Source organism: Peribacillus simplex (assembly GCF_001578185.1).
Lineage (GTDB): Bacteria > Bacillota > Bacilli > Bacillales > DSM-1321 > Peribacillus > Peribacillus simplex_A.
In genome coordinates, this window is the sequence record NZ_CP011008.1 from 2,970,972 (window position 1) to 3,028,642 (window position 57,671).

General features: G+C 39.3%; 49 protein-coding genes and 9 pseudogenes (2 of these 58 cut by a window edge). 16 read left to right on the forward strand and 42 right to left on the reverse strand.

The window, feature by feature from the left end; all coding sequences use genetic code 11:
• Both UP17_RS13730 and UP17_RS13735 read right to left on the reverse strand, forming a co-directional pair.
• A protein-coding gene (locus UP17_RS13730) for a cache domain-containing sensor histidine kinase (RefSeq protein WP_061463511.1) crosses the window boundary here: on the reverse strand, window positions 1-1,711 show its 5' portion. Its footprint begins 92 nt before the window's first position; only the first 1,711 of its 1,803 coding nucleotides appear in the window; its start codon is at window positions 1,709-1,711; its stop codon lies beyond the left edge, outside the window.
• A gap of 254 nt (window positions 1,712-1,965) precedes the next feature.
• Window positions 1,966-2,376: pseudogene (locus tag UP17_RS13735) on the reverse strand (iron chelate uptake ABC transporter family permease subunit); the annotation flags it as partial.
• A gap of 159 nt (window positions 2,377-2,535) precedes the next feature.
• On the opposite strand from UP17_RS13735, the gene UP17_RS26605 reads away from it, so the two are divergent.
• Window positions 2,536-3,869, forward strand: a protein-coding gene (locus UP17_RS26605) for an IS3 family transposase (RefSeq protein WP_155727271.1) whose coding sequence is annotated in 2 segments (ribosomal slippage) — window positions 2,536-2,908 and window positions 2,908-3,869 — 1,335 coding nt in all. Because the reading frame shifts where the segments join, the coding sequence is not laid out codon by codon here.
• A gap of 80 nt (window positions 3,870-3,949) precedes the next feature.
• Here UP17_RS26605 and UP17_RS26610 read toward each other — a convergent pair.
• The 8 genes and pseudogenes from UP17_RS26610 to UP17_RS13780 form a co-directional block, all read right to left on the reverse strand.
• Window positions 3,950-4,193 (reverse strand): annotated as a pseudogene (locus tag UP17_RS26610) (alpha/beta fold hydrolase); the annotation flags it as partial.
• 426 nt (window positions 4,194-4,619) lie between these two features.
• Window positions 4,620-5,143: pseudogene (locus UP17_RS29560) on the reverse strand (EamA family transporter); the annotation flags it as partial.
• A 41-nt stretch (window positions 5,144-5,184) separates the two neighbouring features.
• Complete coding sequence (locus tag UP17_RS13755) at window positions 5,185-6,801, reverse strand: FMN-binding glutamate synthase family protein (RefSeq protein ID WP_061463513.1); 1,617 nt, start codon at window positions 6,799-6,801, stop codon at window positions 5,185-5,187.
• Window positions 6,802-6,848: 47 nt separating this feature from the next.
• Window positions 6,849-7,478 carry an NAD(P)H-binding protein gene (locus UP17_RS13760; protein ID WP_061463514.1) on the reverse strand — a complete coding sequence of 210 codons (630 nt, stop codon included), beginning with the start codon at window positions 7,476-7,478 and terminating at the stop codon, window positions 6,849-6,851.
• Window positions 7,479-8,125: 647 nt separating this feature from the next.
• The gene (locus UP17_RS13765; protein ID WP_034307388.1) at window positions 8,126-8,308 is read right to left on the reverse strand and encodes a YolD-like family protein; all 183 of its coding nucleotides are present in this window, start codon (window positions 8,306-8,308) and stop codon (window positions 8,126-8,128) included.
• A gap of 503 nt (window positions 8,309-8,811) precedes the next feature.
• A pseudogene (locus tag UP17_RS13770) lies at window positions 8,812-9,279 on the reverse strand (flotillin domain-containing protein); the annotation flags it as partial.
• Between the two features lie 280 nt (window positions 9,280-9,559).
• On the reverse strand, window positions 9,560-10,657 hold the full coding sequence (locus UP17_RS13775) for an L-dopachrome tautomerase-related protein (RefSeq protein ID WP_061463516.1): 1,098 nt from the start codon (window positions 10,655-10,657) through the stop codon (window positions 9,560-9,562).
• 410 nt (window positions 10,658-11,067) lie between these two features.
• Window positions 11,068-11,451, reverse strand: a complete 384-nt coding sequence (locus UP17_RS13780) for a VOC family protein (RefSeq protein ID WP_061463517.1) — start codon at window positions 11,449-11,451, stop codon at window positions 11,068-11,070.
• A gap of 174 nt (window positions 11,452-11,625) precedes the next feature.
• Here UP17_RS13780 and UP17_RS13785 point away from each other — a divergent pair.
• A pseudogene (locus tag UP17_RS13785) lies at window positions 11,626-13,024 on the forward strand (IS110 family transposase).
• A gap of 221 nt (window positions 13,025-13,245) precedes the next feature.
• On the opposite strand, the gene ltrA reads toward UP17_RS13785, so the two are convergent.
• The 5 genes and pseudogenes from ltrA to UP17_RS29565 form a co-directional block, all read right to left on the reverse strand.
• The gene (ltrA, locus tag UP17_RS13790; RefSeq protein WP_250211670.1) at window positions 13,246-14,463 is read right to left on the reverse strand and encodes a group II intron reverse transcriptase/maturase; all 1,218 of its coding nucleotides are present in this window, start codon (window positions 14,461-14,463) and stop codon (window positions 13,246-13,248) included.
• Window positions 14,464-15,108: 645 nt separating this feature from the next.
• Window positions 15,109-15,615: a hypothetical protein gene (locus UP17_RS13795; protein WP_061463518.1), complete on the reverse strand. Its 507-nt coding sequence runs from the start codon at window positions 15,613-15,615 to the stop codon at window positions 15,109-15,111.
• A 110-nt stretch (window positions 15,616-15,725) separates the two neighbouring features.
• A pseudogene (locus UP17_RS13800) lies at window positions 15,726-16,238 on the reverse strand (IS4 family transposase); the annotation flags it as partial.
• 793 nt (window positions 16,239-17,031) lie between these two features.
• On the reverse strand, window positions 17,032-17,214 hold the full coding sequence (locus tag UP17_RS13805) for a hypothetical protein (RefSeq protein ID WP_061463519.1): 183 nt from the start codon (window positions 17,212-17,214) through the stop codon (window positions 17,032-17,034).
• 140 nt (window positions 17,215-17,354) lie between these two features.
• Complete coding sequence (locus tag UP17_RS29565; protein ID WP_155727527.1) at window positions 17,355-17,453, reverse strand: hypothetical protein; 99 nt, start codon at window positions 17,451-17,453, stop codon at window positions 17,355-17,357.
• Between the two features lie 281 nt (window positions 17,454-17,734).
• On the opposite strand from UP17_RS29565, the gene UP17_RS13810 reads away from it, so the two are divergent.
• Window positions 17,735-18,187 carry a hypothetical protein gene (locus UP17_RS13810; RefSeq protein WP_061463520.1) on the forward strand — a complete coding sequence of 151 codons (453 nt, stop codon included), beginning with the start codon at window positions 17,735-17,737 and terminating at the stop codon, window positions 18,185-18,187.
• A gap of 13 nt (window positions 18,188-18,200) precedes the next feature.
• Entirely contained in the window at window positions 18,201-18,500 is a 300-nt protein-coding gene (locus tag UP17_RS13815) for a DUF2653 family protein (protein ID WP_061463521.1), read from the forward strand.
• A 168-nt stretch (window positions 18,501-18,668) separates the two neighbouring features.
• Here the strand turns inward: UP17_RS13815 and UP17_RS26625 are convergent.
• Window positions 18,669-20,002 (reverse strand): IS3 family transposase gene (locus UP17_RS26625; RefSeq protein ID WP_155727271.1). Its coding sequence is split into 2 segments (ribosomal slippage): window positions 18,669-19,630 and window positions 19,630-20,002, totalling 1,335 coding nucleotides; the frame shifts between segments, so codons are not numbered across the junction.
• Window positions 20,003-20,289: 287 nt separating this feature from the next.
• Here UP17_RS26625 and UP17_RS13830 point away from each other — a divergent pair.
• A pseudogene (locus tag UP17_RS13830) lies at window positions 20,290-21,572 on the forward strand (IS4 family transposase).
• Between the two features lie 302 nt (window positions 21,573-21,874).
• Here the strand turns inward: UP17_RS13830 and UP17_RS29735 are convergent.
• The 4 genes from UP17_RS29735 to UP17_RS13845 all read right to left on the reverse strand — a co-directional run bounded on the left by UP17_RS29735 (window position 21,875) and on the right by UP17_RS13845 (window position 26,004).
• A complete protein-coding gene (locus tag UP17_RS29735; RefSeq protein WP_434218699.1) occupies window positions 21,875-21,961 on the reverse strand; it encodes a hypothetical protein in 87 nt (28 codons plus the stop codon).
• 581 nt (window positions 21,962-22,542) lie between these two features.
• Entirely contained in the window at window positions 22,543-23,622 is a 1,080-nt protein-coding gene (locus UP17_RS13835) for a Ger(x)C family spore germination protein (RefSeq protein WP_061463522.1), read from the reverse strand.
• Window positions 23,619-24,683: a GerAB/ArcD/ProY family transporter gene (locus UP17_RS13840; protein ID WP_061463523.1), complete on the reverse strand. Its 1,065-nt coding sequence runs from the start codon at window positions 24,681-24,683 to the stop codon at window positions 23,619-23,621. Before UP17_RS13840 ends, UP17_RS13835 begins: the two co-directional genes overlap by 4 nt.
• Window positions 24,676-26,004: a spore germination protein gene (locus tag UP17_RS13845; RefSeq protein WP_081108826.1), complete on the reverse strand. Its 1,329-nt coding sequence runs from the start codon at window positions 26,002-26,004 to the stop codon at window positions 24,676-24,678. The genes UP17_RS13840 and UP17_RS13845 overlap by 8 nt, the downstream gene beginning before the upstream one ends.
• Before the next feature lie 522 nt (window positions 26,005-26,526).
• Between UP17_RS13845 and UP17_RS27680 the strand changes: the two genes are divergently transcribed.
• A complete protein-coding gene (locus tag UP17_RS27680; RefSeq protein ID WP_155727329.1) occupies window positions 26,527-26,664 on the forward strand; it encodes a Fic family protein in 138 nt (45 codons plus the stop codon).
• Window positions 26,665-27,299: 635 nt separating this feature from the next.
• Here UP17_RS27680 and UP17_RS13850 read toward each other — a convergent pair.
• The 5 genes from UP17_RS13850 to UP17_RS13870 form a co-directional block, all read right to left on the reverse strand.
• Window positions 27,300-28,763: an NAD-dependent succinate-semialdehyde dehydrogenase gene (locus UP17_RS13850; RefSeq protein WP_061463524.1), complete on the reverse strand. Its 1,464-nt coding sequence runs from the start codon at window positions 28,761-28,763 to the stop codon at window positions 27,300-27,302.
• A 60-nt stretch (window positions 28,764-28,823) separates the two neighbouring features.
• Window positions 28,824-30,119, reverse strand: a complete 1,296-nt coding sequence (locus UP17_RS13855) for an MFS transporter (RefSeq protein ID WP_061463525.1) — start codon at window positions 30,117-30,119, stop codon at window positions 28,824-28,826.
• A 126-nt stretch (window positions 30,120-30,245) separates the two neighbouring features.
• Window positions 30,246-31,487, reverse strand: coding sequence for an iron-containing alcohol dehydrogenase (locus UP17_RS13860; RefSeq protein WP_250211671.1), 1,242 nt, complete (start codon window positions 31,485-31,487; stop codon window positions 30,246-30,248).
• A gap of 125 nt (window positions 31,488-31,612) precedes the next feature.
• Window positions 31,613-32,818 (reverse strand): hydroxyacid-oxoacid transhydrogenase, encoded by a 1,206-nt coding sequence (locus UP17_RS13865; protein WP_061463526.1) that lies wholly within the window; start codon window positions 32,816-32,818, stop codon window positions 31,613-31,615.
• 18 nt (window positions 32,819-32,836) lie between these two features.
• Window positions 32,837-34,279 (reverse strand): aldehyde dehydrogenase family protein, encoded by a 1,443-nt coding sequence (locus UP17_RS13870; protein ID WP_061463527.1) that lies wholly within the window; start codon window positions 34,277-34,279, stop codon window positions 32,837-32,839.
• A 589-nt stretch (window positions 34,280-34,868) separates the two neighbouring features.
• On the opposite strand from UP17_RS13870, the gene UP17_RS13875 reads away from it, so the two are divergent.
• Window positions 34,869-35,534, forward strand: a complete 666-nt coding sequence (locus UP17_RS13875) for a GntR family transcriptional regulator (RefSeq protein WP_061463528.1) — start codon at window positions 34,869-34,871, stop codon at window positions 35,532-35,534.
• Between the two features lie 3 nt (window positions 35,535-35,537).
• Entirely contained in the window at window positions 35,538-35,753 is a 216-nt protein-coding gene (locus tag UP17_RS13880) for a hypothetical protein (protein WP_061463529.1), read from the forward strand.
• A 508-nt stretch (window positions 35,754-36,261) separates the two neighbouring features.
• Here UP17_RS13880 and UP17_RS13885 read toward each other — a convergent pair.
• From UP17_RS13885 to UP17_RS13895, 3 genes are read right to left on the reverse strand one after another with little or no spacing between them, the layout of a single operon-like run.
• Window positions 36,262-37,398 (reverse strand): zinc-dependent alcohol dehydrogenase, encoded by a 1,137-nt coding sequence (locus UP17_RS13885; RefSeq protein WP_061463530.1) that lies wholly within the window; start codon window positions 37,396-37,398, stop codon window positions 36,262-36,264.
• A 15-nt stretch (window positions 37,399-37,413) separates the two neighbouring features.
• Window positions 37,414-37,776 (reverse strand): spore coat protein, encoded by a 363-nt coding sequence (locus UP17_RS13890; RefSeq protein WP_061463531.1) that lies wholly within the window; start codon window positions 37,774-37,776, stop codon window positions 37,414-37,416.
• Between the two features lie 12 nt (window positions 37,777-37,788).
• Window positions 37,789-38,004, reverse strand: a complete 216-nt coding sequence (locus UP17_RS13895) for a hypothetical protein (RefSeq protein WP_061463532.1) — start codon at window positions 38,002-38,004, stop codon at window positions 37,789-37,791.
• Window positions 38,005-38,193: 189 nt separating this feature from the next.
• Here UP17_RS13895 and UP17_RS13900 point away from each other — a divergent pair, with 189 nt between their 5' ends.
• From UP17_RS13900 to UP17_RS28890, 5 genes are all read left to right on the forward strand, one after another.
• Window positions 38,194-38,397, forward strand: coding sequence for a hypothetical protein (locus UP17_RS13900; RefSeq protein WP_061463533.1), 204 nt, complete (start codon window positions 38,194-38,196; stop codon window positions 38,395-38,397).
• Window positions 38,397-38,696: a spore coat protein gene (locus tag UP17_RS13905; protein WP_061463534.1), complete on the forward strand. Its 300-nt coding sequence runs from the start codon at window positions 38,397-38,399 to the stop codon at window positions 38,694-38,696. The genes UP17_RS13900 and UP17_RS13905 overlap by 1 nt, the downstream gene beginning before the upstream one ends.
• 983 nt (window positions 38,697-39,679) lie before the next feature.
• The gene (locus tag UP17_RS29290) at window positions 39,680-39,970 is read left to right on the forward strand and encodes an IS110 family transposase (RefSeq protein WP_284149585.1); all 291 of its coding nucleotides are present in this window, start codon (window positions 39,680-39,682) and stop codon (window positions 39,968-39,970) included.
• Window positions 39,886-40,611, forward strand: coding sequence for an IS110 family RNA-guided transposase (locus UP17_RS13910; RefSeq protein ID WP_284149530.1), 726 nt, complete (start codon window positions 39,886-39,888; stop codon window positions 40,609-40,611). The genes UP17_RS29290 and UP17_RS13910 overlap by 85 nt, the downstream gene beginning before the upstream one ends.
• 76 nt (window positions 40,612-40,687) lie before the next feature.
• Window positions 40,688-40,879, forward strand: coding sequence for a hypothetical protein (locus UP17_RS28890; RefSeq protein ID WP_061463535.1), 192 nt, complete (start codon window positions 40,688-40,690; stop codon window positions 40,877-40,879).
• Between the two features lie 588 nt (window positions 40,880-41,467).
• Here UP17_RS28890 and UP17_RS13920 read toward each other — a convergent pair.
• The 3 genes and pseudogenes from UP17_RS13920 to UP17_RS13930 form a co-directional block, all read right to left on the reverse strand.
• Window positions 41,468-41,858, reverse strand: a pseudogene (locus tag UP17_RS13920) (HNH endonuclease family protein).
• A 488-nt stretch (window positions 41,859-42,346) separates the two neighbouring features.
• Complete coding sequence (locus UP17_RS13925; RefSeq protein WP_061463537.1) at window positions 42,347-43,879, reverse strand: flotillin lipid rafts scaffold protein FloT; 1,533 nt, start codon at window positions 43,877-43,879, stop codon at window positions 42,347-42,349.
• A gap of 17 nt (window positions 43,880-43,896) precedes the next feature.
• A complete protein-coding gene (locus UP17_RS13930; RefSeq protein WP_061463538.1) occupies window positions 43,897-44,418 on the reverse strand; it encodes an NfeD family membrane protein in 522 nt (173 codons plus the stop codon).
• A 301-nt stretch (window positions 44,419-44,719) separates the two neighbouring features.
• Between UP17_RS13930 and UP17_RS13935 the strand changes: the two genes are divergently transcribed.
• Window positions 44,720-45,292, forward strand: coding sequence for a biotin transporter BioY (locus tag UP17_RS13935; protein ID WP_061463539.1), 573 nt, complete (start codon window positions 44,720-44,722; stop codon window positions 45,290-45,292).
• A 299-nt stretch (window positions 45,293-45,591) separates the two neighbouring features.
• Here UP17_RS13935 and UP17_RS13940 read toward each other — a convergent pair whose 3' ends face one another.
• The 3 genes from UP17_RS13940 to trhA all read right to left on the reverse strand — a co-directional run bounded on the left by UP17_RS13940 (window position 45,592) and on the right by trhA (window position 46,817).
• Window positions 45,592-45,876 carry a YusW family protein gene (locus tag UP17_RS13940; RefSeq protein WP_061463540.1) on the reverse strand — a complete coding sequence of 95 codons (285 nt, stop codon included), beginning with the start codon at window positions 45,874-45,876 and terminating at the stop codon, window positions 45,592-45,594.
• Window positions 45,842-46,051: a hypothetical protein gene (locus UP17_RS13945; protein ID WP_061463541.1), complete on the reverse strand. Its 210-nt coding sequence runs from the start codon at window positions 46,049-46,051 to the stop codon at window positions 45,842-45,844. The genes UP17_RS13940 and UP17_RS13945 overlap by 35 nt, the downstream gene beginning before the upstream one ends.
• A gap of 121 nt (window positions 46,052-46,172) precedes the next feature.
• Window positions 46,173-46,817: a PAQR family membrane homeostasis protein TrhA gene (gene trhA, locus UP17_RS13950; RefSeq protein WP_061463542.1), complete on the reverse strand. Its 645-nt coding sequence runs from the start codon at window positions 46,815-46,817 to the stop codon at window positions 46,173-46,175.
• 124 nt (window positions 46,818-46,941) lie between these two features.
• Here trhA and UP17_RS13955 point away from each other — a divergent pair.
• A pseudogene (locus UP17_RS13955) lies at window positions 46,942-47,521 on the forward strand (metalloregulator ArsR/SmtB family transcription factor).
• A gap of 64 nt (window positions 47,522-47,585) precedes the next feature.
• Here UP17_RS13955 and UP17_RS13960 read toward each other — a convergent pair.
• The 3 genes from UP17_RS13960 to UP17_RS13970 form a co-directional block, all read right to left on the reverse strand.
• Window positions 47,586-48,185, reverse strand: a complete 600-nt coding sequence (locus UP17_RS13960) for a cell wall hydrolase (protein ID WP_061463543.1) — start codon at window positions 48,183-48,185, stop codon at window positions 47,586-47,588.
• 119 nt (window positions 48,186-48,304) lie between these two features.
• On the reverse strand, window positions 48,305-48,871 hold the full coding sequence (locus UP17_RS13965) for a GNAT family N-acetyltransferase (protein ID WP_061463544.1): 567 nt from the start codon (window positions 48,869-48,871) through the stop codon (window positions 48,305-48,307).
• 39 nt (window positions 48,872-48,910) lie between these two features.
• Window positions 48,911-49,315, reverse strand: coding sequence for a secondary thiamine-phosphate synthase enzyme YjbQ (locus UP17_RS13970; protein WP_061463545.1), 405 nt, complete (start codon window positions 49,313-49,315; stop codon window positions 48,911-48,913).
• Window positions 49,316-49,417: 102 nt separating this feature from the next.
• Between UP17_RS13970 and UP17_RS13975 the strand changes: the two genes are divergently transcribed.
• A complete protein-coding gene (locus UP17_RS13975) occupies window positions 49,418-49,786 on the forward strand; it encodes a VOC family protein (protein ID WP_061463546.1) in 369 nt (122 codons plus the stop codon).
• A 44-nt stretch (window positions 49,787-49,830) separates the two neighbouring features.
• Here UP17_RS13975 and UP17_RS13980 read toward each other — a convergent pair whose 3' ends face one another.
• The 5 genes from UP17_RS13980 to UP17_RS14000 all read right to left on the reverse strand — a co-directional run.
• Entirely contained in the window at window positions 49,831-51,723 is a 1,893-nt protein-coding gene (locus tag UP17_RS13980; protein WP_061463547.1) for a PTS fructose transporter subunit IIABC, read from the reverse strand.
• 4 nt (window positions 51,724-51,727) lie between these two features.
• Complete coding sequence (pfkB, locus tag UP17_RS13985; protein ID WP_061463548.1) at window positions 51,728-52,648, reverse strand: 1-phosphofructokinase; 921 nt, start codon at window positions 52,646-52,648, stop codon at window positions 51,728-51,730.
• The gene (locus tag UP17_RS13990) at window positions 52,648-53,400 is read right to left on the reverse strand and encodes a DeoR/GlpR family DNA-binding transcription regulator (RefSeq protein ID WP_061463549.1); all 753 of its coding nucleotides are present in this window, start codon (window positions 53,398-53,400) and stop codon (window positions 52,648-52,650) included. Before UP17_RS13990 ends, pfkB begins: the two co-directional genes overlap by 1 nt.
• 237 nt (window positions 53,401-53,637) lie before the next feature.
• Window positions 53,638-54,915, reverse strand: a complete 1,278-nt coding sequence (gene odhB / locus UP17_RS13995; protein WP_061463550.1) for a 2-oxoglutarate dehydrogenase complex dihydrolipoyllysine-residue succinyltransferase — start codon at window positions 54,913-54,915, stop codon at window positions 53,638-53,640.
• Between the two features lies 1 nt (window position 54,916).
• A protein-coding gene (locus tag UP17_RS14000) for a 2-oxoglutarate dehydrogenase E1 component (protein ID WP_061463551.1) crosses the window boundary here: on the reverse strand, window positions 54,917-57,671 show its 3' portion. The gene runs 98 nt beyond the window's last position; the window shows 2,755 of its 2,853 coding nt (coding positions 99-2,853); its start codon lies off the right edge, out of view; its stop codon occupies window positions 54,917-54,919.

The window sequence follows — 57,671 nt, forward strand, 5'->3', positions numbered from 1 at the left end:
AATCTACTTTCATTTCTGCACTTGGTCCATACCCTAGAAGCAGCCTGTCACGAATATTCTTCAGGCCTATATGTTCATGCGAATAAGTCCCTTCGTAAGGGGGTGTATAGATATGTTCCCGTAGAGTCTGAAGCTCTTGTTCCGTCAGACCCGGACCATCATTCTCTACAGTAAAGCACAGATCGTTTCCTTGTTTTTCACCATTAATGGACAAATGAGCGTTGCTGTAACCTTCCTCATACGTGTGTTTAAAGTAATTCTCTGCTAGGGGCTGCAGAACCATACTTGGAATTGTCATGTCCAAAATGGACTCATCGATATTGACCGAGTAACTTACATTTTTACCAAAACGCTCTGTTTGAAGGGAGAGGTACGCTTTTGTATACTCAGCTTCATCCCTAACCCGTACCCATTGATCTGCCTGCATTGAGTAGCGCATCATTTTGGACAGCGAAGTCAGCAATTGATAGACCTTTGGTGCATTCGACCTGAGGGCAACAGCGCCGATGGATTGTAAAGCGTTAAACAAAAAATGAGGATTAACCTGTGATTTTAACGCCCTGAATTGGTTCTTCCTGTTTTCAATTTCAAGCTTATATTCACGGTCAATGTGGGAATTGATCCGGTTCATCATGTCCTTCATGTGTGACTCCAAATGGCCAATTTCATCGCTTTTGGTATCATCAAAGGGGACATTCATATTTCCGCCTTCAATGGAGCGGACTTTGCTGCTCAGCCTCGTAATGGGACGGGTAATCCTATTTGAGATAATGCATATCATCAGCAAACCCAGTATTCCTACGCCGATGCCGACAAGGATATTGGTATAGGCGGTTTTCCTGACATCTTCAAATAAAGCCTGACTCGACATGACCTTAATCAATTTCCAGCCGTTCAGTGACCCTGATAACTCCTTTGATAAGATAATATCGTCATCATGCCGGCTCCGATTCCCATCAAGACGTTGCTTTTCATCGGTAGGAAGAGGTTTTCCAATCAGGGCACGATCGTTTGCATACATGACGCGATCTTTTGAATCAATAAGCAAAACAGAAGATTCGTCTCCCTGGACAAGGTTATTGCAAATGCGGGCGTACTCGCCCAAATCAATGTCGATTGTAATCATCCCAAGAAACTTTTTAGAAAGAACGTCTATAATTTTGTGGTGAAAAGTCATCACCATCGTTTTGTCCGATTTTGGAACAATGGCTGCATTATTGTAATTCTCAAGAGTGTGGGGCGGCTCAATCAAATATTGTGAGTCAGATGTATACAGCTGTTTGATCGGGTCCTGGTTAAGAAAATTCGGCTGATACCTGTGTGTGCTGATCATTGCATTATAGACAGTAAATGACTCATTGTTTTTAGCAATATAGAAACGGATTTGCCGGAATTCTTTTCTCATTAGATAAAAGGTTTCGAGACTCTTTTTCATGGTCATAGGGCTGAAATAAATGGAGTCTTCGAAGCCATTATTAAAAATCCGAAACAGATCAGGGTTACGGTACAGAATATATGGAAAATCAACCATGTCGTCAAAATACTGCTCCAGTTCATCCGCATTCTTCTGAAGCTGCTCCCGGCTGTTTTCAAGTTCATACTGCTCCACACTGTTTTTTGTATAAGTGTAGATGAAAAAAACGGACAGGAAATAGGGCAGAACGATGAAAATCAGCAGCATGATCAATAAACGGCTTTGTATACTTTTCACAGGAGGCACCCCCTTTCGCAGAAGGCTCTTTTTTTAGTCTTCTCACTTTAGCATCCTAAAACTATATCAAATCAAAAAACCAAGTCAATCATGCTTAAGTAGGATTCGTGTAAGTGCATGTATCGTTATATATCGCAGTTCGGGCTTATATTATGTTCTAATCTGCGCTGCGCCAGAGTTTTAAGAAGATAAGGCAAACAAAAAAGCTGAAGACATCTTCAGCTTTTACAAAAATTGTGCTTTTTCTCCTACTTCTACATCAACAAATACATAATATAAGGAGCCCCTATTAAAGCGATCATAATCCCCGCAGGTATACCTTTGGGTTCAAGTATGTTTCTTCCGATGGTATCTGCCAGAAGCAGCAGCCAGGCGCAGATCAGAATCGCTACCGGCAGGAAGAGCTGATTTCGAAATCCGACCAGAGCTCTTGCAAAGTGCGGAGCCCTGAGCCCGACGAAGGCGATGCCTCCTGTGACAAGGACAGCTGCTGCTGCAAGCGCAGCCCCCCCCATGGAAGGATGGCCCAAATGAAAGGCCAGTCTGCACCCCATATGTTCCCTGACAGCCAATTTGCAATAAAAATCCACCTTTTGGCGATCAGCAGATGAAATAAGGACAATCACTAGACCTGAGAGGGCCATAGAAAATCCCACCCCGGTTAATTCAACTTTGACTGGCTGCCCGGAAATGGGAAATAAATATAAAAGTAAGCCTTTGTCACTTGAACTATACCCCGGATAACGGACACACATAAAAAAGTGTCCCTTATCCGGGTTTTTTTATGTTTCAATAGATGTAATGAGTATGGACGGAGGGTTTCTATGAGTAAGAATATATATACTGAATTTCAGATTAAAGAACTTGAAAAGAATCCAAATATCATTAGTGCTTCCGAGCGATCTATTTCCTATAGTCCGGAATTTAAAACAAAAGCTGTTAAGGAATATAAAAAGGGGAAAGCCCCCTCTCAAATTTTCATTGACCAGGGAATTAATCTCGAAATAATTGGAAAGAAACAACCCAAACGTTGTCTACAGCGCTGGCGTAGTACCTTTGAAAGGTTTGGTGAGGAAGGCTTCCTTACGGAACGCCGTGGAAAAGGAAGTACAGGACGCCCCACTTCCAAGCCACAGTCTGTAGAAGATCAACTTAGGAAGGCCGAGGCGAGAATCAAATTCCTTGAAGCAGAAAATGACTTCCTAAAAAAGCTGGAAGAGCTAGAAAGGCAGGCTCTGAAAAAGAAATGATTCTAACTGCTGCTGAGAAGTTCTATCTGATTGAAAGGACGATCAGAATACACCAATTAAAGAAGGCTGTTTCTTATCTATGCAAATTGGCTGGTGTAAGTCGAAGTGGCTACTATGATTGGTTAAAGGCAGCTCCTTACCGTGAGCTTCGTGAAGAACAGGATGAATTGGACATAGAATTGATCAGAAATATTTTCATCAGTAAAAAGGAAAAAGTAGGCGCCCTCCAAATCAAAATGATTATGGAGAATGACTACTCGGCCGTCATGAATCATAAGAAAATCAGACGGTTGATGACAAAATATAATCTCCTAGCGAAAATCAGAAGGGCCAACCCGTATCGGAAGATGGCCAAGGCAACCAAGGAGCACCTTACTTGTCCAAACCTCCTTAATCGTGAATTCAATCAGGAGGTGCCAGGGAAGGTCCTGCTTACTGACATTACCTATCTTTATTATGGGAAAGGCCAAAAAGCGTATTTATCCTGCGTAAAAGATGCCGCCACAAAAGAAATCGTTACGTACCATTTATCTACTTCATTAGAAATGGATATCGTTTACGAGACTTTAAATAAGCTAAAGCAGGCTGTGTGTCACGAGTTCCATCCGAGTGCAATCCTTCATTCTGACCAGGGGTTCCATTACACCCATCCGCTATTTCAACGCAAAGTGAAGGAACTTGGGATAACCCAATCCATGTCCCGCAAGGGAAACTGTTGGGATAATGCGCCAATGGAAAGTTTCTTTGGCCACTTTAAGGATTTGGCAGAATATAAAACATGTACTAATTTAACGGATGTGAAGGAAGAAATTGATCGAGTTATTGAAGAATATAATGAACATCGTTATCAATGGGGGCTAAGGAAAATGGCCCCAGTACAATACCGGGACCATTTATTAGCTGCTTAGGCACTTTTTTATACTGTCCGTAAAATGGGGCACAGTTCAACTTTGGGCAAAGGCTCCTTTTTTGACGAGTTTCTTCTATATTAATCTTTTAGAAATGTTAGCAACGCTTCATTAAATTCTTTTGGGGTGAGTTGCGTTTAATCCATGCGGACCACCCTTTATTAGAGCGGGCTTACTACCAGGAATGGAATCAAATGTACGTTTTCCACTTAACTCAAAAGGTACAGTTTCATCAGAGTCACCGTGAATAATAAGAGTAGGTATATTGAACTTTTCCAAGCCCCTTCTAAAATCTGTTTTACTAAAGGCCGTTATATAATCGAGCTATCATCATCCCTAAAACAAAGAAAATGAAATCCTGCGAATAAGCAAGTATTTGTTAGAAAATCGCATTAAACTGATGAGTGGAAAAGAAAGAAAGAGGGATTTGAAAATAATATTGAAATATCCATAAAAATTAGACCCTTTATCTATAACCATTTTAAGATATGGCTGTTTTCACATACTTTGTTGCTATTTACCAGGTAGTGAGTTGTGGTTGATTTCCCCTCCAGATGCTCGCTTTCCTTGGTGCGGGCGGTGAGCCTCCTCGGCGTAAACGCCTGTGGGGTCTCACCTGTCCCGCTGCTCCCGCAGGAGTCTCGCACTTCCACTCCAATCAACCTTAAATAGTTTCGTTTTAAAAACAACTATCTTTACGAAAAGAGCCTAAAATATAAAACAGTGGGAAATGAATGCTTCCCACTGTTTCTAACGTTCAGCTGGTGTTTTCATTAATTGTTTTGATAAGTTGACTGATCTAATTTCACTAACAAATGTAGAGCCTAATCGTAATATCCCACCCAGCATTTGAACGATTGTCATTTGTTCTAGCAAGATAATTGCAGAAATCAATATAGCTACAAACGGATCTACATAACTTAGTATAGCTATACTCTGCGTTTTTTATTTTTCCATACAAGGGAAAAATAACCAAAAACCAATCCCTGTATTGATGATCCCTAAAATTAAAATAAAAGGAATGGAAGAACTTAATACTTCAAAAATACCAAAGCCTTCAGTAAGGAAAACATATGGCATTAGAAGTAATGTGGTTGTTCCAAGCTGAATGATGGTCAGCTCTAACTTTCCCATATTTTTAATTAATTTATTTAAAAGCAATAACGCTGCATAAAATGAGCTGCGATTAATCCAAAGGAAATTCCAATAATATCATCTGATCTGGATGCACTCACGCCTTTTCCTACAATCATTAACATACCAATGATCGCTACAAATTTCGCTTTTCTTCAACATTTTAAAAAAAAACAACTTTCTATTTCTCCACTTTTTCCTTATTTCTTAATTTCTCCACTTTTTCGGGAGTTAGGGTGATGTCCCGGACAGGGGAAACTCTTCCCCACTCATCCTTGTGAACGATGTGTTTTCGTTCAAATTTGGTCGGAGTATCTATACCTGCGGCAGCTGCAAGGTTAAATAGCCCCTCGCGGAGGGAAATCACGTAATTGGCGACTCGGTATTGTTTTTCCTCAATAACCAGACCATCCTGCAACTTTGAATCAGTTGTGGCTACTCCTGCAGGGCAATGGTTTGTATGGCAGATTTCAGCCATGATGCAGCCAACGCTAATCATAAAACCGCGGGCTATATTGACTAAATCTGCCCCCATCGCTAAAGCGACCGCCACTTTATCTGGAGAAGTCAGCTTGCCTGATGCAATCAGCTTGACCCTGTTACGTACACCATATTTTTTTAACATCTCATCTACAAGTGGCAAGGCTGACATAATTGGGAGTCCGACTGCATCTGCAAGCTCCTGATAGGTTGCCCCAGTTCCACCTTCTCCGCCATCCACCGTGATAAAATCAGGTCCTTTACCTGTATCTCTCATGTTTTTCGTCATTTCCTCAAGTGCATCAAGATCCCCCACAACAATTTTGATACCGATAGGCTTTCCGCCTACATCCCTCATTCTTTCCACAAATTCGAACAATTCATTAAAATTCTTGAATTCATAGAACCGGTTAGGGCTATTGATCGTTTGGCCAGGTTCCACTAGGCGAATTTGGGCAATTTCTTCTGTCACCTTTTGCCCTTCAATATGCCCACCTCTGATTTTGGCACCTTGTGCCAGCTTAATTTCAAATGCCTTTACTTGCTCGATTTCACTTTTCTTCTTGAATTCTTCCCAGGAGAACTCCCCACCTGCTGTCCTTACTCCAAACAGTCCCGGACCGATTTGCATTATGATGTCGGGATTTCCGGAGAGATGATATTTGGAAAGACCACCTTCACCAGTATTCATCCATGTTCCTCCTGCAAGCCCTAATCCTCTCGACAGTGCAGTGATGGCATTCTCACCGAGTGCACCGTAGCTCATTGCAGATTGTCCTACGAGCCCCTTTAATTTAAAGGGATTCCGGCATGTGTCCCCTCCGATTATGACAGCATCCTCGTCTCGTAAAAAGTACGGTTCTATTTGTCTATCTTCCCGCTTCTCCTTTCTGGTCAATAGACCTTCCTCATCTACTTCATATACCTTTGTATTGATTTTTTGGCTATTATCTATTCTTAATTCTTCCCGGAGATTGGGAAACATACTATTTCGAATATAGTATCCAGCCTCATTGAAGTCACGTTCCGATCCAAATCCGATTAAACGCTCCTTATATTTTCCTGCTTTTACAACATCCTCGAATTCCTTTCTTGAGAAAGGGGTGCCTTCATTATTATTTTCAAATAAATACTGCCTAAGTTCAGGTCCTATTTGCTCTGTCATGTATCTAATTCGGCCTATTAGGGGGAAATTCCTCAGGATTGAATGTTGTTTTTGTGTATCATCCTTTCGGTAAAAGTACGCTGCGGCCGCAACTGTCCCTAAAACGGCAGATCCTTTTAAAACTGTAGGAAGGTAATGTTTTAATTTGGACATTTTATCACCCTTTGCTTCTTATTTTTAGTGCAAGTTACTCGAGTAATCTATAATCTTTGGAGTGCTTCATGAATCAGAATTTCTCCAGAAGTTACATGGAACGTTTTATTATATACTTCTTTAGTATCCAGCGCTTTGACCAATACAGAAGCAATATCCTCCTTTGGTATCTCGCCTTTGTCATGCACAATTGATGGTCCAGCTTCAACTTTACCTATTCCCGGCTTATCCACAGGCATACTTGTCCGTATGACCGTATATGTAAGCTTTTCCTGTCTTAATAGCTCTTCTGAGTGGTACTTGACACCGTTTGTACTAGAATCTAAGCTCTCCATTTCTTTTTCTCCCATGGTGTTCATCAAAACAAAGCGCTTTACCCCATGTTTCTTAGCAGCCTCAACTGAGTCTATTACTGACTGATGGTCAACCAGTATTGGTTTGCCCTCCCCAGTCCGGGGACTGGCGCTACTCAGGTAGATCACTGCTTCACAGCCTGAAAAAGCACTGGAAAAATCCCTTTTTTCCAAAGAAACTACATCTCGTGCTCCAAGTTTAACCATTTCCTCAACTTTATTTTCTGCTCCTACCAGTGCTACCGGGTTATGGTGCCTGTCTGCCAGCTGTTTTACAACGTGCTCTCCGGTCATGTCCTCTGTTCCTATTACCAGAACTCTCATTTTAATACCTCCCTGCTAGTTTGATACTATCTATTTACCACTTTAAAGTTTAATGAAACAATTAAGCGTCTTCGCCGTATCGTTAATTTTAACGATTCTTTGATAGTCCAACTTCTTCAGTGGAAGCAATTAGGCTTTTATTGAACGTACGTAATCTCAAAATTAATAATCTGACATCAATTATTACTGAAGCTGTAGGAACTAGATTAGTAATTGGAATTAAATAAGAACGAAACCCAACTACTCTGCTCTTGTAAAATAAATTGGGTTTAATTTGGGTAATTATATAAAACTATACATTAAAGACGATTATTTCCTGGGGAAACAAAACCCGAAATTATCTATTAAAAATATTAATTTTTTATGTATTCACTCCATACATTCCATAGTTAATCGCACCATACTTTCTTACGAACGCCATATTGAGGAATTCCGCACGAAGGATACTGCCATCTATAAAGTATAAAAACTTTTATCAATCTGGAAATGAGGGGCCCTATTTTTTTCAAAACTGAAAAATTACTAACTACAGGAATGCTAAACTGACCAGCTTTCCATATATGAAAAAAGAACCTCTAGTAATATACTAAAGATTCGGGATTAATAAATGTTTTGTAATTTTAATATGTTAAATGAAAGCAATTAAATTAATAGATTTCCATAATACGAGATAAACGAATAGAGAAAATCTTTTGATTTTCATCTTTTAAGGAAAGAGTTTGTTCATTAAGGTTAAGTTTATGCAATTGACCCTTGCATGTTTTTAATACTCCTTCTTTATAATAAATGATGGTCGTTATGCCCTTTTTTTTCAACGATTTCAAGATCATCTGATTATCTCCCTTCTGTCTATTCAATCATTTATTTAAAATTGTATGATAATTGGTGCAAAACTATGAAACAATTAGGATATGTATATTATACAACGAAAATCGTAAGCGTTTTCATTATTGTTGTGAACAATTTGTGAAGGTTTGAACATTGGAATATTTTGGGGAAATTAGAGCAGGCTAGGAAATGGTAAAAATCCATGAAAAAAATGAATTTAAAGTGAATCGGCATTAAATTCTCGTCTGAGTTGGATAAAATTTCAATTTATAATCATAGGTGGATATGTATGAGTTGCAATTATTTTTTCGAGAACAGCAACTGGCTTTTGACAAGGGTGAAAAATCGCTTTTCCACTAACCATAGGTGCTCCATAAGAAGCCTTATCATAATAAAAATTAAATGTTCTTTTTGTCCCTTTAGTATAGGAAATAAAATATTCTCCTATTCAAAAAAAGGTAAGAGCATATTTGTGCCCTTACCTTTCTTCATTTATTCTTCACCGTTACTCTTCCTTGCTTGCTGCCATATTCATGCTCGCTTCGACATTCTCCTGGCTGATGGTGGTGAATGGTAAATTTCGTTTTCCTGAGAAATTCTCAAGCAAGTCTTTGACATCAATTCCCGAAGATGCCTTTAATGACTCTTGCAATGTTGCCATTAAATCCGTTGCATATCCTGTCACTTTATTAGCCCCGCCATTCGCACCGCTTCCGCCTGTGTCCACTACAGTGATTTTGTCTATATTACTAAGCGGGCTAGCAACTTGTTTTGCATATTCAGGCAGCATTTTCAAAATCATGTCCATTACGGCGGCTTGCCCGAACTGTTCAAAAGCTTCAGCTATTTTCTGCTTGGCTTCTGCTTCTGCTACCCCTTTTAACCTGATGATTTCCGCTTCTGTCGTACCTTGTGCCCTTTGGGCGTCCGCTTTAGCAAGACCGTCCATTCGAACACGTTCCCCTTCCGCTTTTGTAAAATTTCTTTGCCCGGTCCAAGTAATCCACATGAATTTCGAGGTGAACTAATCTTCCCATGTTTACCTCCTAGTTTTGATCAAAACTTTTCCTCTTACCGTAAGTTGATACTTATGTAGCTACATGCCTACGGTGCTTTATTTATATTTTAAAGTCTAAGATGAAGCAGGCTTTTCAATTTGAGTTAAGTCACCTCTTTATTATAGGACAGTTGCGGGAATATCTGACAAAAAAGGCAGCTCCCTGGTGGGGGATAGCTACCTTCGTTTACGATTACTATGAAAAGGTAGGAGCGGGGAATTCATCAATTCTCATACGAAGTAAACTATATGGTTTTTCCCGGAGGTCTCTTCCATAATGAAATCTCGCCTGCCGATGTAATTGATTCACAATGACATATAAGTATTGATCGGGGCCAATCGAAAAAGTATCCGGCCATAAAATTCTCGGGTCATGTGCGATGGTTTCCATTGCGCCATTCGGCAATATCTTCCGGATACTATTGTTTTCATAGTCTCCCGCATAAACGATTCCTTTTGCGCTGGTGATCATTCCATCAGACGCACCTTTTTCCCCAAAATACTGCACATATTGGGATAAATTCAGGTCCTGTATCCTTCTGTCTCTTAGGGATTCTGTTGAGATCGAGAACAGCTGACGGCTGGTAAGCGGAGCATAAAATAAAACCTTTCCATCAGGAGAAATCGCTAAACTATCGGAAGCCAATCTAAATGGGAAAGACGAGCCGTCCGGGTTTCGATTCATCAAAATTTCACCTTCTACTTTCGGTAAAAAATAGGGATCAGGTGAAGTTGATATTGCCCCATTTAAGCGTCTAAACGCGTTCCCATTTTCTAAATCTACGACAATAATAGCCCCTGGCCCTCTGGAAGAAGAATCCGTTATATATGCATAGCCTGCTCTTCCAACCCGAAAATCCAAACGGACATCATTCAGATAAGTTGTTGGCAAGACAACATCTTCTGTAAAGGTATATACTCTCCTTATTGTATTCGTGCTTAAATCAACAGCAACTAATTTTGCTCCCCCTTGAATAGGTTCAGAAAAATTTGGTGCCCCTGTATCTAGTACCCAAAGTGTTCCTCTTCCATCAGCAACGATACTTTGGACACTGACGAAAGACATCGTAATATTCCCAGTATTAACTAAATTGGTTTCTACACTGGGATAAGGCTGCAATTCACCCTCAACAATTTCTGCCACAGTAAATTGAACGTCGTCTCCCCATTTCGGAAAGCATACAAAAATACGACCGGTTTCGGAAACGCTGACACCTGTAGGCATAGCCCCATAAAAAGCATGCACCAGTTCAAACTGCCCAAAATATTTTTCCATAGGTAACATAGGTTGCATGATATCCTCCTCATCAAATCCGAACGGATATCACCTATATATGATGAAAATTTTTTGTAGTGCCTGGTTCTTGATAAATTTTTAAATCGTGATGGATGCTGTGGGTTTATTAGTGCAGGAGAAACATGGGAGTTTCGATAAAGTGATTCAAGCTTCCACTGGCTCTTCAAAGACGGGGAATGAGAGCGTCTGAATTTACGTTTGCAGTCAATTTTAGAACTAACATAAAAACTATTTTGATTTGCTCCCGTCCAGCAGCCTGGTTAGAAAATAAATCTGTCTCCTGCCATAAGAAAAGGCAGCTTCAGCAACCTGCCTTATTGTAGAGTTGACACAAACTGTGAAGTTAAAAGGAAGTGCGAAAAAAACTTAAGTAAAGGGAGTAGTGAGCCGGCTACTCCCTAAGAACATTAACCATTACAAATCATAAGTACATTACCATCTGGGTCTTGAAAGTTAAAATAAGCAAAACTTCCAATACGCTCTATTTCTTTAACAATGGCTATGTTATTACTCTTGATAAATTGGTAAGCTTCGTCTATATCTTTTGCGTAGAAATTAAATAAGACATTATTGGATGGCTTAAATATGAAATTAGGATCAAACGTATGGTCATCTAAAGTTAATCCAGTTTCACTTGTTACAGGAATATTGTAAACAGGTGATTCTACAGAGTCATTATTTCGTGAGATGCCAAGGAGATTGCAATACCATTCAACTGATTTCTTTAAATCATTAACATGAATAAAAACATTGTTTATTTTACTATTGATAGGAGAACTGGCTATTTTCATTGTTTTCCACCTTTCATTGAACCTTACCTAAAGAAATTCAACAAGTTTCAAAAACTCCCTTTAGAAGTTCATCATAATCCGAAAACACTGTGCTTGTAGAACTATCCTCGTATTATTAAGGTCAGCCAGTTATTTCTGGTTGAACAATTTTTTATATTTAGGAGGAGATAATAAATGAATCCAGTTGTTGGTCTGGATGTAGCGAAAGAAGAAAGTCAGGTTCAAGCATTCTTGGAGAAGAAGAAGCCTTATCAAGGCAGTTTTAAAGTTACGCAGAATATTGCCGGTACCCCTTAATCCTTCTAGTAGTATCATAGCTTCGCTTGTTATACGAGATCATTGTCCCAACCAGCCTAATCATGTTTCTACAAGTAGGGAGCGAACTGTTTAGTTGACGGGGTCCAAGCCCCGCGGGCAGGAACGTTCTACCCCGGCTACCGTAATCATATCCCGAAAACACTCTTTCACTTTCTGAGGGAAATAGAAAGTATAGCGGAGATCAAACCTCCGATTGTATTGGAATCTACGGGGCATTACCATACGCCCATTGTACAGTATTTTGAGGAGAGAGGTTACTTATTAATTATCGTTAACCCAACTCATTTCTTATCGTGCGAAGAGCTCAAGTTTACGCAAAGTAAAGACAGATATAATCGATGCACGTCACCTCTGCGAGCTGTACTATAAAGAGGATTTAGAGCCTTATAAAAAACGAGGGATACAACTCTTAAATCTTCGTAATCTTTCAAGACAACACGCAAATATAACAGGGATCTATGTACAAACAAAACTACAGTTTCAGGCTGTTCTTGATCAAGTATTTCCTGAATATAGAGGGGTTTTTGGAGATTTGTATTCGGTTGTTTCTTTGCTTACTCTATTAGAATTCCCTACTTCTGAAGACATATCAGCAGTCGATGAAGAAACTGTAGCAAATAGGATTAATGAACTTTGTCCAAGTCGTTCTAGAAAGTGGGCGAATACACAGGCAGAGAAACTTATGGCTGCCTCAGCTCGAAATCCTTTTCAGAGAACTTTATATCAGAGTCACATTTTAAGCCTAGAGATGTATATATAAATGCTTCTAGAATACCAAAAGCACCTATCCAGGTTTGAAGACGAGATAGATGCTTTGGCAAAAGAAATTGAAGAATATAAGATTATCCAATCCATCCCTGGAATCGGTGAAAAAATCGCTGCAACGATTATTTCTGAAATTGGAGAGATTGATCGGTTTAATCACCCTAAAAAACTGGTGGCATTTGCCGGAATCGATCCAAGTATCTTTGAATCAGGTAAATTTAAAGGCACAGTAAATCGGATTACCAAAAGAGGTTCTGGTAGACTACGACATGCCTTATATATGGCCGCTCGTTGTGCCATCCGTGATTGTCGCAAAAAGAAAACGACAGATGAAATCATCCCTCAGAACAAAAGATTACGAGAGTTCTATGATAAGAAACGTGAAGAAGGAAAGCCCTTTAAAGTGGCTGTGATAGCATGTGCCAATAAGCTTCTACAATGGATTTATGCACTATTACAAAACAACTCGACTTTCCAAGATCTAACCTAGTTTAAAAGTATAACTAAATAGCACAAAACTTTCCAAATACAGTTCATTGGAAGGTTATTTAACATGCACAAATTTAGTATAGCATGAAATATTTTAAGTTTTCATTGAAAAATGTTGACTAACTATTAGCTGGTTTAGTGCCATAAATCGAGTAGGAGGAGGCGCCTAGCCTCCGACCTCTCACACCACCGTACGTACCGTTCGGTATACGGCGGTTCAGTTTAAGTCTGACGTAGTTTTGTATATCGTTCATATAGATTTACTAACCCATGATGGAGCCAATAAACATTATTAAGGGTTTTGTCTAGAATAGGACTATGCGCTATGCGCCAATAACCCTTTCTGCTATTTCCCCATTCATATGCTTTTCCAAATGGGACGCCTAATCCTTTGAGTTTCCTCACCCTCGTTCTTGGCAATTTCCATTGCTTCCATAGGCACATCCTGAGTCTTCTTCGAATCCATGAATCTAAATTCTTCAATACGTTCGGAGTATCAATGAGGGCGAAATACCCCATCCAACCTCTAAGGTATTGCTTTAACTTATTTATTCGGAGTTCCATGGGTATCGGTAATTTTCTCGAGGTCATTTCCCTGATTCGTTTCTTTACCCTCTTCATCGTTTGTTTAGCCAGTAGAACCTTCGGGTTCTTCTTTGACTTCGTGAAACTAAAACCGAGAAACGTTCTGTTCCAAGGGCGATCATACTTCGACTTCTCGTAGTTGACCTTTAGCTTCAGTTTATTTTCAATGAATCTTGAGATATTTCCCATTGCACGTTTGGCGGCTTTTCGTGTCTTCACAAAGATAGTACTGTCATCCGCATACCTTACGAATCGAAGATTGCGTTTCTCTAGTTCTTTATCTAAATCGTCTAACATGATATTAGATAATAAAGGACTTAACGGACCTCCTTGCGGAGTTCCCTCCTCACTTTTATGAAAAAGTCCGCCTATCATAATGCCTGCTTGAAGGAAATTACGAATCAGTTTGAGAACTCGTTTATCTTCAATTTTCCGCTCTAACATTCCCATGAGCTTGTCCTGATTCACTTTATCGAAGAACTTCTCCAAATCCATATCCACTACCCATGTATAACCTTCGGTTATATAGGACTTTGCCTTTCGAACCGCCTGGTGCCCTTGTTTGTTAGGGCGAAATCCATAGCTATTCTCCGAAAAGGTTGAGTCATATATCTTGGTCAATATTTGGGCAATGGCTTGTTGAATGAAACGGTCTAGAACGGTTGGAATACCCAAAAGCCGAACTCCGCCGTTTGGTTTCGGGATTTCGATACGACGGACGGGCTGCGGTTGATAGGTACCCTGTAAAAGGGCTGTTTTCATGTTGTACCATTCGGTTGCGAGGTGCGGTCTCAGGTTTTGAACGCGCATTCCATCTACACCATGGCTTCCCTTATTTCTTTCTATACGCTTCAATGCCTATATTAAGTTTTCCCTCTCTAATATCTGTTCCATTAACATCGTTGATATCCTTTCTACGTGGATAAATGGTCTATTTGTGCCTTTATCTGCTCCACCCTTTTGAGGTTCCCCATGTATTCACCACTTCTTCCTTCAAATAAGTTCCATTAGGAATTGTTTGCTTCTTCGCAGATAACGAACGCCTAGTATTCATCCTCCTTAATCTGTTCGGTCCTTCCTTATCTTCTCGAGTAGACAAGTACTATGACCTCTGCTGACTTCTGATGATTCAGCTGTCCATCACTGGACAGGTTACCAAGTGTACTTGGCTGTCATCAGACCTCCCCAATCTTTCCCTCCATCTATCTGCTTCATTTACTCTGTACCACCTTCGGCAGTAAGGACTTTGTTTTGTTTCGCAAACTCATCCAATGATACCTAGCCTTATATGAAGTTCGTGTTCCTCAGACCGGAGGTTTGCCACTTGCTTCCTTCAGATTCCACGTCACCGTGGACACCCTTGCATTAAGCTAACCACTACTACTGCCTTCATGGTTCGGGACTTTCACCCTATAGATTGCACCCATGCCGGGCGCACGAAAAAGGTTGCCGCAGCAACCCTTTGTTAAACTATCGACCTTTTAGTTGAAGAATGGTTAATTAAAACTTAATGTTCAATAATTCTTTCATTTCAAGAAGAACATCAGAATGTTTTTCTTTTGATAGATACATCATTTTCTGTCCTGCTCCATTTGCTTCTTGCTTCTTTCCGTTCGGTTCTTGAAACATAATCCTTCCATCACTAAAAAAATTCATAGTGTATACTTTGTTATCCATGGTTTCTTTATCGGATAATATAAAAAAGTAATTCCCTTTTTTATTTAATTCTTTACTCTTCTCCAATAGCTCCTTATTAGGAGGTTGCACAACTTCCATTTTGTTCACTTTTTCTATAAAAGCTTGTATTTCATTAATATCTGTAATGACCTTTGAAGTTGACTCGGAAGATACACCGTCCTCATCAACACCTTGCACTAATAAAGTTGTATATTCATCTATATTAGGTATTTCTAAAATTTCACTTTTCGTTTTTGTAGTATCTAAACTACAAGCATTTAAGAATACTATCATTAAAGTGCAAAAAGAAAACATCTTGAAAAATCTCAAATTTCATCCCTCCATTTCTTCCTTCTACATTATATGAAAATTGGAAAATTATCCATGATTATTAAACTATCCTGCCCCGATAGTTTAAGTACTATCATTCACAATCTCAATAGAGTAGAACCTATTAATTGACCACTAAGTAAATCATATTCCAATTGGATTTTCACGCCTGCCGTATTACTACTCCCACCAGAACCTCGATAGTCAGTGGCGAAATGATCAGGCAGTTGAAAAACTGTCGCATCTAAAATACGGATACGATTGAAAGTAGAGATCATGTGTGCAGAAAGCGATTGATTTGAACAGAGTTTTTGTGTGAGAAGAGAAGTAAAGACTTCTCGAAGAAATGTGACAGCTGCTGGATTAAAGCGTTGATTCAGCCCTTCTGGGCTTATTAATACACCCGTCGAAGCCTCTAAACGACTACATAATTGCGTAAGTGATGTACTAGCGACTTCTTGGCTGAGCCAAACGCAAAGGGCGATAAGTCCATTTGCTTGATACTTACTAGATCGTTGTACAAAGCCCACCTGTTTGGCAGTTTCTTGTATGACAATTGGAGATAGAAAACGTTGTAATTCTTGTGCAAAAAGTGTCAGTTCACTGGAGATAATAGGATTCATAAAAAAACACCATCCTTTCTCGTAAACTTCTTACAATAAGAATAGCGTTATTTCATTCTTGAAGGTATTGTTTAAACTTAGCTTGATGGCGATGGGGTACCACCACATGCCCATCAAGGTAAGATATCATAATACCCCTAGAACGAAAATTTTGTGCATCTTACTCATTTTTATCGTTTTGGGGTAACTCGTTATTGTTAGCTTGATGGCGATGGGGTAGAGTCAGGAAAATCGGATTTACAACGCTAAGGAAGTTTTCCCCCAATAAAAAAACGATTTCTAGTTTAAGGAATCGACTTTTTTTATTTTCTTATTTCACTAACGCACCCGTTACTTTAAGTACATCTCTTCACAATCTTTTAACTAAATCGACGGTTCTTATTAATAGTTCCTAGGAGGGGTACCACCACATCGCCATCAAGCTAACAACATAAATTAATAGAGCCAAATAATATTGATTCAAAACTACCCAGTACTGGGAAATTAGGCATGTCAAAGAAACCTTGAAAAAAGCGATATTTTTTGCTAGGCAGCTTGTCTATCCTTCACCGTCGTTTGATACACAACCCCAAGAATATCAAAGACAGTCATCTTCTGTTGATTTAATGTGAAGAGCGATTAATGGAATCTCATCATAAAACATACATAGATGGAGGGAGATGAATTAAATAAAAAGAGAGTAAATCATCTTTTTTATTTGTTTGTCCTGAGAGAAAGTATTGATCATAGATAGGGGGTTCTGACGTAAAAGTGTTAAAATGTTGAAACAGCACCCCTGAACGGGTGCTGTGAATTAAACTAGTTCATCGTTCTGTTTTTTTAGGAACTTGTTTTCCAACTCTAATTGCTTCATTCGTCGTTGTAATCCTAAATTCTCTAAGTCTTTTTCTAACTCAGATGATAAATCAGTTCGTTCTTTAGCATTCTCCATTTGTTCTCTAGTAGTTGCAAACCTCTTTTGTTCTTTTGAATTCATATTAACAGCCCCTTTCCCGTGACTTTCTAGGTTCGATATAGCAGGTGGGAAATCCTGCAAAAAACACATTTACCTAGGAATGCAACCGGATTACCACAAAAAAAAAACATCCGTTTAGATAGGATGTTTTTATTCTACTCTTATTTCGTTTTCATCTTTATAGTCTGCCCCTGGCGAGCTTCAATTTTTCCCATGACCTTTTTATCTCCTAATATTTTATGTCTGTTTTCATTGACCAGGCTTTGAAAAGGAGGGGTAACTTTCTCGTAATGGCACTTCTTTCTTACTGTTTAGTTTAGTACGTAAACAAGTATCATTATAACGTTTAATTGAAAATCTTTTTACTTTTCTTAATCATTTATATTCACCCTAAAATTCACCTTAAAATTACATTAAAAATAGATGAAATTAGTAGAAATCTATAAATTAAGTGGTATAGTAACATCAAAATAAGCCTTCTAGGAAAGAAACTTTATTAAAAATTGGCTATATTAGATTAATAAAGACAGGAGTAATTGTAATGAAAAAATTGACCTTAATTTTTGTATTAATATTTGCAATAGCTTTACCAAATGTTGCTCAGGCAAAAGGATTTAGTGGTCATAGTTCTTTCAGTCACAGTTCTTCGTTCAGTTCTCATTCCAGTAGGGGCACATATTCAAGTGGAACTTATCATTCTGGATATAAGTCCCCATCAAGCAACGTTACAAGAACGCCATTACGTTCTAACTCTCACACGACTTATAACCAGACCCCACCTTCACGAACAAAAAGTATACTGACTCATGCTGCAGCGTTTGGAACGGGGGCACTTTTAGGCCATATGCTTCATCCATTTGGAGGAAATTATAATGGTGCATATGGAAGTAATGCTTCAAATGGATTTTCCTTTTTGGGAATTCTTGTGGATATACTTTTGATTTTAGTCATCATCTGGGTAATTAAAAACATCTTTACAAGAAGAAGATATTAAGGAGAAATTTAAGATGGAAGTACTATTTAATGAACAAGATCTTGTGGATAGTATTTGTATTTATATTGCAGTAAAAGAAAGCATCGAACCTCAACAGGTAGAAGTAGATTTGGAGTTTCACCCTTCTCTTGGGCTTGCTGCTTCTACTTTAGCATTAGGACGTGCCACACGATTGTATGAACAAGACATCATTGATGCTGTTGCAGTATACTTACAGGACTATCATCAGTTCGTTGCTGATCATTTACAAGTTAATTTATCCTTTTCTGAAAAGGATGGATTTACTGCATCTATCCAAGTATTAAATAATTAGTAATTAGTTTCGACAAGAAACTTCCGGACATTTGTGTACAGGAATTAATAGGTTCTCTCATTATAATTTTGATTCATTATAAAAAGACATATATAAATGTAAAATAAAAAGAAGCCTTAATCTTTATATTGAACTGTGCCCCATTTTACGGACAGTATAAAAAAGTGCCTAAGCAGCTAATAAATGGTCCCGGTATTGTACTGGGGCCATTTTCCTTAGCCCCCATTGATAACGATGTTCATTATATTCTTCAATAACTCGATCAATTTCTTCCTTCACATCCGTTAAATTAGTACATGTTTTATATTCTGCCAAATCCTTAAAGTGGCCAAAGAAACTTTCCATTGGCGCATTATCCCAACAGTTTCCCTTGCGGGACATGGATTGGGTTATCCCAAGTTCCTTCACTTTGCGTTGAAATAGCGGATGGGTGTAATGGAACCCCTGGTCAGAATGAAGGATTGCACTCGGATGGAACTCGTGACACACAGCCTGCTTTAGCTTATTTAAAGTCTCGTAAACGATATCCATTTCTAATGAAGTAGATAAATGGTACGTAACGATTTCTTTTGTGGCGGCATCTTTTACGCAGGATAAATACGCTTTTTGGCCTTTCCCATAATAAAGATAGGTAATGTCAGTAAGCAGGACCTTCCCTGGCACCTCCTGATTGAATTCACGATTAAGGAGGTTTGGACAAGTAAGGTGCTCCTTGGTTGCCTTGGCCATCTTCCGATACGGGTTGGCCCTTCTGATTTTCGCTAGGAGATTATATTTTGTCATCAACCGTCTGATTTTCTTATGATTCATGACGGCCGAGTAGTCATTCTCCATAATCATTTTGATTTGGAGGGCGCCTACTTTTTCCTTTTTACTGATGAAAATATTTCTGATCAATTCTATGTCCAATTCATCCTGTTCTTCACGAAGCTCACGGTAAGGAGCTGCCTTTAACCAATCATAGTAGCCACTTCGACTTACACCAGCCAATTTGCATAGATAAGAAACAGCCTTCTTTAATTGGTGTATTCTGATCGTCCTTTCAATCAGATAGAACTTCTCAGCAGCAGTTAGAATCATTTCTTTTTCAGAGCCTGCCTTTCTAGCTCTTCCAGCTTTTTTAGGAAGTCATTTTCTGCTTCAAGGAATTTGATTCTCGCCTCGGCCTTCCTAAGTTGATCTTCTACAGACTGTGGCTTGGAAGTGGGGCGTCCTGTACTTCCTTTTCCACGGCGTTCCGTAAGGAAGCCTTCCTCACCAAACCTTTCAAAGGTACTACGCCAGCGCTGTAGACAACGTTTGGGTTGTTTCTTTCCAATTATTTCGAGATTAATTCCCTGGTCAATGAAAATTTGAGAGGGGGCTTTCCCCTTTTTATATTCCTTAACAGCTTTTGTTTTAAATTCCGGACTATAGGAAATAGATCGCTCGGAAGCACTAATGATATTTGGATTCTTTTCAAGTTCTTTAATCTGAAATTCAGTATATATATTCTTACTCATAGAAACCCTCCGTCCATACTCATTACATCTATTGAAACATAAAAAAACCCGGATAAGGGACACTTTTTTATGTGTGTCCGTTATCCGGGGTATAGTTCAATATAACAAGGCTTCTTTTTAATGAGCTTCTCCTATAATTATAGTGTTTTTTATTAAGATACAGATTTAAGTTCCTTTGCTAAATGGGGTACAGCCACATCGCCATCAAGCTAAGGTGAATTTGTATCATCATAACGAAAAAAGCGCTATTCTTTTTGTAGAAATATACAGGAAGGATGGCGTTTTCTATGAGTTTTTCTGTTTCAGACGAAATGAATCTCTTTTCTCAAGAACTTCAAAACTACTTATCTCCGTCTTCTCTACAACAATTAGCTAAAAAAGTTGGGTTTGTTCAACGTACAAGTAAATATCAAGCACAAGAATTAATTGCTTTATGTGTATGGCTTAGTCAACAGGTCGCGAGTACACCACTCACACAATTGTGTAGCCGTCTCGAAGCATCTACAGGTGTCCTCATGAGCCCTGAAGGGCTTAATCAACGATTTAATGGTTCAGCCGTACAGTTTCTTCAACAAGTTCTAGCTAATCTTCTAACTCAAAGAATTCATTCAACACAAGAAATACTTCATCCATACTCCACGACTTTTAAACGTATTCGGATCCTAGATTCTACAACATTTCAACTTCCAGATAAGTTTGCTTCACATTATCAAGGTTCTGGCGGAAGTAGCCATACCGCAGGTGTTAAAATCCAACTTGAATATGACTTATTGAGTGGGAAGTTCCTCCACGTTTATGTAGGAGAAGGGAGAGAAAATGATAAAACCTTCGGTTCCACGAGTCTACTAACCATTCAACCGAAAGACTTATACATAAGGGATTTAGGGTATTTCGACTTACACGACTTACAGAAAATGAATGATGAAGGTGCTTACTATGTCTCACGTTTGAAGTTGAATTCTCGTATATATCGTAAGAATGATGAACCAGAGTTTTTTCGAAATGGGACTGTGAAGAAAGGTACTCTCTTTATTCAGTTAGACACGGAAGAGCTTATGAATCAATTACAACCTGGTCAAACACTTGAAATTTCAGAAGCATACATTGGGCTGTATCAAAAACTACCCGCCCGAGTGATTATTCATCGACTAACTGAGGTACAAACAGAGAAAAGATTGAAAGAACAAGCAAAAAAAGAAAAGAAGAAGGGCATTATCTATAGAGACCGAAGCAAACGATTAAGTGGAATGAACGTATATATTACAAATCTTTCTTTAGAAGACGTTCCAACGGAACATATTCATGAACTGTATTCGTTACGTTGGCAGATTGAAATTCTATTTAAGACATGGAAATCTTTCTTTCAAATTGACAAGTGCAAAGAGATTAAGAGGGAACGCTTAGAGTGTCACTTGTATGGGCAACTTATTAGCATTTTACTCTGTTCATCTACGATGTTTAGAATGCGCCAGTTACTTGACGGAAATGTCATCGTTATAACAAGAAAACGGTCTTTGATATCTTAGGTATTGTGTATGATTGTACGTCACAAAAACTTAAAGCTGCCTAATATTTTTTAAAAAAACCTATTTGATGGTTTTTTTGTCATGCGCATTTTTAGTGTTACCATAGCAAATTAAAGAGAACACACTTTTATATTATCTCTTGTGCGCTTAGCTTGATGGCGATGGGGTACCACCAGCAAAACGCGAATTTAAATTGCGAAGGAGATTTGTGTAAAAAATAATCGGTTCTCACCACGGTAAGGGTGTAACCGGTACTTATTTCTATTAATGGTTGTTAAACGGACGTAATGATTCTAAGGTAGTAATCCTTTTTTGATCAAATCGATACTCTAAAAGTTATATTTTGTTAACTTTGTTTCGCTATTTTCTTTCTAATCTCAGCAATCGATAAACCAGATTTCTTTAAGCTTTTAATAGTCTCTACTCTTTCCACTGCTGCTTCTCAAGGGTAACGACGTGTTAAGGTTTCATCTAATTGTTCAAATGGAATTAAATTAGATTCGGTATAATATTTTAATGTACCGTATCTCAAATCAGTTATTCGAGCCAGTTCACCGAAAGATATATACTCAGATTTAATGAATAAATATAAAACCAGAAAAACAGGAGAAGAAAAACGAATCGTTTTTCTTCTCCTGTTTTATTTTAGGGGCCGATTAGACAGCCCCTTTTCTCAATATTAGTATTCTCATTCATAGAAGCACAATTATGGAAAGCTCGGGTTGAATACTTGCAATCAAGGTTAAATAATAAAACTGTAAAATGAGTAGGTGATAAAAAGTCTGGATGTCCTTTCTTGATTTCATGTGTTTATTGGGAAGTTTCCCAAAGTACCTAATAATTAACAAGTACTAAAGTATTCACTATTTCTTAAAAGATTAAAAATATAAACTATCTGAAGTAGAGCATAAACTGTAGTATTTCCACTTCAAAAAGTGCACCATGATGCATGGGGCTCTTGATAATGATCATTTAAAATTAAAGCCTATCCATTTTTTATATGATATCCAATATCTATTTGTCAATTATATTCTTTAAATTTCCCTCGTTTTGTATTGTAGTATGAATGGTGAGCTTCATTTCTAGATTGGGATAATATTTCTTTCGCCAGTCCTTCAATTCCTCATAAGGAATTTTATTTCTGTAGTATTGTCCCAACCCGAAGACATCTGTTTCTTGCTTTTGAAATCGTTTCAGCATTCCATCAAAACGATTTGCCATTACCTTTTCCAGCTCTTTTTTAATTATTGCATTGGAAACTTTTCCCCTTCTCTCTTGAATAACTACATTTAAACGAATCGTTGAGAACATATATGGAATATGATTTCTTAGTTCACCTTTATGAAAACCTGTATTTCCAACAATCATGATGGTTGCATGTTCCATTACTTCTACCCTTCCCTTCATACTGTTCCCATGAAAGGCATTAAAAAGGAGGGTTTCTTTAGGATCCATTTTAGAAACTATTTTTCCTCTTTTCATCACTGCAGTACCTGTATAAGTAACTGCAGTATTTTCCCCTGATTTGACCATAGGAATTGCTACATTTTGAGTGTAGGAATTAAGGGCTCGATAAACATGCCATAGACGTGTTAAAGATATTTGTGGGGTCCAACCTGCATATTTCTCAAAAAAGTCATAAAGATTTATCCCTTTTTCTAGATTCTTTTTGAGTGCTAAGAAAAAAGAATCTATATTATCATCACATATTGCGATTAATGTTTTTGAAGATATTTCACGAATTCTCATAAACGTGTTAATCGGTTCTTCCATCCCGCCTTCTTCTACTAATTTTCGATCAAATATGATTATCCTTATGTGCAATAAGTCTACACTGCTTTCCATATTAGTTCTAATATCCTCTACAGCTTTTAAAATGGTTAACCCTGTTCCTTTGACAATTGCCTGTTTTTGAACACCCTCTGAAGAAATAGGAATTTGAAGTAAGACTTTGAATTTTTCTCCCTCTTTAGTAATTCCCATTGCAATCGGAAAGGCTCGATGGTTAATGTCTTTAATATCCCAGCAACCACTTAATGGCATCAAAATACATAGACTAAGTACTAGTTTAAAACAAATCATAATTCTTCTCATGATAGTCTTTTTCTCCTTACACCGATTAGGAATATAATTAAAGGGAGTACGATTAAAATATAAAATCGGAAAGAAGTATTCCACCATAGCAACTTCTCAGTCTCTTGCCAACTAGGAATACATAAGCTAATGATAAGAATGCTAACAGATAAGGCTACAATATGATATTTTTGCTTTAATCCCGGGAAATATTGACTCATTATTATAGAGGACTGCCATAAAAGTAAGGAAGTAAGCAACATGATAAAGGTAACTAGGCTTAACGCAAAAAACAAGGTTGCCCTGTCAAACATAAGCCATTGAAGCTGAACTGTATCCAATGTGGTTATAAAGGGAAAAAGCAGCGTACTAGCCGTTTCATTTCCAAAGGTTAAAAGAGGTAAATAAACGGATAAGAAAAAAAATGGGATAAGCAAAAAGACTGCAAACATGATTTTTTTAGAGTTATACGATATTTTTCCAGGAATAAAACCTAAAAATGAAAAAACAATGGCGAAAGAAAAAAAACTGGTATAAAAGGGAGGTTCTCGAAAAAAATTAAAGCCGGTGTCCATAATCGGAAAGGCATTATGCCAATCAACGTCTTGAAAGCAAATCGAAAGCATAAGTAAGATTAACGGGAAAAAGATACAGAATATTAATAAGGCTGTACGTAAGATGGTTTCGATTCCTTTTACGGCGATATAAGTTGAAATAAGAATCATTAATGTAATAATTGCCCATGTAGGAGTATTCGCTAAAAAGATAATGTTGGTCACTTCTGCATAGGCGCTAACAAGTTCAATAGTAGTTATAATTAAGTAAAGAAGAACAGGAAAAAGTAATGTGAAAGAAAAAGCTTTACCGAAGGTCTTTAAAATACCGATAATATCCTGTTTTGGAAAATAAGATAGACCCTTTAGGTACAGCCATAAAAATAGAATAAATATGACACATTGAATTAAAATCGGTTCCCAGTGACCTTTTTGTGTGCTGGCAATAATTCTTTCCGGATAAATGAAAAAAATAAGACCAAAATGAGACATTAACCCCATGCATATAACCTGAAGGCTTTTATCCAATTCCCCCCCTCCCCTTAGTTAAACTAGTGTATGGAATTCCAAATATCTCTCGACTTGCAAAGTAAGCGCTTATGAATACCAGACCGGATAATATGCCCAACACACCATAGATTGAAGCAAAAATAACAACTACATATTTAAGTAAGCGCAGGATTAACGCATTTTGAAACCCTACAACGCTTGAATTCGCTATCGAGGTTGCTGCTACAATGATAATTAACAGGTTGCTAACCAACTTTGCGTCTACTACTGCTTGTCCGATGACAATTCCCCCTACCATTGTTACCGTTGGACCGATGCTGAGCGGAAGCCTTATACTCGCTTCAATAATTAACTCTAAAATAAGGAGCATAATTGTAATTTCAACAAAAGGGGGATAGGGTATTCCCTCCCTGCTCTGAGCAATCGATAAAGCCAGTTCAATTTTTAATATCTCAGGATTTACAGCAACAAGGGCCACATAGAGAGCTGGAAATATAAGGGTAATTAAAGCGCCAACAACACGTAAAAATCGGATGGCGCTCATGATTGGGTAAGCATAGTTACGGTCATTCGCCTGGGCGAACATATCCCATAATAAATGTGGCAAGATAAGCGCAAAGGGAAAACCGTCAACGAATATAATGACCCTTCCTTTGTTTAAACCATCTACTGCTTCCAATGGCATTTCTGTGTTATTATACTGAGGGATAACCTCCCATTTCCGCACACCCATAAAACGACAAAGATCCTGAAGATAGAGAATATTTGTGTGTTGATTCATTTCAATATGTGAAATGATCTTTTTGATCACACCTTTATCTGCTCGGTCGTCCAAATAAACTATTGATAATTTCTTTTTTTGATCACTTCCTACCGTATAGGTTTTAACTGAGAGATGAGCAGAGGAAACTTTTTTTCTCACTATTCCTATATTTGTTGACATGTCTTCAATAAAAGAATCTAAAGGACCTTGTAATACGTTTTCATTAGCCGGTGGTTGAATTGACCGATTCAATTCTTTGGGAAGTGGTTCAAATAGCAACATTATATTTTTTTCTTTTGAATAAACAATGAGTTTACCTTGAAGAATAGACTCTATTGCTTCTTCACTATTTATTTCAACACCTTTTCTGTTGAAAAAAGTTCTTTTTACTTTTATTGAATGATTCACTTCGCTGGTATCCATATCTTTTTTTAATATTTCTTTTGTTTTTATAAGGTTAACTATTGAATGTAAACCAAGTAAAAGGACTGCTTCACCATCCAAACTAAACGGTTCTATGAAAAAGTCTTCTGCATCTTTAAAAGCCTCATTTATTTCTACTATTATTGAGTTCATGACTTCTCATTTTCCCTTTCAAATTTCATTATTTCTTATTTCATTTTCCCCCTTTGCTTGTCATTTATACAAATACCAAACTAGGTAAAATATGACGTCTGAGATATGTTTTTTAACGACACAACCACATATTCGCATATGCAAATTGCATTAGAAATAGTTCATTCCGAAAAGGGTGGTAGTAAGGATAATGAAACCACATGAACTCACGAGGATAATCTAAAAAGCAATTCTGTCAATTTCCCAGGTAGTAGTCTATATCAATGGAAGGAACTTAAAGCGTTGAAACGAATTACTAATACCATTTATCCTAAAATTAAAGAAAATTCTCACTGGTATTTTTGATAAATCGGAAATGACTAGTTCGATTATGTCAGACATTTTAAACTTCTGTTGGTCTGCGAACCTAAAAGGTTATGTCTAATGTTGATCTGTATTAACGGAGAGTTAGACTGGTCTCTATACTCATATCTTACTGTGGGCTCTATTTTTTTCAAACCTGATATTTAACGATCTTCAGGAATGCTAACGGGTTGGTTTAAAAAGGCTGCAGCCTTATTTGAACCCATTTCAAACAATCATGCGTTCCACAACGCAAACAAGAGGACAGCACTGGCTTCCCTTATTATCTTTCGAAGATCAAACATTATAAATGGATAATGGGAAGAAGAACAGGATTTTGCTGTAGATGTCGTCAACCATAAGTATGATTTTAAAACTATCTCAAGAATCATTCAAGAGAACATAAACGCTTAATAAAATGTTCGAGATTCATAGGAAGTTTTAGCCAATTTACGCTTTACTGAAGGTTAGTTTTACATCATTGGAAAAATATAAAGATGATGATAAGCACAAACTCATGCTGAGCATTGGAATACAAAAAGTGATAATTCTAAAAAAAAGAGAAGCTAAGTAGACATACCATTAATTAAATTCGGATCTGACTTTAGTAAAATAATTACATAACCATTTGAATCAAATTCCGTTCTTTTCTAATTATTCTCACAAATTCTTTTCTAACATTACCTTTATCTATAAACTCGTCGCAATTTCATATCTGTAACATTCATCTTTGCACCATCCTTTTGCCACAATTAAGCGAATTTGCATGTTACCAATTCAAAAATTCAGGATATTTTTTATTTGTCTTAGGATGTAAAGCAACCTGGCCTTAGGTTCTGTAACTGAGGTTTGTTAAGCAATGGGGAGCGTGTGTTGAATTAAGTCTTCTTATGGAGGTAAATAAGGAAAGGCTTAAGGATTCGACTTCACCTTAAGCCTTTTCTTGCCCTATTTTAAAAACCCATCGATATATATTTTTCTTCTAAATATTCTTCAAGGCCTTGATGGCCGCCTTCCCTCCCCATGCCGCTTTCTTTCATGCCGCCAAATGGGGCTTGTGCAACGGTGGGAATGGCGTCGTTGTAGCCGATGATGCCAAACTCCAGAGCTTCGGATACCCTGACTCCCCTGCTTATATTCTGTGTGTAAAAATAAGCGGCCAGCCCGTACTCTGTATTGTTGGCAAGTTCGATCACCTCTTCTTCTGTATCAAACGGGATGATTGGTGCGACCGGTCCAAATGTTTCCTGGTATGTGATGAGCATATCCTTGTTCACTCCACCCAGTACGGTCGGTTCATAGAATAATCCATCAGCCAATTCCCCTTCACCTCTTTGTCCGCCACAAAGAAGTCTGGCACCTTTTTCCAAGGCATCTTGTACATGTTCTTCTACTTTTTCCAGGCCATCACTGCTGACAAGGGGCCCGACTTCAACGGTTGGATCGATGCTATTTCCGACTTTTAGAGCTTTTACTTTTTCAACAAAAAGTAAAGAGAATTCATCGATGACAGAACGGTGGACGTAAATTCGATTTGCGCATACGCACGTTTGTCCGGTGTTCCTGAATTTGCTTGCAACGGCACCAGCTGCTGCAGCTTCCAAATCAGCATCCTCAAAAACGATGAAGGGCGCGTGTCCTCCAAGCTCTAGGGAAAGTCTCTTGAGCTGCGGGGCTGACTTGGTAACCAGCAATTTGCCTACTTCAGTAGATCCAGTAAAAGATATTTTCCTTACTACCGGGTTTTCAAAAATTTCATCCGAGATAGGTCCGGCACTCCCTGTCACGATACTCACCACTCCGGCAGGCACTCCCGCCATTTCTACCAATTTACCAAACGCTAACGCACTAATAGGAGATTGTTTTGCAGGTTTGACAATGACTGTACATCCAGCGGCCATGGCAGGTCCTACTTTCCGCGTCATCATGGCCAACGGGAAATTCCAAGGGGTAATGGAAGCAACCACTCCAATCGGCTGGCGAATCACCGATAGCCTTTTATTTGCGGCAGAAGCAGGGATCGTTTCCCCATAAATCCGGCGGCCCTCTTCAGCAAACCATTCCAGGTAGCTTGCAGCAAAATCCACTTCACCCCGGGCTTCCGTAAAGGGCTTGCCCATTTCCATACTCATGATTTCTGCTAATTCATCTTTATATTCGTGCATAAGGTCATGCAATTTCTTAAGATATTTACTGCGTTCCTGTGCCGTCAGTTTTGACCAGGTTTTAAACGCTTCCTCAGCAGCTGCAATTGCAGCATGCGTTTCTTGGCGTCCTCCACTTGGAATCCTTGCCACAACTTTCCCTGTTGATGGATTTGTTACTGGTAAAGTTTCTCCGTTATGTGCTGCAGTCCATTCACCGTTTACATACATTTTCAGTTCAGTTAAATTGACTAATCCACTAGTTTTCAGCATAAATAAATGTCTCCTTTTTTCATTGGATTTGCAAAGCCCTTCATTATATACACAAAAAGATTAAAGCCCTGAAACTTTAGTTCCCCCGTCAATGTCCGTGTTAATCGAAATCCTTTCATTTTTAAGAACGAATGTATACCCCACAGCAGCAATTAGGCAAATGACTACAGGTATGATCAGGGCTATATTGAAATTATTGAACTTCGCTATTAAGATCCCTGTTGCTACTGGGGCAATCCAGCCAGCGAGGTTCCCCACGAAGTTTTGCAGCCCTGCAAGCTTTCCTTCCGCACCCTTTGGAGCAACATCCGAAACAGTGGCCCAGAGAATACCCGCAGCCAGTCCTTCACCGCCGATTGCTATTGAGATATACGTAAGTGCCATTATGGCACTGTCTGTATAGATAGTCGGTATTATGGCTAATGGAAAAAGCATGCCGATGGTTAAAACAGTTTTTCTTGCTTTGATGGAATTCCAGCCTCTTTTAATTAAGAAATCCGACAACACCCCTCCTAAAATATTTCCCAGAAAGGACATGATCCAAGGTAGCATCGTAAAAAAACCGGCTTTTAAAAGAGTCATTTCCCTTTCGACTACAAGATAAGTGGGAAGCCAAGTCATCATTAAATACGTAAGATAGTTATGGGCGAACAAGCCGTATAACATAGGGTAAACACTTCTGAATTTAAAGAATTTAAATGGTGAGAAGCTTAGTGTCTTCGCTTTTTCGGTTTGAGTTTGCTCCTCTTTGATATAGGCTACTTCGGCCTCGTTTGCAATCTTACTTTGCTCTGGATGGTTTTTGAAAAAGAATAACCAGAATGCCAGCCATACAAAACCGATGGATCCAATTACCACAAAGGATGCTTGCCATCCCCAGGTCTGGATGATCCATGCTAAAATGGGTGTTGTTATGCCAATCCCGATAGCTGTACCAGAATTAAATATCCCGTTTGCAATGCCCCGTTCGTGTGACGGCAGCCAGTCTGAAATAACGCGCGTATTGGTTGGAAACGCTGGAGCCTCTCCGATTCCCATTAAAACGCGGATACCGATCAGTCCGCCAAGCGAACGCCCCATTCCAGTAAACACCGTACAGAGCGACCACCAAACGATGGCAATCGAATACGTTAAGCGTGCCCCCAATTTATCAACGATTACCCCGACCGGGATCTGCATTAGGGCATACGACCAAAAGAACGCTGACCCCAATATCCCGAATTCTACTGCCGAAAGCGAAAGATCCTTCATCATCGAGGGTCCTGCAATGCCAAGAATTGCCCTATCCATATAATTGATTGTTGTTGCGACGAAAAGGAGTACCACTACAAGCCATCTTCCATTGGTCTTTTTCATACGTCACCTCATTAGATAATTATATTCAGGTAGAAAAAATGCTGCGGGAAATCCATATGTCCGAAAAAAATCGGGAAGGGGAAACAGATTCAAATCCCCTAAAATTTCAGGTGATTTTCAAAGGTTTTATACAGTCACTGCCGTTTCTGAACTTTTGGCACTGCTTGTATTTCGATTACCATAATTAAAACCTTCAAAGTCCCCCTCATAAGCCTTCTCTATAATCAGTTCGATATCCGATGCCTTCGTCAGCCTTGGATTAACGACCACGTTACCGCTTCGCATGGAATCTTCCACTAATTTCGGCAAAACATCCAAAGAAACTCCAAGCTCTTTAATATTAAGAGGAATATTCATGCTCCGATTCATTTCGTTGATGGTTTCGATTGCTTTCTCGGCTGCTTGCGCATTGGATAAACCGCTTACATCCCTTCCTAAAGCTATTGCAATTTCTCTATACTGATCCTCGCATGCCGGCAGGTTGAATCTCATGACGAATGGCAATAGTGCTGCATTTGCGATGCCATGCGGGATATTAAAGACTCCTCCAAATGTATGGGAAATGGCGTGTACATTACCCAGGCGGGATTGTGAAAAGGCTGCACCAGCTAACAGGGAGGCTACAAGCATGTTTTCCCTGCTTTCCATGTCCGTTCCCACAAAGTACGAACGTGTTAAATTTTCACCGATCATTTTAATGGCCTGCATCGCGAAAGCCTTGCTGACAGGGTTGGCAGATTTGGAAGTGTAAGATTCAATTGCATGAGTCAGAGCATCCATACCAGTAGCTGCAGTAATCTCTTGAGGCAAATTTAATGTAAGGGCCGGGTCCAATATTGCTAGCTTTGGAAACAGTAGTGAACTAAGTACACCTAATTTAAAAGAAGTTTCCTTATTCGTTACCACTGTCGAATTAGTAGCTTCACTGCCAGTTCCAGCCGTAGTCGGGATTGCTATTATCGGGAGTGGAGGAATGGAAATCTTTCCAACTCCTTCATAATCCAGGATATGGCCGGGGTTAGTAGCCATTGCCGCAATGCCCTTGGCTGTGTCAATGCTGCTTCCTCCACCTACAGCCAGAACCGCCTCCATCTTTTGTTGCTTAAGATAAACTGTCCCCTGTTGGATTGTTTGAGCTGATGGATTAGGCTCTACCTCATCATAAATCTCAAAAAAAAGGTTTGCAGAAGCAAGGGATTGTTCAATGCCTTGTAAGAGACCGGCTCCTCTAACCCCTTTATCTGTTACGATCAGCACACTCGATACACCTAAATCCTTAATTAGCTCCCCTGTTTTTCCAGATATTCCGTTACCGCACTCCACCCGTGTCGGCATACTATATGTAAAAGGCATAAGAGACATTTTCATCTTCCTCTCCATTTATATTCTATTAGTCTATTAGATGGTGAAAACCTTTCCGCCCCGGTCTGCAGATCCATCATGAATGGTTATGATGCTTAACCTTCCAGGGACACCATTCCTTTACAAGCAATCTATAAAGCTTTTCTAAGTAATTCTTCTAAACTGTGCTGCGTTGGCACTCTTGGGTTATTCCGTATCAGGCGATCGATTTGGAGGGTCTTCTCAGCAATTTCGGGAATATCCTCTTCTTTGATCCCAATCTCCGTCAGCTTTGTAGGCAGTCCAATTTCCCCAAGCAGGGTAAGCACAGCCTTTGAAGCAGCCAAAGCAGCTTCCTTATCGGAGAGGCCATCCGAGTTCACATTAAATGCCTGGGAAATCCTCACCATTTTTTCTGTTTCTACAGCTGCATTATATTCCATGACATATGGAAGCAAGAGCCCAGTCACCTCTCCATGCGGTGACTTTACTAGCCCTCCGATTGGGTAAGCCAATGCATGGGCTGCTGCTGTACCTGCATTTGAAAAGGACATTCCAGCAAGCAGGCTGCCCATTAGCATATTGGAACGGGCCTCGAGATTGCTCCCTTGCTGCACCGCAAGCGGCAGGTTTTTTGCAATCAATTCAATAGCTCTGTAGGCGAGTGCATCGCTTATGGGGATTGAACCTTGGAATAAAATGTTTCCTTCTGCCTGGATATATGCAGAAGGTTTGGCTGTGTATGCCTCTATCGCATGTGATAAAGCATCAATTCCGGAACAAGCTGTTACATAAGCGGGAAGCCCTAACGTTAATTCTGGATCAAGCAGAGCAACGGTTGGTCTTAAGTAGTTATCCGAGATACCAACTTTTAGGTTATTTTCCACATCGGTCAATACCGCTACTGATGTCACCTCTGAACCGGTTCCAGCAGTCGTCGGAATCGCTACTAGAGGGGCGATTGGTCCAGGAACCTGGTTTTCCCCGCCATAATAGTCCAAGGGATGTCCGCCATGGGCGACTAACAAAGCGACAATCTTCGCCATATCAATGCTGCTTCCTCCGCCAAGGCCAATTACTGCATCAATATCCATTTGAGATTTAGCAAACTCATAACAGTCTATCGCCGAATCTACCGGAGGCTCCGGTACGACCTGGTCATAGATAACTGTTTCGTAATTTGCTTGCTCCAACAACGATGAAATTCTGTCCACGATACCAGCGTTTTTAATCCCTGGGTCAGTAACAAGCAAAATGTTTTTCGCCTTTAACCTTTGCAGGATTGAATCCAATTGCCCGATCGCCCCGTTTCCAAATACGATTCTTTCAGTAGAATAAAAATCCCATGTGTTTCTCATATCCCTTACCTCCCAAGTCTAAAGATTGATGACGACAAGTTTTTCGTCTGTCATCTCTTGCACAGCATAATGCGGTCCTTCTTTGCCAATTCCGCTGTCCTTCACGCCCCCATACGGCATGATGTCGGCACGGTATGTTGAAACATCATTGATGATCACACCGCCAAAATGAAGTTCCTGTGTTGCGCGCATGGCTAAAGTGATATCGGATGTAAATAAACCAACTTGTAAGCCGAACTTCGTATCATTGGCCTGACAAAAAGCCTCCTCGATGTTATCGAAAGGAATGATGCTGATCACCGGCGCGAACACTTCCTGGCAGACTACCTTCATTTCCGGTTTCACATCTATTAATATAGTAGGTTCTAGAATCGAATCCCGCCTTTTCCCTCCATAAACCACTTTGGCACCTAGACGCTCAGCCTCCTGAATCCATTCTTCCGCACGCCTTGCTTCATTCTCGGAAATCATAGGACCAATGTCCGTGGAGGAATCTGCAGGATTTCCGACCTTCATGCCCTGTGCCACCATGACTGCCTTCTCCACAAACACATCGCAGATATCTCTATGAACGTAGATGCGCTGCACAGAGATGCAGGCTTGCCCTGCATTCACATACCCCCGGGTGACACAGAGCTCAACTGCTCTGTCTAAATCATGGACATCCTTGTGAATGATATTCGGGGAGTTATTCCCTAATTCCAAAGTTACCTTACGAATTCCCGTACTGCTCTTAATGTGCCGTCCTACGCTGGGACTCCCTGTAAAAGTGAACATCGCAATTCGTTCATCCTCCAAAAGATATTGACCTGTTTCCTGCCCAAACCCGTTGACCACATTCAGAAAACCTGCGGGCAATCCAGCTTCGGAAAAGATTTCTGCTATCTTACATGCAATGAGCGGCGTCAATTCAGCCGGCTTCAACACGATTGTATTTCCCGCTGCCAACGCAGGAGCCACCTTGTGGATGGTGAGATTGAACGGGAAGTTAAACGGGGTGATCGCACCGATAACTCCAACAGGAACCCGGATGGTGAAAGCCATCTTATTGTCGTTTCCAGACTGCCCCAAAGGAACGCCTGTACCGGCAATCCGTTTTGCTTCTTCCGCTGATGCAATCATCGTTTGCATTCCTCTATCGATTTCCCCCCTGGCATCCTTCAATACTTTACCGACTTCCTGAACCAGAATCATCGCCAGCTCTTCTTTTCTTTCTTTCGCGATTTCAGCTGCACGCATTAAAATCTCGTAGCGTTGATCGAAATCTAGCTTTCTCGTATTAAAGGTTTCCAATGCATTGGTCACCGCATCAGAAACAATTTCGCGGGATGCCCTGCCAATCCGGGCAATTTCTTCTTTGTTATATTTGTTCATAACAGCGATTGTATGTTGATCGGATATCCATTGCCCATTTATGAAATGGCCATAAAATGCATTTTTTCTACTTAGCGATGTGCTCATTGAAGATTCCTCCTTTGAAAAATAACGATCACATTTTTTCACTTCACAGTTATTTCTGCTAATTCAATAAATTTCAATCAAGAAAACGGCAAGCATAAAGCGCTTCCATTTTAAACTTAAGATTTTGCCTGCCCATCCATACTCTTTAATTGTTGTTTATAGAATCCTGCTCAAAAATAGTATGTAATCATTTTCGAAAATATATCATATAATATATGATTTTGTAAATATTTAAAATTAAAAAGATTCTGTTTTCTTGAACAATACCTTATAAATAAAGGCTTTGTGATTTTAAAAAATATCGACAGATTAAATAATCCATGTTAATTTGAACAATATTATATATAATTTTTTTACAAAACTTACGAATATAATATATAATTATCAGTAATGAGGATATTTTTTGTAGCTATCCAGCAAACTATAGGTCCCCTTATAAACTCTCTATTCTTGATATCAATATGGTTTCGCCTTATCTTATTGATAGGGGCAACAAGAAGAAAGCTACTTCAGTAATAATTTAAGTTGATACATCTATATGAAATAACACTCGCTCTCATAGAAATTTTTTTAAGTTAGGGGCATTTCGATGATAAAGGAAAAAGAACGCGGGGAGACAACGGAATATGTCTACAATTTATTAAAAGAAAAGATTTTTGTATGGGATTTATCGCCGGGACAAAAAATCAATATCAGCCATTTAACCCGGGAAATCAACATTAGCGCCATACCTCTCAGAGAAGCATTATCTCGTCTGAACTCTGAGAACTTAGTCATCTTAGAACCAAATAAGGGGTATCGGGTCAGTGACATATTAGATACTGAAAATATGGCGAAAATGTTGGAGGCCCGGATATTACTGGAGACGCATGCGGTCCGGAATATTATCCGCTTAAATAATGTAAGCGTGACGGAAGAAATGGCCGCGCTTACAGATGAAATGTTTTCCACAAACACAGGTGCTTCCAACAAAAAAATACTAGATTTTACTCATTTAGATCAACAATTTCATAATGCCATCATGAACGCTGCAGGAAACCCGTTTTTATTTGAAGCATATAAAGGCATGCACTGTCATCTTCATATAGGCCGGTTTTATCACGTCAAAGGTGAGATCGACCAAAAAGACGCACCATCGGAACATATGGAAATCATTGAGGCCATCCGGACAAGGGATGTATACAGAGCCGAGATTGCGATCTCCAGCCACATACAGGATTCCATAGATCGTTTATTGGAGAGGACAAAAAGATAATGCTTGGAGGCTATTGAGGATAATCTTCTTCGGATATCAGTTATTGTAATCGCTTTGATCAAATTTCAGGAATATGCAAGTGGATTTAAACAGACATTACCATCTCAAATGCTTAAGAAAGTGACAGAAAAACATGTGAGAGATTTATGCACCAAGAAGAGAAGAAAACAAGTTAATCAAAGGGATGAAACCAAAGGCAAGAAAAAAGAAGCCTTTTGATGCTTCTCTTGTTTTGAAAGATGATGGATCGATTGGATTTTACTATGAAAGGGTATATTACGAATGATTCGCTGAATGAATCCACTTACTGCTATAACCTTTTCTGATTTTGTTCTCCAAAGAAAAGAAAGAGTATATGCAATAAATCCAAACGAAAAAAGTAAAAAATAACAAAAACCCTATAACTAATTTGCCCCTTATTCTTTTTGTGGGTCGTGGGTTTCACTTTATGAAAAAACCTCTTTCAAAAAAAGATAAATAGAGCACCAAAAAAAGCGATTTTACCTTAACGTGGGCAAAATCGTCTTTTCTGGCTTAATTTGAATAAGGTAAATGTAGCTCCCAAGACAGGGGTGTTCACTTTTCTTAAATCTTCTTCTATGCGTATTTCAACCAGAAGTAAAAAATTACTCCAAAAAGTTAAAAAAGGGTTTGATATCTTCCCTTCTTACTCATAGTCCATATTCATAGTTGTAAAATCTATTTTTCCAAATGAAAACAACCTTCTTTATGGCTTAAGGACCACTTTAATACATCCATCTGTCCTTGTATCAAATACTTCATACCCATGCTTTGCTTGGTCAATTGGAAGTACATGGGTTACTACATCGCCAGGATCTACTTTTCCTTCTGATATTAGTTTATAAAGGTAGGGCATATAAGGAATAACAGGAGCCTGTCCGGTTTTTATATCCACGTTTCTTTGGAAAATATCTCCTAGAGGGAATCCATTATAACGGCCGCCATAAACACCTGTTATTTGTATGGTTCCCGCCTTACGCACTGCTTGGGACGCAATTACAATCCCTCCCATGGCTCCCCCGTGTAATTTAAGACCCGATGCAAGATATTCCATCGGAGTCATTTTGCCACTCATCCCGGAACAGTCAATAACGATATCTGCACCACCTTTAGTGATTTCTTTAAGGTATTCGCCAGTGTTTTCATATTGTGCAAAATTTACGGTTTCGACTTTATTCGTCCTTTTTGCATGCTCTAAACGATAATCGAGATGGTCGACAGCAATCACTCTTTTCGCCCCTTTAAACCAAGCGAATTTTTGAGTAAGCAGACCTACGGGACCACAGCCTAAAACGATAACCGTATCGCCAGATTTAACACCTGCGTGATCTACACTCCAGAATGCTGTGGATGCTGCATCAGCGAGCAACACCAATTTTTCATCTTCTACCTCGCAGTCTTCTGGGATTTTGAAAGGGGTAAAGTTTCCATAAGGAACACGCATATATTCAGCTTGCCCTCCCGCATACCCACCAGTTGTTTCAGAGTATCCAAAAAAACCACCCATTTCCCCATGAGGATTTGAATTATCGCACTGACTTGTAAGGTCGTGGTCGCAATACCAGCAGCTCCCGCAGCTAACGTTAAAGGGGATAATGACCCGGTCTCCCTTCTTTACCTTAGTTACCCCTGGTCCAACTTCCTCAACAACCCCCATGGGCTCATGACCAATCACATAATCTGTAGGCATATTGGGAATTAATTGATGAATCAAGTGCAAATCGGAGCCGCAAATCGCTGAACTGGTGACTTTTACAATAATATCATCCGAATTTTTGATGTTGGGGTCTTTAACTTCTTTAACCTGTACATTTTTATTGCCCTGGTAAGTTACGGCTTTCATGATGGTTTTCCTCCTTTATTTATTTGGCGTTGCGAACATGCCGAGTCTGTCAGTATCATTCGGGAAAAGATTCATTCCAGCGATACTAACCGCCAAATCGGCTGATTTCAAATCTAATTCCACCTGTTTACCTACATCGTTCGGATAAAGCCAGCCCTTCCTGATCATTAAATCGGATAACTCACCATGTAAGTCAATGGATTGCTCCATTTGCTGGTACAATGCTTTTCTCAATGCGGGATTCGCTGTTTCAGATAATGCAATACCATAAGTATGAATCCCACTTTTGATCGAGAGTAGAAAATCTAGCGCGAAAGAGGAATCAGCCATTTCCGGCATATGTTCAGCACCTTGAGGATCTAAAAAATCCATTTCCATTTAAATTTCACCTCATTTTTCATAATTTGTCCGGGCTTCAGTATAAAACCCCTTTAGCTCGTTTATAGCAGCTATAGATTGTTGTACGTCTTTTTCCATTAATGCTTTTAAGTCATTGTCAAAGCAAATGCCTTGCATTAATTTTGATCTCATTAAACCTATTGTTTTTAAATTCAAAATTTCATGCGTTTCCATGGTTTCATGAAATGCCAAGCTTTCATTTTCCATACGCTCACCTCCCTAATCCATATATATCAAAAATACCTTTCCCGGTTCATCTGTTTGTTATACGGATTATTGATATATAAGTAGTTTATTTCCCAAAATACACGTTACCTTTACATATGATGATGTATAAAAACTATTGTATTACGAAAGATATAGAAGGGAATTCTCAAAGAAATGGAGTGAAAAATCATGATTAAAAATTTAGGACTGCATGAGACTTTAGAGGCGCACGAAATTTTAACTTTCAAGAGTCTTTGTCTAACAAAGTCCTCTACAATGAGCAGTTTAGTGCAGGATACAGAACTACAAAATATTCTATTAAAAGACATGAGCACTGGAACACAAGATATTCAAACACTGCAGGAAATTCTGACGAATAGAGGGGAACAGTAATGACAAATTTTTTGCAAAATATGGCAGGCATGGGTGGCATGACTGATCAGGTGATTGCAACGGACTTCTTAATATCCGCAAAATCTGGAATTAGAAATCTTGCTTTTGCCATTACAGAAACAAAAACACCTGAATTGAAAGCAGCCTTAAGAGAACAGCTTCGTGTCGCTGTAGAAAGACACGGAGAGATAAGTAACTATATGATTTTAAAAGGTTACTATCATCCACATGATTTAAGTGAACAATTACAAGTTGATATAAATACAGCAAATACAGCCCTAAACCTTCCTCAACAATAAAGCCTACTCATGGAGGTGAGAACAGACAGATCACACAGGGCATCGGGCGAACGGAAAAAAGCAATGAATTTCTCAACCTTGAGATACATTGCTTTTTTTTAGGGGTATTTTATAGGAAGTGGTTAGCAAAGTTAATAGTTGTAATGTAGATGATCCAATCTAGATGCTGTTGTTTTAACGAATTTTACTTCTTTCATACTAGGGTTAAATCGATTTCTTCATGCCACACTCTCTGCATTTACGAATATATTTAACCGAACTTTCAAACTAAGTTTTACCGCAATTGTCATAGCGACCACTAACGTCAGGATAATCTTCGTGGTCATAAATAATTACCTTCTGGATTTTCTACAGACAAAGTAAAATCACCTTCACTATTTTATTTGATTATATAAGACAGGAATGCGGAGCAAGCCTGCCTTTGTATAATTTCTAAACTTTACCTTGCACTTAATCTTTAAACTCTATTATGCCAGCTGGCTTTATTCAATTATTTTCTTCAATCCCTAGAAGCAAACCAAATTCATCTTTTCACAATCCAGTTATCAATATACGATGCAGTAATAAATAGATAACCTTGAGCCCTGCAATCGTTTACCAATCTGATATTTTGAATTTACTTTTTTTACAATTCCTTCCGGTCTTCACTATGTGTTCAAACTTAGCTTTTTCAACTAAACTACCTCTCTAGTTCCATAAGAAACTCCTATGGCGGCGCTCCTCGCCGCCACCATCTACTACGAAAATCTAAACTCAAAATTGAGTCTAACCCATAAACCCCTTGACGATAATGATAACAATACAACCAGGCTGAACTTTTTTTGCTGCATCTTAAGGAAGATATACCCTGTATAAGAAACTGGTTGTGACAGTATGGAAGAACCATTTAGTGTACTGCTAGTACGTATACAAAAATTTTTGCAACAAATCTACTGTCATATGTATTGTTAATCTTTTATTGAGGTGATTCTCCTATGGAAGCAATGATTGAACGATGTGCTGGCCTAGATGTACACCAAGAAACAGTGGTAGCCTGTGTATTATTTGGTCCATTAGATAAAAAGCCAAAAACCTCTATTGAAACGTTTTCAACTACAACTACGGGACTCTTGGCTTTAAGTGATTGGCTCGCTACCCTTCAGGTAACCGATGTTGTGATGGAAAGTACCGGAGTCTACTGGAAACCAATATGGATATACTCGAAGGTTCTTTTCACCTTGTTCTTGCCAATGCCAGGCATGTCAAAAATGTTCCAGGGCGTAAAACTGATGTGAAAGATGCCGAATGGCTTGCCAAGCTTCTAAGATGCGGACTTATTGAAAGCAATTTTGTCCCACCGGAGGATATTCGTGATTTACGAGATCTTACTCGTTATCGAAAAAAATTGATTCATCATCGCACATCAGAGCAGAATCCCATTCACAAAATTCTTCAAGATGCTAATATCAAGCTAACATCCGTTTTATCAGACATTTTTGGTGTATCGGGACGCCGTATCCTCGAAGCGATTCTAAACGGTGAAAAAATAGAGAGCGATGGTCTTCGAAAAATGGTGGATTGGCGAACAAAAGCAAGTATTACTGACATTGCCAATGCAATTAATGGTCGTATTCGCCGTCATCATCGTGATATGTTGCGATACCATTGGGAGCATATGAGTTATTTAGAAAAAGCCATAGAAGAATTGGAAAAACAAATTGATCAACTCCTGTCCCCATATCGTAAGGAACTAGAATTATCGGATGGTATACCTGGTGTGAACAAAGCTGCCGCAGCTACTTTTATTGCAGAGATGGGTGTTGATATGTCCGTATTTAAGTCGGCTAAACACCTTGCCTCTTGGGCTGGTGTGAGTCCCGGAAATTACGAAAGTGCTGGTAAAAGAGTAAAACCACACAAGGTAACAAAGCTTTGAATGTGTATTAGCGACATCAAGGCAAAATAATCGAATTGCTTCTCATCGAAAAAGAATTACCAAACGACAGGGAAAAATGAAGGGACGAATCGCTTCTGCCCATTTACTAGTAACAATTGCTTACAACATCTTAAAAACAGGTGAACCTTATCATGAACTAGGCTCAAATTACCTTGAAGAAAAACAAAATAACAAAGAATTAAAAATGATCGAATATCTAAAAAAGAAAGGCTATTCAATCGCTCCATCTAAACAACAAACTGCATAATCAGTTAATATAACGACATAGTACATTTACACCCTGCAAAAAAATGAGGATATGAAGGGTTTATTTTAGCATGGCTTTTTTACTAATGTGTTTTCATACAAAAAAGCTGCCTTAAAGACAGCTCCGATCTTCCGCTAACGTACCCATTAGTTTAAGTTAAACATTTCACAAATTCGCTAAACATATGAGTTGTTCTTAATCATTTAGGCATTCTATTAATTCATGTTCCAAAATATTCTATACGGAAACGATAATTAGGCTTCCAAAAGAAATGTTGGAGAATAATGAAGAAGAAATTTTTAAAGCCGCTTTAGTCGGGTTTACGATGATGAATCTTATTTTGTCGAAAAAATGTATGATTTTGCACTCAAGAAAGCATCCAATTTAGCAAAAATAAAACGAGATTTCTCCGCATATCTGGATCTTAACACGCAAGCTAAGAAGGATTGACCTAATAAAATACGGCTTTAAACACACGGCTAATTTAGGATTAGCTGCTAAAAGAATCGATGTTCATCTGCTCGTATATTACCTAACAACAACAGTAAAAAAAGCAAACACTCAACAAAGATTGATAATTATAGCCCCCTACTGCAAATTATTGAAATCCCATATCTTTTTAGCAATGCCCGCAAGAAACACTCTCCTTATATTTATTTCTTCAAAGGTCCATTTGTCTTCTTTGCAAATTTCTTTGGTTAACATGATGATAGATTGCTCATATTTTTTTCTTTTCAAGAAAAGGATAATTAGATGCTGTAATGTTTAATTCGCTTCCACGCAGCGTAAGGTTACCGATTCTATTAACAAACATTGAATATTCAGAAGCTCTTGTTCCTGGTTCTTTTTTCCAAGAATTTTCAATGACTTTATTTCTTTTCCTTAGTAATTCCCTCGGCATAATATGTTCGATGTGAACATCACTTCGATCACTTACAGTTTTTTCTCTCGTGTTGTTTGTTAGTGCATTTTCTATCATTTCTAAGCTATATTTCGTTTGTGCTGACCTTGTAAAATCCGGGTTCTGGAAGTTTAGATAAAATTAAGTATCAGCTGGGGTTCTCCTCTTAAGAAGGTGACATCGTCACACAAATAAGCATAAAATTTTTTAACCAATGCAATTAAATTCAGATGATCAAATAGATAAAGTTTTAAGTGCATCCACATATAAGTTTCAAACATTTAGTACTAGCGAAACTAAAAAAACAATTTAGGCTTTATTAAAAAGCAAAAAATCAACAACCAATCATCCTTGGTTGTTGATTTTTAATTATTCTTCGAATCTTTTGTTCTATTTCAACTTTTTCATTTAATCAATTTTATTTGTCAATTGAGTATTACTGAATGAAAATGGATCCCTGTTGGTTTATTCTCTATAAGTAGGTCCATAATATATCTGTATAGGAAATATATCAGCGTTAGTTTTATGTGTTAAACAGTATGATTTACCATTTATTCTCTTAATTGTTACTCTTCCTTGCTTGCTGCCATATTCATGCTCGCTTCGACATTCTCCTGGCTGATGGTGGTGAATGGTAAATTTCGTTTTCCTGAGAAATTCTCAAGCAAGTCTTTGACATCAATTCCCGAAGATGCCTTTAATGACTCTTGCAATGTTGCCATTAAATCCGTTGCATATCCTGTCACTTTATTAGCCCCGCCATTCGCACCGCTTCCGCCTGTGTCCACTACAGTGATTTTGTCTATATTACTAAGCGGGCTAGCAACTTGTTTTGCATATTCAGGCAGCATTTTCAAAATCATATCCATTACGGCGGCTTGCCCGAACTGTTCAAAAGCTTCAGCTATTTTCTGCTTGGCTTCTGCTTCTGCTACCCCTTTTAACCTGATGATTTCCGCTTCTGTCGTACCTTGTGCCCTTTGGGCATCCGCTTTAGCAAGACCGTCCATTCGAACACGTTCCGCTTCCGCTTTGGCCATGGCTTCAATTTTATACTTATCGGCATCCGCTTCTGTAATCTGTTTCATTTTGTTTGCGGAAGCTGCCTGCTCTACCGCATAACGATCGGCATCCGCCTTTTTCTTCACTTCTGAATCATATTGCTTTTCACGACGAAGGATTTCTTTTTCTTCCAGCTCAATCTGCTTTTGCCGTTCGATGATCCTGATTTGCATTTCCTGTTCGGTTACATCCTGTTTAGACCTGGCAGTTTCAAGATCGTAAGCTTGGTCAGCCCGTGCCTTGGCAATATCCTGCTCACGACGGAATTCCGCAACCTTTAGCTTGTTGATTTTTTCGGCTTCGGCTATTTCTGTTGCCCTTTCAAGTTCGGCACGCTGGGCTTCCTTCGAAGCTTCGGCTCGCTTGATTCGCGTTTCTTTCTCGGCATCGGCGGTAGCTATATCGGCATCCCTTTTCACTTGAGCAATCCTTGGCTTACCTAGCGATTCAAGATATCCATTTTTGTCACGAACATCTTTAATCGTGAACGATACGATGATGAGTCCCATTTTAGCCAAATCCTGCGAGGCTACCCTCTGTACTTCCTGGGAAAACTTTTCACGGTTTTTATAAATTTCCTCGACTGTCATCGAACCAAGGATTGAGCGAAGATGTCCTTCCAATACTTCCCGCGCTTCCTGTTCACGGTCATCTTTCGATTTACCAAGGAATTGCTCTGCTGCTGTGGCGATATCGGTGATTGAACCGCCAATCTTGATGATCGATACACCATCAGCCATGACAGGGACACCTTGTTCTGTATATACTTCAGGAGTCGAGACCTCAAGTTTGCTTGACAACAAGCTCAATGGTTCCGCTTGCTGGAACACTGGCAAAACGAAAGCACCTCCACCGCGGACGATTTTAATTTTATTTCCTGATTCGTCGATGTGGACATTCTTGCTGCCCAAGTAACTTCCAGTCACTATCAAGGCCTCATCAGGACCAGCAGTACGGTATTTCGTAACAAACACAGCAATAAGTGCGATTAATAAAAATGCAACAATGGCGACAACAATCCAAATTAAACTAAACATAAATGACCTCCTACCTCTTATTCATTCTCATGGGGCATGACATAGACAACCCCATTTTTAACTTCGATGATCAAGACTTTTGTATCCGAAACAATTCCTTCATTCTTATAACTGGCCGCAGTTTTCGCAATGCTCCCGCTGATGCTTTCGATTAAGACTTCCCCAAACCCATCAACCGGGACTGATGTCAGAACCCTGCCAACCCTGCCTCTCAGGTCATTGTCATGAAACGTTAAGCTTTCCTCCGCCGATGAGATGGGAATCAACACAAATACATTCAATAGGGTGACGATTGTAAATGAAATGAGCAGGGAAATCACGGCAATCATCACACCATTAAGTCCTGTAAGCGATTCAAGCAAAAAGCCACTCGCAAAAAATACGGTCAAAAAACTAAAAATGAGGGTTGGATTAAATATATCCGGTAATTCCAGGCCAGAAAATATATCATTAAACAAGATAAATAGGAATGTTAGCCCCCCGAATATAATTAATCCATATAAATAGACTGTTTCTAATGGAACTCCAAATAACTCCATCTCTTTCATCCTTTTAATTCGATTTTTCTTTACCGCTTATACTATTAAGACCGAGGATAAGCGTTTTAACTACCTTTTGAAAGAAATATGGCAATAATCCCCCCCCATTTACTTCACTTACCATTAATACGAATGACGTTACAGAAAGTTTCATTTTTTTTCCAGGTTTTACGAACCTGGGCAACAACTATGCCCTTATAAAATAAAATTCATAATATCATTGACAGTGTTTACTTATCATATTAAAATTCTTTATATGTTAACTCGTTTGATAACCAGGTTTACAATAGGGGGAAGCACGATGAGGGAAAGTCACGAGAAATTAAGAATGATGATGGTTACAGCCTTATTTGCAGCACTTATAGGGATCCTTGCCCAAATTACAATTCCACTGCCGTTAGTACCGATTACAGGACAGACTCTAGCTGTTGGGCTGGCAGCCACTATACTAGGTTCACGTTATGGAACCTCTTCCGTTTTATTATACTTGTTCATAGGAGCTGCAGGAGTACCAGTGTTCGCTGAAATGTCTGGAGGACTAGCTAAGATATTCGGTCCGACTGGCGGTTATTTATTATCCTATATCCCGACAGTTTATATTACCGGGCTGATATTGGAAAAAACACGTTTCTCAGTTGCAATGGCTTTCCTTGCAAATATAATCGGGATGTTCATAACGTTGATCATCGGTACGATTTGGTTGAAATATATGAGCTCATTATCATGGACAGTTGCATTTGCCAGCGGTTTTGCCCCATTTATAATCGTAGGCATTTTAAAAGCATTCCTTGCATCTTGGCTTGGGATTACGATCCGTTCAAGGTTAGCATCAGCTAATATGCTGCCAAAAAAAAATACACCACTTTCCCAATGATGCAAATGGGTAGATGAAAGAGAGGGTGCCGCTTGCGGTACCCTCTCTTTCATCTTGTTACTTTTTCAGCCATCATTTTCAATCACTTGCACAAAAAAAGAATCTTAGAAAAAGACTCTTTTTTTTACAAGTATTTATTACGGTCCTATCCCCATAAGTCCGAATATGAAATGCAAATGTATGTTATCCCCTTTGCTAACCGTAATCATTTTACTATAGTTACCGCAATTTGACAACTATTGAAGAATCGTGAAAAGGCTACCATTTATAACTTAAGATAATATAATAAATGGATTTAGTTATTTATTATTCACTGTATATTCTTTTTTCGTACCATCATCGAACACGACCTCTAAATCAAATTCTTCATAGGCATCCTTCAAATCAAAAACACTTGTCACTTCTTGAATTACTTGCTCATCTGTTGAATCTTTAGTGAATGTCAATTTATCTAAAATCGGTGTTAATTCTTTCATTGCTTCATCACCGTGAACTTCATGTTTGTTTGATTTATCTTCGATTGAAGCTTCGGTTTGGGCTCCCATGGTTTCATTCAGCTTCGTATTCGTTATCAGTTCCCACATAATCAACTTCTAATTGAAAACCCTTGAAAGTGAAAGGCACCTTTTCATTATTATCCGTTCTTGTTTCAGGATTTGTTTCCGGTGGATTTTTCACTTCATCGTTTTCTCCCCCACACCCGGCCAAAACAAGCATAGCGGCAAACGGAACAGATAATATTTTGATTGATTTTCTCATTTATTAGCCATTCCTCCCTAATCATTTGTATCCTTATTGATTACCTAAAAGGGGTCATTCAAAACTACAGGAATCTTTCAGGTATCATAAGATCGATCAAGTAAAGAATCACTAGAAGTGATCATAGAGGAAGGATATAAAACAATACTGCAAAAAAATGGGTGGCAGAACCCCCAAGCACAAAAACATGCCAAACGGCGTGATGAAACGGAAAACCGCGCCATACATAAAAGATAGCTCCAAACGTATAAAGCAAGCCCCCTGCTATCAGTAACTGGATACCTTCTGAGGGCATCGCTGCTGTAAGAGGTCCCCAAACGATGACGATCATCCACCCCATCGCAATATAAAGAAGCGTCGAAAGGAATAGGAACCTTTTAACATAGAAAGCCTTGAAGACGACGCCGATGATTGCAACTCCCCAAATTATTCCAAGCAGTGTCCAGCCTAGTGAGCCTTGAATCACAAGGACCATGATGGGCGTGTATGTTCCTGCAATGAATATATATATGGCTGAATGATCAAAGATTTCGAATATATCCTTTGTTTTCCCCTCTGGAAAACTATGCACTAATGTGGATGAGACATATAAAAGAAGCATGGAAGCGCCATAAATCACTGAAATGACTACATGCCAAGGCGATCCTTTTTGGACTGAGAATATTATTAAAAACACAAGAGCGACGATACTCAACAAAACACCAACACCATGGGTTATCGCATTGACCACTTCTTCTTTTTTTGTATAAACATGTGTATTAGCCATATTACAGCTCCTTAATCCAGATAAAAATTTTCAACATTCTCCTAAATTATACATTATATTTTCCAAGCAATATAGAAAAGTGAATATAGCTTGATTAACACTTCTAATTAGTGAGGGGGATAAAGTGCAATTAGAAAAGTTGGTCGCTTTCCATAAAACGCTTGGTGATGTGACCAGGATTAGGATTATATCCATTCTGGCAAACGGTCCAAAACACGGACAGGCTCTTGCGGGAATATTAAAATTGACTGCCCCAACCATTTCACACCATTTAACGAAATTAAAGGACATTAATTTAGTGAAGGATCGGAGAGAAAAAAATACGGTATATTATTTTTTGAATGAAGATGTCCTAGAGCATTATTCTTCAGCATTACCTAAAATCATTTCAAATAAGGGGGACTCCAGTAAATTGGATAAACAAAAGCTGATTTTAGAGTATAAAAAGATCCTTGAAAACTTCTTTACACAAGATGGTCGACTAAAAACCATACCAGCACAAAGAAAGAAGAAAATGATCGTTCATTGCAGGCCTTTTGGAAAAGGGACGTAAATATCCAGAAAAAGAATTGAATGAATTCATCCAGTCATTCCATGATGATTACGCAACGATAAGACGTGAACTCATTATCGGAAGCATCATGTACCGGGAAAACAGCATTTATGAACTGAATCCCCGCGAGATGTGGGCTGAAATCATTTAAGAGTTAGTTTTAAACATGAAAAACCGGCCTCCCTAGTTGGTGAGACCGGTTCTTGAAATGTAGTTTATATGGCAAAATGGTGGCCACCAATGATTTTGATTACCTCTAATTGTTTCATCCATTTGCTGTCCGAAATACTGGGATTCCAAAAATACAAGGCATCATTTGTGTAGCCATGAATTGCCAATGCTTCATTGACAGCCTTCTTGGCATCATCTCCGGCTGCTTTGTTTATACTGCCATCAGCAACGGGCGAGAATTGGTTTTTTTGATAGATCACTTCCCGGACCGTATCAGGGAATTCTTTGCTATCAAGGCGATTCAAAACTACTCCTGCCACCTCGACCTTTCCTCTATAAGGCTCCCCTTTGGCTTCTGCATGCACAAGCCTTGCTAATAATTCTTTATCTTTTTCATTCATTACATGTGGAATAATCAATGTTTTACCAGGTTCTGCAACATTATTCACATTATTATTGACTTCTTTTAACTTTTTGATTGGGACACCATACCGCTTTGCAATATCCCATATCGATTCACCTTGTTTAATGACATGTTTGGTTGCTCCATCAGAAGCTATACTGGTCGTTCCCTTAGGAATAGCTATCCCAAGTACGATGACACTTAGAGTCATTATCACGGTTATTAATACTGATAATTTCATCTTGTAACCTCCTCGTTAAGCATCTTCCTAGGATAACAGACCATATGGGAGAAAACAGTGCTAAATTTTTCCCAAGGAAATCAAGGAAAAATTTTCACGGGTCAATTAACTTAGAAATTTTAAAGATTCCCCTTCCATTCCTCACGTAGTATACCCATTCTGATTGAATCATAATAATAACCATCATAATAACGGCATTTTCTCATTCTTCCCTCTATTTGCATGCCTACCTTTTCCCCAACAGCCATCATACGCTCATTACCTGACCATGTCGTCAGTCCAACCCGTTCAATCTCCAAGTTTTCGAATAAATAGTCTATGAACATCATTAACGCTTCTGTTCCATACCCGCCATTCCAGTACTTTGGCTCAAAAATCGTAATCCCTATTTCCAGCCAACGTGAGGGTTCATGTTCCCAGTAATATACAACAGAACCTATTATTTGATCGTTTTTTTCCATTAATAGCTCGGAGTAAGCCCCCATTTTCCCATCATTGGTTCTGTGCTTCGTTTCTTTTTCGATATAAGTATGGTAATCCATGAGTTCAAGAGGATAGTAAGGTGCATCCCACTTTTTCCATTCTGGTTTGACTTCTCCATATTTCAGGCTCCATAAACGTTTTAAATCGGCTTGTTTAACGTTCCTCAATATTACTTTTCTTCCTTCAATCCAAACATCGTCCAATCCTCTTCCTCCTACCTCTTCCAAGATATACCTTCCATTTTAACGGTCGACACATAATTTAATAAAATATTGCCTATCTCTGGGACCATCGAATTCACAAAAATATATCCCTTGCCATGTACCAAGGATTAAACTTCCCTTATGGATGATTACCTGTTGTGAAGAACCAACCGTACTTGATTTCAAATGGGCAGCCGTGTTTCCTTCCTTATGTAAATCCAATGTATGATTCCATGGGTGTTGCTCATCCAATCTTCTTAGCATATCCTTTTTGACATCGGGATCTGCATTTTCATTAATCGTGATCCCTGCTGTCGTATGCGGACAATATATAAGAGCTAACCCCTGTTGTATCCCGTTTTCATTGATGAATGCCTGTACTTCTGCCGTAACATCAATCATATCATCCCTTTTAGTTGTTTTTAAGGTGTTTTTCTTCAGCATGTACGTCCACTCCTTTGTCCTTTTAAATCTCCTTTACCCATAAACATGACATTTATGCTTTAATATTGGATATATAAGTAGCCAAGAGGGGGTAAAAAAAAAGTGGGTTTCATTTTTAAAGCAATCGATCATTTCCAATTAGCATCTCCCAAAAATACCGAGGACCAATCAAGGAAGTTTTTCAAAGAGATTCTAATGTTTCGGGAAGTGGATAAGCCTGCATCCTTAAAGTCAAGTGGAGGAGTATGGTTCGAATCAGGATCGATCAAAATTCATGTTGGAACGGAAGATCAGTTCATTCCCGCGAGAAAAGCCCATCCAGCGCTTGAAGTAGAAAATCTTAGAGACTTTAAACAACATTTAATAACTAATCGTGTTTCTTTTACAGAAGACAAAAGGTTACCTGGGGCGAACCGCATCTATATATCCGATCCCTTCGGCAATCGGATTGAAATTTTGGAATGGATATAATAAAAGCGGGTCCATAAAATTGGACCCGCTTTCTTCATTATTTATTATTTTTGTTTCTTTTTCCAGAATCCCAACATTAAAGCGGTAATGAGGGACCCTATTAAAATGGCCAGCAAATAGAGAAAAGGATGGTTGACAAGGGGGATGACAAAAATTCCTCCATGTGGTGCTGGCAGAGTTACACCAAAAGCCATTGACAGGGCTCCTGCTGTCGCTGCCCCTACTACACTGCTGACGATAACGCGCAATGGATCCGCCGCCGCAAAAGGAATGGCCCCTTCTGTAATGAATGAAGCACCCATGAAATAATTTGTGAATCCTGATTTCCTTTCCGTTTCACTGAATTTGCTTTTAAAGAATGTAGTTGCAAAGGCAATCCCGAGAGGAGGTACCATTCCACCTGCCATGACGGCAGCATGAGGCCCGAAACTATGAGCTTCAATAGCTGCAAGTCCGAAAGTGAAAGCGGCTTTATTCAGGGGTCCGCCCATATCTACAGCCATCATACCTCCTAGAATCAATCCAAGCAAAATAGCATTCGTACCTGATAAACCTTGTAGCCAGTTGGTTAAGCCTGTGTTAACTGCGGTTACTGGCCCATTTATAACAAATATCATGATTAAGCCTGTAATTAACATGCCGAATACAGGATAGAGTAAAACCGGTTTAATGCCTTCTAGTGTATGCGGTAACCTAGAAAACAGCTTTCGTAAAAATAAGACGACATAACCTGCAAGGAAACCGGCGATTAGTCCGCCAAGAAAACCGGCATGAGCCTGTGCTGCCAATAATCCCCCTACCATACCGGGAGCAAAACCAGGACGGTCGGCTATACTTGAAGCAATGAATCCAGCAAGGACTGGGACAAGTAAGAAGAATGCACCACTAGTTCCCCCGCCAATATCACTTAATGCTTTGGCAATGGGATTATAATCAGGATTTGCCGGATCGGCTGCCTCGATCCCAAAAAAGAAAGAAAGCGCAACCAAGATTCCGCCCCCGACGACAAATGGAAGCATATTACTTACCCCATTCATTAAGTGCTTGTAAATCCCCAATCCTCCTTTTGCTGAATCACCTTCATCACTTTTATCATTTCCAGTTCCTTTATAAACAGGTGCATCCTGATTAATGGCTCTGGTTAACAGCTCCTCGGTCTTCCGGATCCCATGGGCAACAGGGACAATAATGACGTGCTTTCCATTAAAACGATCCATTTCCACCTGCTTATCCGCTGCAACGATAATCGCATCCGCCTCATCAATTTCTGCAGCGGTTAAACCATTTTTGATTCCTGTCGATCCATTTGTTTCCACTTTGAAATCGATTCCCATTTCCTTCGCTTTGGCCTTTAATGCATCAGCAGCCATATAGGTATGGGCAATTCCTGTTGGACAAGCTGTAACGGCAAGGATTTTCCCTTTGTTGTTACCGCTGGCAGCATCACTTGATTGCTGCTCTTCTTTTTCTTCTTCATCTGCTTCCATCTCTTTTTGATTGATTATCTCTAACACTTCTTCACCAGAAGAAGACGAGATCAATCGGTCTCTGAATTTTTCATCCATCAGTAATGAAGAAAGCCGGGAAAGGGTTTCCAAGTGATCCGCATTCGCTCCTTCACTTGCTGCAATCATAAAGAACAGATGAGCTGGCTGACCGTCAAGCGATTCATAATCCACTCCATTAACCGATTTTCCGAAACAGATGGCAGGTGTCCTAACAGCATTTGTTTTAGCATGTGGTATCGCTATTCCTTCACCAATCCCTGTTGTGCTTTGTTGTTCACGTTTTAAGATAGCGGCTTTGAAAGCCTCCACATCGTTTAACCTGTCAGCCTCGGCTAACTTCCCTGACAGTTCATCAATGACAGCTTGCTTTGTAGCACTTTGTAGATTGATTACGATTGTATCCAATTTCAACAAGTCTGTAATTTTCATAAAGTCAGCCTCCTGTTAGTTGATTGATATCAATTTGCGGTAATAACTCTTCGATTTTATCCAATGTACCAAGATCTGATGAAAAGGCTGTAGCACTTCCTGCTGCAAGACTGAATCGGAAAGCAGATAAAATATCCTCTGTCTTTTCATATGTCCCGATGAAACCGGCCACCATCGAATCCCCGGCACCCACTGAGTTGAGGACTTTTCCTTTTGGCACATTAGCGGAATATGACTCACCACCGGAGCAAAGCACAGCACCCTGTCCTGCCATTGAAACGATAACGTTTTGTGCTCCTGATTGAACCAATTTAGAACCGTATTCGATAGCATCATCAACCGTTCTAATTTCAGTAGAAAAAAGTTCACCCAATTCATGGTGATTAGGCTTTATCAAAAATGGCCGATATGGAAGGACACTTAGTAATTCCCTCCCACTCGTATCCACCACCACCTTAATGCCATTATCAGAACAAGACTTTGCCATGGCTTCGTATACATCCGAAGGGACGCTTGGAGGGATGCTACCTGACAAAATGAGAATATCATTATTTTTCAACTGTTCAATCTGACTAAATAATTGTTGATAATCCCCTTTTGAAATAACTGGCCCTTGGCTATTGATTTCAGTCTCCAGCCCTGTTTTCAATTTAATGTTTATTCTTGTATCTCCTGTTATCTCTGTAAAATCCGTGAAAATCTCTTCCTGTCTTAAAAACCTTTTTACAAATTCACCTGTTTGTCCACCTATGAAACCTAAAGCTGTCGTACTATTTCCAATCCTTTTAAGCATCCTGGAAACATTAATCCCTTTCCCTCCAGGGAATTTGGCATCATAACTAGTTCGATTCACCTTGCCCATTTTAAAACTCTCCACCTCGACCAGATAATCGATGGATGGGTTAAGTGTCACTGTATAAATCATTAAATGGTCACTACCTTTACCTTTGGATTTTTATGGAGCTGAGCAACAGCCTCTTCATCATTGCTGTCAGTAAGGATTATGGCATCGCTTACATCTGCCACCTTAGCGAAAGTAGCTTCATTCAATTTTGTACTGTCAGCAAGCACGTAGGTTTCGTTAGAGAGTCGTAATGCCATCTTCTTCAGTAGAGCTTCTTCCGGATCTGGTGTTGTGAAACCCAATTCTTGATGGATGCCGTTCATTCCCAAGAAACATTTATCGAAACGGTATTCATTCAAAAATTGTACAGCATTACTTCCTATAACCGCATTTGTCGAGAATTTAATCGTTCCGCCCACTAAGACTGTTTTGATTTCCAATTCAATAAGTTTTGGAATATGCATAAGACCATTTGTCATGACCGTTATATTCTTATCCTTTAAGTAAGGAATCATTTCTGCAGTGGTTGTGCCTGCATCAAGATATATACAATCATTTTTCTCTATGAATGAAGACGCAAGCTTTGCAATCAGTTGTTTTTCAGCTATTGCTTTGTTTTGCTTTTCTATAGTCGTTGGTTCAAGGCCTTTTCTTTGAAGTAAAGAGGCCCCGCCATGCACGCGTTTCAAGAGCTTCATTTCTTCGAGTTGCACTAAATCTCTCCGAATGGTCGACTCCGAAGCATGTAACTGATCTACAAGCTCCTGAAGCTTAATCGTTCCCTGTTCTTTAAGGATCGATAAGATGAACTGGTGCCTTTCTGTTGTCAACAATCAATCCCACCTCACTTTAATATCATCATCATATATGAAAACAAAGGAATAATCAATCACAAACGTTTAAAAATATTCAAATACATTCAAAAATACCTCCAAAAACATTCACAACAGAGACAAAACCTTTGCATGACCCCCATTATCTTTTTTTCAATGAAAATATGCCTTTCAGTTAAACTCATTCACAAAAAAATCCCCCATGTCATTATGACATGGGGGGGTTTTTATGATTTATTAGCCTTGAAGTAAAAGTTGTTCTGGATCTTCTAGCATATCTTTGATAGCTACTAAGAAACCAACCGCTTCTTTTCCATCAACGATACGATGATCGTAAGATAATGCAAGGTACATCATTGGTCTGTTTTCGATTTGATCTCCAACAGCGATTGGACGCGTCTTAATTGTATGCATGCCCAAAATCCCAACTTGAGGGGCATTCAAGATTGGTGTAGATAATAGGGAACCGAAAGTCCCTCCGTTTGTGATGGTAAAAGTACCACCAGATAAATCTGAAAGTCCCAGTTTGTTGTTACGCGCTTTAACAGCCAAATCAGAAATGTTCTTTTCGATTTCAGCAAAGCTTTTGCGGTCAGCATCCCTTACCACCGGAACGACAAGACCTTCATCAGTGGATACGGCTACACCGATATCATAAAAGTTCTTTTTCAGGATATGGTCGCCTTTGATTTCTGCATTCAATAACGGATATTTTTTCAATGCGCCAATGACCGCTTTAGTGAAGAATGACATGAAACCAAGTTTAACATCATTTGTTTTCACGAAAGAATCTTTATGGCGGCTACGCAATTCCATGACTGCAGAAAGATCGACTTCGTTAAAAGTAGTAAGCATGGCTGCTTCGGATTGTACTTGAACTAGACGTTTGGCAATGGTTTGACGACGGCGAGTCATCTTAACCACTTCAATGCGATCATCATTCACTTCAACAGGAGCTGCTGCTTGTTTAGCTGCAGGAGCTTGTGTTGGAGCTGCAGAAGATGCAGCAGGTGTCACAGGTGCATTATTTGCTGCTTCTACATCTTGTACACGTACACGACCTAGTGGATCGACTACAGGCACTTGAGTCAAGTCAATTCCTTTTTCACGAGCCAATTTCCTTGCAGCTGGTGAAGCAATGACTTGTTGATTGGATGATGCTTCTTTCGTTTCAGCTTTAGGAGCCTCTTTAACAGGAGCAGCTTGTTCCGCTTTAGCTGGTTCTGCTTTGGCTACTTCAGCCTTAGGAGCTTCCGCTTTTGGAGCTGCTGCAGCTGAACCATTTTCATCAACGATAGCGATAGCCTGTCCAACTTGGACAGTATCGCCTTCTTCTGCTAATTGTTCCGAAAGAGTACCCGTATAATCTGAAATGATTTCCACGTTTACTTTATCCGTTTCAAGTTCAAGGACATATTCGCCTTTTTCAACATGATCACCGGGTTGTTTTAACCATTGCGCAATAGATCCTTCAGAAATTGATTCTGCTAATTCAGGTACTTTTACTTCAGCCATTTTATTTCTCCCCCTCATTATTGCGTGTAATTGCTTGAGTCATAATCCGTTGTTGTTCATTTTTATGGACAAGCGGATCTCCCTCAGCCGGGCTTGATCTGCGCTTCCTTCCTATATATGTCACTGAAAGGTTTCCAGGAGCCGCTGCATTAAGGCGAGGTTCAACAAATGTCCAAGCCCCCATGTTCTTAGGTTCTTCTTGAGCCCAGAAGATCTCTTTAAGATTTGTATATTTTTTCAAAGCTTCTTGAACGCCAGTGAACGGGAATGGATAAATTTCTTCGATACTGATGATTTGCAACCAGTCCGTTTTTTGTTCAGTTGCCGCTTTTTCACGAAGTTCAACCGCCAATTTACCTGATGCAAAAACAATGCGTTCAACCGATTTAGGTTTTTTGCCTAAAGCTTTAGTTTCAACGAATGATTCAAAAGAGCCTTCACTGAATTCTTCAGCTGTAGAAGCCATCACTTGATTACGAAGCATACTCTTCGGTGTCATGATGACAAGCGGACGAACTTGCTCTTGATCCAAAATCTTAGCTTGTCTTCTAAGGATATGGAAGTATTGAGCTGCCGAACTTAAGTTAGCAACTGTCCAGTTGTTTTCAGCCGCTAATTGAAGGAAACGTTCTAGGCGTGCACTTGAGTGCTCTGGCCCTTGTCCTTCATAACCATGTGGAAGCAGCATGACAAGACCTGATTTTTGACCCCATTTTGCACGGCCAGCCGCAATGAATTGGTCAAAGATCACTTGTGCTGTATTTGCGAAGTCACCGAATTGGCCTTCCCATAATACTAGTGCCTCTGGAGCAAATACATTATAACCATATTCATAAGCTAGAACTGCCGTTTCAGTAAGCGGGCTGTTATGAACAGCGAAAGAAGCTTTAGCAGTTTCAAGTGTGTGAAGTGGTGAATATGTTTTTCCATTAACACTGTCATGTAACATGATATTACGTTGAGCGAATGTTCCACGCTCTGAGTCTTGTCCTGTCAAACGGATTGGAGTACCGTCACTCAATATGGATGCAAATGCCAGTGTCTCGGCATGAGCCCAATCAATTTTACCGTCAGCACCAAAGGAATCCAAGCGACGTGATAAAATCTTACCTAATTTTTTATTAGGAGTGAATCCTTCCGGCCACTTAACAAGTTCTTCGTTAATTGAAACCAGTTCTTGTTTCGGAACAGCCGTTTCAATGGCTGGAAGTCCTCTTTCAATAATCCCAGGAGGATTACATTCTTTAGAAGCTTCCGGTTTATTTCCGGAAATTTTCGCATATGCATCCGCAAGCCTTGTATCCACTTGCTCAGCAATTGCTTTAACTTCAGCTTCAGTGAACTCACCAGATTGAATGAGTTTCTTCCCATAAAGCTCTTTGACAGTTTGGTGCTTATGAATTAATGCATACATTTCAGGTTGAGTCACCAATGGCTCATCCATTTCGTTATGGCCGAAACGTCTGTAACCGATCAGGTCGATCAAGAAATCTTTATTGTATTTTTCGCGATATAGGTTCGCAAGGTTCACCGCAGCCATACATGCCTCTGGATCATCTGCATTCACATGTACGATCGGCACTTCAAAGCCTTTTGCCAAATCACTGGCATATAGAGTTGAACGTGAATCTTCACTTTCCGTTGTGAAACCAATCATGTTATTGGCGATGATATGGATAGCGCCGCCAACTTGATAACCGCGTAAACGGCTTAAGTTAAACGTTTCAGGAACAATACCTTCACCTGGGAATGCTGCATCACCATGAATCAGGATTGCAAGTGATTTGGAAATGTCTTGGACAGGGAATCCTTTTTCTGAACGGTCTTCTTGTGCCGCACGAGAATACCCTTCCACGATTGGACCGACTACTTCCAAGTGACTTGGGTTATTGGCAAGTGTAACCCTTGCTTTTTGTATGTTAGCATTAGTAATCTGTTTATCCAGACCTAAATGGTATTTAACATCACCAGTCCATCCGTTGTTAATGCCTGTTGAACCTTCGGAAGGAACCAAATCTTTATTAGGTGAATGTTGGAATTCAGAGAAAATGACCTCATATGGCTTTCCTAGTACGTGTGCAAGCACATTCAAACGTCCCCGGTGAGCCATGGCAATATTTACATTCCCTGTTCCATTTTGAACAGTTTGTGAAATCATTTCATCTAAAATCGGCACTAGGGCGTCTAGTCCTTCAATGGAGAAACGTTTTTGCCCCACATATGTGCGGTGAAGGAATTTCTCGAAACCTTCAACTTCATTCAATCGCTTAAGTAATAGTTCTTTTTTCTCTTTAGCCACTTCCGGGAACATTTTTCCGGATTCGACCATATCAGTAAGCCATTGCTTTTCGTCCAAGTCATTAACATGGTGAAATTCAAAGGCTATCGTTTTTGTATAAAGTTGTTTTAGGTATTGAACGGCTTCGTATCCGTCTTTCACGTTTTCAGGTGATTCTGGACAAATTAATTCAGCCGGTATTTTCCTTAAATCATCTGCGGTCAATCCATATTTTTCAAAGTGAATTTGTTCCGTATCTAGAGCTTCTTCTTTTAAAGGATAAATATTTGCTGCAAGATGTCCGTATGCACGGATGTTTTCTGCTAACGTAACTGCAGACATTATTTTCTTCATTGGAAGAACTTCTCCAGTTTGTACAGTTGGTGCACTTACGATTGTTGTTTCAGCCGATACATCGAATGAAGGAGGACCTGATACTTCAAAAAAGTTTTTCAGTTCCGGATCTACTTCTTCCGGG

Excerpts from the sequence above, each read along its gene's own strand:
- UP17_RS13940 (WP_061463540.1), bottom strand. The coding sequence starts at position 45,876 with ATGTGGGAACTGATAACGAATACGAAGCTGAATGAAACCATGGGAGCC.
- UP17_RS27680 (WP_155727329.1), top strand. The coding sequence starts at position 26,527 with ATGCTAACGGGTTGGTTTAAAAAGGCTGCAGCCTTATTTGAACCCATT.
- UP17_RS13775 (WP_061463516.1), bottom strand. The coding sequence starts at position 10,657 with ATGCAACCTATGTTACCTATGGAAAAATATTTTGGGCAGTTTGAACTG.
- UP17_RS13970 (WP_061463545.1), bottom strand. The coding sequence starts at position 49,315 with ATGCTGAAGAAAAACACCTTAAAAACAACTAAAAGGGATGATATGATT.
- UP17_RS13845 (WP_081108826.1), bottom strand. The coding sequence starts at position 26,004 with ATGAACTCAATAATAGTAGAAATAAATGAGGCTTTTAAAGATGCAGAA.
- UP17_RS13935 (WP_061463539.1), top strand. The coding sequence starts at position 44,720 with ATGAGGGAAAGTCACGAGAAATTAAGAATGATGATGGTTACAGCCTTA.
- UP17_RS28890 (WP_061463535.1), top strand. The coding sequence starts at position 40,688 with ATGAAGGGACGAATCGCTTCTGCCCATTTACTAGTAACAATTGCTTAC.
- UP17_RS13980 (WP_061463547.1), bottom strand. The coding sequence starts at position 51,723 with ATGAAAATTACAGACTTGTTGAAATTGGATACAATCGTAATCAATCTA.
- pfkB (WP_061463548.1), bottom strand. The coding sequence starts at position 52,648 with ATGATTTATACAGTGACACTTAACCCATCCATCGATTATCTGGTCGAG.
- UP17_RS13780 (WP_061463517.1), bottom strand. The coding sequence starts at position 11,451 with ATGAAAATAGCCAGTTCTCCTATCAATAGTAAAATAAACAATGTTTTT.
- UP17_RS13860 (WP_250211671.1), bottom strand. The coding sequence starts at position 31,487 with ATGAAAATGTCTCTTATGCCTTTTACATATAGTATGCCGACACGGGTG.
- UP17_RS13910 (WP_284149530.1), top strand. The coding sequence starts at position 39,886 with ATGGATATACTCGAAGGTTCTTTTCACCTTGTTCTTGCCAATGCCAGG.
- UP17_RS13810 (WP_061463520.1), top strand. The coding sequence starts at position 17,735 with ATGAAAAAATTGACCTTAATTTTTGTATTAATATTTGCAATAGCTTTA.
- UP17_RS13755 (WP_061463513.1), bottom strand. The coding sequence starts at position 6,801 with ATGTCCAAATTAAAACATTACCTTCCTACAGTTTTAAAAGGATCTGCC.
- UP17_RS13945 (WP_061463541.1), bottom strand. The coding sequence starts at position 46,051 with ATGAGAAAATCAATCAAAATATTATCTGTTCCGTTTGCCGCTATGCTT.
- UP17_RS13850 (WP_061463524.1), bottom strand. The coding sequence starts at position 28,763 with ATGCTGAAAACTAGTGGATTAGTCAATTTAACTGAACTGAAAATGTAT.
- UP17_RS13875 (WP_061463528.1), top strand. The coding sequence starts at position 34,869 with ATGATAAAGGAAAAAGAACGCGGGGAGACAACGGAATATGTCTACAAT.
- UP17_RS13930 (WP_061463538.1), bottom strand. The coding sequence starts at position 44,418 with ATGGAGTTATTTGGAGTTCCATTAGAAACAGTCTATTTATATGGATTA.
- UP17_RS13925 (WP_061463537.1), bottom strand. The coding sequence starts at position 43,879 with ATGTTTAGTTTAATTTGGATTGTTGTCGCCATTGTTGCATTTTTATTA.
- UP17_RS13900 (WP_061463533.1), top strand. The coding sequence starts at position 38,194 with ATGATTAAAAATTTAGGACTGCATGAGACTTTAGAGGCGCACGAAATT.
- UP17_RS13835 (WP_061463522.1), bottom strand. The coding sequence starts at position 23,622 with ATGAGAAGAATTATGATTTGTTTTAAACTAGTACTTAGTCTATGTATT.
- trhA (WP_061463542.1), bottom strand. The coding sequence starts at position 46,817 with ATGGCTAATACACATGTTTATACAAAAAAAGAAGAAGTGGTCAATGCG.
- UP17_RS13760 (WP_061463514.1), bottom strand. The coding sequence starts at position 7,478 with ATGAGAGTTCTGGTAATAGGAACAGAGGACATGACCGGAGAGCACGTT.
- UP17_RS13890 (WP_061463531.1), bottom strand. The coding sequence starts at position 37,776 with ATGGAAATGGATTTTTTAGATCCTCAAGGTGCTGAACATATGCCGGAA.
- UP17_RS13805 (WP_061463519.1), bottom strand. The coding sequence starts at position 17,214 with ATGAATTCAAAAGAACAAAAGAGGTTTGCAACTACTAGAGAACAAATG.
- UP17_RS29290 (WP_284149585.1), top strand. The coding sequence starts at position 39,680 with ATGATTGAACGATGTGCTGGCCTAGATGTACACCAAGAAACAGTGGTA.
- UP17_RS13815 (WP_061463521.1), top strand. The coding sequence starts at position 18,201 with ATGGAAGTACTATTTAATGAACAAGATCTTGTGGATAGTATTTGTATT.
- UP17_RS13885 (WP_061463530.1), bottom strand. The coding sequence starts at position 37,398 with ATGAAAGCCGTAACTTACCAGGGCAATAAAAATGTACAGGTTAAAGAA.
- UP17_RS13865 (WP_061463526.1), bottom strand. The coding sequence starts at position 32,818 with ATGAGAAACACATGGGATTTTTATTCTACTGAAAGAATCGTATTTGGA.
- UP17_RS13905 (WP_061463534.1), top strand. The coding sequence starts at position 38,397 with ATGACAAATTTTTTGCAAAATATGGCAGGCATGGGTGGCATGACTGAT.
- odhB (WP_061463550.1), bottom strand. The coding sequence starts at position 54,915 with ATGGCTGAAGTAAAAGTACCTGAATTAGCAGAATCAATTTCTGAAGGA.
- UP17_RS13855 (WP_061463525.1), bottom strand. The coding sequence starts at position 30,119 with ATGAAAAAGACCAATGGAAGATGGCTTGTAGTGGTACTCCTTTTCGTC.
- UP17_RS13960 (WP_061463543.1), bottom strand. The coding sequence starts at position 48,185 with ATGAAATTATCAGTATTAATAACCGTGATAATGACTCTAAGTGTCATC.
- UP17_RS13895 (WP_061463532.1), bottom strand. The coding sequence starts at position 38,004 with ATGGAAAATGAAAGCTTGGCATTTCATGAAACCATGGAAACGCATGAA.
- UP17_RS13870 (WP_061463527.1), bottom strand. The coding sequence starts at position 34,279 with ATGAGCACATCGCTAAGTAGAAAAAATGCATTTTATGGCCATTTCATA.
- UP17_RS13765 (WP_034307388.1), bottom strand. The coding sequence starts at position 8,308 with ATGATCTTGAAATCGTTGAAAAAAAAGGGCATAACGACCATCATTTAT.